Below are 54973 nucleotides of genomic sequence, written 5' to 3'. Positions count from 1 at the left end.
TCGTACTGGCGCTGGTAGTCCGAGCGGCCCAGCGTGAAGGTGTTCTTGGCCCAGATGATGAAGGTCGACCAGTGCCCGCCGGCGGCGCGGAAGGCCGCTTGCAGCGTGTCCAGTTCGCTGGAGGACATGGCGACGTAGATCGCGCCTCGGGTGTGCGCCATGATCAGCGCCAGCGCATCAAAGAGGAAATCGTAGAAGCCTTCGCCCAGCGCATCGTTGAGGATGGGGCGGTGTTTGCCGCGCAGCTTGTCCTTCGCGCTGTTGGCGTAGTTCACGTTGTAGGGCGGATCGGTGAAGACCATGTCCGCCCGCTCGCCGTCCGGAAACAGGCGCGCGTAGGCCTCGGCGGTGGTCGCGTCCCCGCAGACCAGGCGGTGCGGCCCGAGTCGCCAGACGTCGCCCGGCTTGGACACCGGCTCTTCCGGCATCTCCGGGATGGCGTCGTCCTCCGTCCGGCCCTCGATCTGTGGTTCCTCATCGGCCAGCAGTTCTGCCAGTGCATCGGCGTCGAATCCGGTGAGATCGAGATCGAAGCCATCGTCCTGCAGCGCCTCCAGTTCGATGCGCAGCAGGGCATCGTCCCAGGTCGCGAGTTCCGCGAGCCGGTTGTCGGCGAGCACCAGGGCGCGGCGCTGGGTCGGCGTGAGGTGATCGAGCACCACCACCGGCACTGTGGGCAGGCCCAGCTTGCGCGCGGCGGCAAGCCGCCCATGGCCCGCGACCAGCACACCGTCGGCGCCGGTGAGAATGGGATTGACGAAGCCGAACTCCGCGATGGAGGCCGCGATCTGGGCGATCTGCTCGTCCGAGTGCTGGCGGGCGTTGCGCACGTAGGGCAGCAGCTTGTCGATCGGCCAGTGCTCGATGCGATCGGCCAGCCAGCTCATGCAGTGACCTCCGCCGTCTCGCCCAGCCGCTCGGCCGCCACCTCGTCGAAGGTCCGACCGCTGCCCTCCAGCACCGGCGCCGTGCCCGGGTGGTGCTGCAGCCAGCGGCGCAGCGCGACGTCCACGTACTCGGGGGCGAGTTCGATGGCGCGTACCGGGCGGCCGGTGAGTTGGCCGGCCAGCAGCGTGGTGCCCGAGCCCGCGAACGGCTCGAAGACGATCTCGCCCGCGTCGGTGTAGGCCTCGATGAAGAACTTCGGCAGGCCCAGCGGGAATACGGCCGGATGGTCGATGCCTTCACCGATGCGGCCGCGCTGGCGCGTCACCTCGACGACCGAGTCTGGGATGCGGAACGCCTGCGTGGGCTGTCCGGCATGGTTCCAGGCGCCGACCTTGCCGTCCTTGCCGCGCATCGCGGTGGACGATCCGTCGGCGCGCAGGTGCGTCTCGTGCCCGGCCCACTTGCAGGGCACGATCTTGTTCGGCTTGCGCGAGCGTCGGTTGAAGTGGAAGACGAACTCGTGCCGGGGCGCCAGCCGCCCGGCCCAGTCGCCGGGCACGGTCACCGACTGGTCCCAGACGTACCAGCCAAAGCGCCGAAAGCCCTGCGTGCGCATCCATGCGATCCAGCCGTCCCAGTACGGCTGCCACTCGTTGTCGCGATGCACGAGCCCGAGGTTGACCAGGATTTGCGCGTCCTCGCGCAGTGCCGCGCGGGCAGCGCCGAACACGCCCTGCATCAACGCGTCCCAGTCCGCGATGCCGCCGGTGGTGTAGTCGCGCTGGTTGGCATACGGCGGGCTGGTGAAGAGCAGGTGCGCCCGCTCGCCCTCGAGGAGGCGCGCGACGGCGGCCGCGTCGCGGCTGTCGGCGCACAGCAGTCGGTGTTCACCGATCAGCCACAGATCGCGGGGGCGTGTGACCGCCACCGCGGGCGGTGTGACGTCGTCCTCGTCCGCGTCGCCTTCCGGCGCACGCTCGTCCTCATCGGCGGACGGTTCCGTCTCCTCGATGTGGTCGAGCAGGCCTTCGATCTCGGAGGCAGAGAAGCCGGTCAGGTCCAGATCGAAGCCGGCGTCGGCCAACTCCGCGAACTCCAGCGCCAACATGGCCTCATCCCAGCCGGCATCGAGCGCGAGCCGGTTGTCGGCGATCACGTAGGCGCGCTTCTGCGCAGGCGTCAGGTGCGCAAGCTCGATCACCGGCACCTCGGCGAGCCCCAGCTTGCGTGCGGCCAGCAGCCGGCCGTGACCGGCGATCACACCGTGCTCGCCATCGACCAGGATCGGGTTGGTCCAGCCGAACTCGGCGATGCTGGCGGCGATGCGCGCGATCTGCTCGTCGCTGTGCGTGCGCGGATTGCGGGCGTAGGGGATCAGCGTCTCGACCTTGCGGTACGTGACGGCGAGCGTGTCCAGAATCGGTGCCTCGGAAACGAAGAAGCCCGCCGACGGCGGACCGTGGGCGGGCTGGGGGTGTCGGGGAGAAGGTCTCGGGCTGGAGGGCTGCAAACCGCAAACCCTGCAAACCTCGGTTTGCACCCTGACGCTATCGAAGCGCCGCGCTCGCGCCCCCCGCATAGCTGGGTGCCCAGGAAGGACCCGTGGATGGCTGGACGGCTTGCTTGACCGTCGCCGCTGTCCAGTCCAGACCTTAGCCGAGATACTACCCTCGGACCGGCGGATTTGTTGCACCTGTGCGCACGCCCGGTTTCGCATCCAACCCCAAACCGCGAGCAGCCGAGTGCGGCGTTAATCGGCGTTGCGCATGGCTTTGGGAGTGGTGCTTCGTCCTGCCGCTGCGCTGGCACCTTGTTGCGTGGTGTTTAGGTGGTTCGCGACAGTCTGCAACGCCCGCTGCCACCGCCGCCACGCCGTGGTCCGGTCGCAGCCGAAGCGGGCGCAGATGTCGCGCCAGCGGTGGCGCTCGGCGCGCATCCATACCAGGTGGCGTTCCTCTTCCTCCAGCCACAAGACCCAGCGCATGGTCTCGAGCATGCGCTCGATGGCCTCGGGGCTGGGCGGGAAGCGCCGGATCGTGGGTTCGGCCCCCAGCGTCTCCCAGGGCATGCGGCGGATCGCGGGCCAGGTGTTGAAGTAGCCCTGCACGCGCACGGGCGGCAGGCGGTGGGCGGTGATGGCCGCCTCCCGGAAGCGTTCGGCCACCCGCTCGACGGTCCACTCAGCCATGGCGCGCCTCCCGTGCGCCGTAGAGCCGCTCGCCGATTCGGCGGATCAGCTCGCGTTCCATCCCATCGAGCCGGTCGTCCTCCAGGGAGACGACGAGCAGGCGTTGCTCGCGCCAGCCGCGGCGCTTGACGGCTTCCACGTCCATCGGCTCGGGCTGCAGGCGCCCCAGCGGGCAGCGGTAGCGAGGGGTCGGGATGTCCATCTCACGCCTCCTGCGCCGCGTCGTGCTGCTGGATGGCCCAGTGCAACAGCGCCAGGGCGTCGGCCTCGTCGTCGTCCGCCGGGGCGTGGCCCCGCGCACGCACGGCCGCCATCATCTCGTCCTTGCTCGCATTGCCCTTGCCGGTGGCGTGCTTCTTGATCGTGCCCACCGGCACGCCCTGGTAGGGGACGCCGTGGTGCTCGCACCAGGCCGTGAGCGTGGCCAGGAACCCGCCGTAGGCGTGCGCGGCATCGGTGGAGACGTGGCGGCGCACTTCCTCGAAGTACAAAAACTGAAGTTCAGAAACCGATGTCTGAATTTCAGAAATCCAACGGCCAAAGCGCAGGTAGCGCATGCCGCCGCCTTCGAAGCGCTGCGGCTTGAAGGATTGGCTGCCGCTGGTGATTCGCCCCGTGCGGTCGCGCAGCGCCCAGCCGGTGGTGGTGCCCAGGTCGAGGGCCAGAATCGTTGCTGTCATCGTTGCAGTCCTTCGTTCGTGTTCTCATGCCGGTGACCGAAGGTGACCGCCGTGGGGAATATCCCTTCCGCCCGCGCGCGCGTACGCGCGTAAAGCGATTCAATCCCTGGGCCAGTCACCTTCGGTCACCGTGGGTGGTCAGTCGTCGCGGTACGGGAGCCGTACGCCGGAGTCCTTGGGCTTGAGCGACAGGCCCGCCAGGGCCTTGACGCCGCCGTGGATGCGCGTGCGCTCGAAGCCGCGGTTGGCCAGTTGCTGCGCGAGCCAGCGGCTTGTGCCCACGTACTCGCCGCGCCGGCCGGCCCAGTCCTGCCAGCGCTGGAACACGTCGGCCACGGCCACGCGGGCCTGCGGGTGGCGCTGCGCCTCTTCGTCCAGGAAGTCGCCGACAGCGTCCTCCTCGTCGAAGTACTCGGCGGTGGCCGACACCACGCTGGCCGGGGGCCGGAGCCCCTCGCGCTGCCAGGCCAGACAGCCCTGCACCGCCCAGGCGAGGATCCCGTCGCGTTCGGCCAGGAGCTTGTCGGTGAGCCCGGCGTCGCGCCGCTCGGGCGGGATGGTCACGGTGAAGGGGATCAGGTGCAGCCGGCGCTTCATCGCCTCGTCCACGTTGCGGATCGCGGGCTTGTGGTTGCCGGCGATGACCAGCTTGAACTGGGGCGTGTACTCGAAGAAGTCCTGGCGCATGAAGCGCGCCGAGACCTTGTCGCCGCCGGTGATGGCCTTGACCTTGGACTCGTTCCAGCGCCGGCCCTGCTCGGTCTCGATGGAGGAGACGAAGCGCGCCCCGCGCAGGCCCGCGAGATCGGTCGGATGCCGGTCGCCGCGCGCCTCCATGAAGGTGTCCATCGGCGCGCTGGTGGCGTAGTCGCCGAGGATCGTGGCCAAGGTGTTCACGAACACCGACTTGCCGTTGGCGCCGGTGCCGTAGAGGAAGAACAGCGCATGCGCCGCCGTCGAGCCGGTGAGGCAATAGCCCACCATGCGCTGCAGGTAGGCCTGCAGGTCGGTATCGCCCCCGGTGACGTCGGCCAGGAACGCCCGCCAGCGGGGACAGTCGCCGCGGGGCGTGGCGGTGGCGAGCTTGGTCATGCGGTCGGCGCGGTCGTGGGGACGCAGCCGCCCGGTGCGCAGGTCGACCACGCCGCCCGGCGTGTTGAGCGCGAACAGATCCGCGTCCCACTCCTGCGAGGTGGAGGCGTGCCGCCGGTCGGTGCGCGCCAGCCGCTCCACGCCGCCGACCGTGCTGCTCGCGGCGAGCTTGGCCGCCAGCCGGTGGGAGTCGGCCTTGAGGGCGGCCTCGCGGCAGATCGCCCGGATGAGGTGGTGCACCAACAGCGTCTCGTCCGCCTGCCAGCGCCGGCCGTCCCACACCAGCCACTTGCCCCAGGCGGCGCAGTAGCGCCAGTCTTCGCTGTAGCGGCTGGTGAAGCTCAGCGCCAGCGCGTCGTCGGTGGCCCAGACGGAAGGCTCCTGCGTGGGCTGCCCAAGTGCTGGCTTGATGCTCATCCGCGGGCCCGAGGCGATGAAGGCGGCGACGTCGAAGCCTTGGGCGACGGCGTCGGCCGCGTCCCACCCTTCGGGCTTGTCGTCGGGCGGCAGCAGCACGTCGCAGGAGGCGGCGCCGGCGGCCAGCGCGGCCTGCGCCGCGGCCATCGCGTAGTCCCAGCCGGGTTTGTCGCGGTCGGGCCAGAGGAGGACGGCCTTGCCGGCGAGCGGCGACCAATCGGTCTTGTCCACGGGCGCATTCGCGCCGTGCATCGCGGTGGTGGCGCACACGCCGGCGTCGATCAAGGCCTGGGCGCACTTCTCGCCCTCGACCAGCACGACCTGGGCGGCGTTGTGGATCCCCGGCTGGTTGTACAGCGGCCGCGGCTCGGGCGGAGCCATCTTGCGGCGGCGCGCGTCCCAGGGCCGGAACTCCTTCTTGCGCCCGGGCGGGTCGTAGCGGTAGACGACGGCGATGAGCTGCCCTTGTGCGTCGAGGTAGTCCCACTTGGCGGTGGCCGGACCCAGGTCGTCGACCGGGGTCTCCTTGCGGCGCCTGCGCGCCGGGGCCGCGGGGGCTCGGCCGACGAGGTCCTCGGCCAGGTCGAGGACGCGGGCGAAGTCGCCCTGCACGTCCACGCCGTAGTGGCGGCCGATCAGGTGGAACACATCGCCGCCGGAGCCTTCGGCGCGGTCGGTCCACAGTCCCGCCTTGTCGCCGTCGAGCACGACTTCCAGGCTGTCCCCCGGGCTGCCGAGCACGTCGCCGATGACGAACTTGCCGCGGCGCTTCTTTCCAGCGGGGAACAGGGTGAACAGCACCGACTCCAGCCTCGCGAGCAGCGCGGCGCGCACGGCCTCGCGGCGTTCGGACGCCGGGATCTCGGGCGCGGGTGCGGTGTCATTGAAGTCCAGCATCCGACTCCTCCTCGTGCCCTGCGTCGGCCGTGAGCAGGGCTTGACGTTCCTCCATCCACGCCATCAGTTCGGAGAGCTTGAAACGCAGCAGCTTGCCCACCCGGTAGTGCGGCAGGCGCAGACGTCGGCGCTCCTTCGCGTGCGTGAGCCAGTAGTGCGGCAGATTGAGCGCCAGTGCCGCCTCGCGTGCGTCGATCAGGCGCTCCCCGAGCACCGGGTGCAGCGGTGTCTCGTTCATGCCGCGGCCCTCCAGCACCGGTCCTGCCACGGACACATCCGGCACTCGACATGGGTGGGATCGGAGAACGAGCGCGGCAGCAGTTCGCCCGCCTCGGTGGCCGTGATGACCTTCACGGCCCGGTCGGACATGCGCTGCGCCAACGCCGCATCGAACGGCACCAGCTCGGCGTGAATCTCCATCGTGTCGGCGTTCACCGCCGTGAACAGGGCCGGGTGCGCGTGCAGTTCGAGATAGGCCTGGTAGAGCGCGACCTGGGCGGCGTAGACGGGCTTGGCGACCGCGAGGCGATGTCTCTCCAACTCGCGCCACGATTTGGCGCCCAGGCACTTGTTCTCCCACAGCGCGGGATAGCCGGCCCCAAAGCCGAGGTCGGGCCCGGCGACGAGCACGCCATCGACGTGGCCCTGCAGGCGCCCGTCCAGCGCCGAGAAGCCGAATTGCTCCTCCGCGTCGTTACGCGTGCGCAGATCGAAGCCCGCCGCGCGCAGCCATCCGACCATGCAGTCCTCGATGAGGTGGCCGCGCTCGAAGACGCGCAGCATGCGGCCGTCGGTCTCGCGACCCGGATCGACCGGAGCGTCGGCGAACTCGTACTGCAGCGCGCGCTCGCACGCGGCCCCGAGGCGCGAGGCGCCCAGGTACGCGCGGCGAGGCTGCGCCGCGCGAGACTGCTGCAGCCCGGCGTCGATCAGCGCCGTGAGCTGACCCGACAGGCTCTTGGAGGCGTTGAAGTCCATCATCGCCGCGCCTCCTTGGGTGCTGCCGTGCGTGCCGTCTGCGCTTGAGCCTTCGGCTCCTCCCACGGCAGATCGTCCTCGAGGTCGGCGAAGGGGTCGGACACCGGGTCTTTCAAGCCCCGCACCGGCGGATACTTGGTCGCCTCGTGGTGCTCGACCATCGCCTCCGTGTAGCAGGTGACGATGGCGTCGATCACCTGGAGCGCCTCGGCCTCGGAATACTCGCCCAGCGGCTTGGCAAAGCCGATCTCGCCCGCGACCTCGCCGAAGGCCTTGAGGCACTTCTTCATCGCGGCCAGTTCGACGTCAGACGGGTCGATCATGGCCACCTCCGTCTTGGGCGTGCGTCCTTCCTGCACCCGCAGCCACTGACCGTAGAGCGCATGAAACACCTGCTGGCAACGCCGCGAGCAGAACACCCAGTCGATCGGATAGCGCCGGGCGTCGCCCACCGGATGCCGGAGGTCCGAGTGGCCGTAGCCGCGCGCCTGTCGTTTGCAGACCCAGCACTTGCCGCTCATTGCATTCGCTCTCGCCTTCGGCTTCGCGAAACTTCGCTTCGCTCGTTTTCATCGCCCCTCCTCTCACTGCGCCCAGGCGGGCTTGCCCGGCACGGCGGGGGGGTGCGGGTTGACGGGCGGCGTCGTGCGCGGCGGGGTTGCTGCGGCGGGCGCGCCGGTGGAACCACTGCCGGGGTTCTTCGGCGGCAGCCCCATCAGGCGGGCGTAGTCCGGGTGGTCGGGCTCGACGGCGTTTCGGATGACGTTCTTCAACTCGCCGCGGCCGTCCTTCTCGATGTCGATGCGGGCCGCAAACTCGATGCCGTCGAGCTCGTGGAAGCCCTGGATGCGCCGCGCGGCGGCGGCCTGCGGGCTCATGTCCTGCGGATGGACGTTGCGGGCGGAATTGAGCACGGCGCGCACGAAGCTGCGCCCCATCTGGCCCCAAGCCGGGCCCTTCGGGGAATGCAGGCCGATGTTGCTCCAGAGCTTGCGCTTCGCGTACTCGCCCTCCAGCACCACGAACTCGGCCGCCAGATAGACCGAGCCAGTTTCAAAGCTCTGCGTGGCGTAGCCGCCGGTCCAACCCTGGGCCGGGTCGTCAAAGCCCCCGGGCTTGAGCGTCATGCGCACGCGGGCGAGCGTGCCCTTGGGGATCAGGTCGAAGCTGGGCTGCTGCTGCGCGTCGTTGAAATCGCACCAATCGGTCATGGCTTACTCCTTGGATGTCGGGATTCGAGTGGCGGCGGCGCACTTGTCGATCAGCGCGCGCAGGTTCGGCGGCTCCAGCAACTCGAGCTGGCCGGAGCGGTCCTTGGCCGGGACGCCGTAGGGGTTCAGCGTGTGGCAGACGAAGGCGCGGTAGGACGATCCGTCCTCGGCCTTGATCTCGGCCAAGGTGACCACCTCGTCGACGATGCCGGGCAGTTCCGCGGCGGTCTTGGCGCCCTCGATCTGCGGCACGAAGACCTTGCGGTTGAAGTCGTCCAGGCGCTCGTCGAGGATGGCCACGAACACGACGTGCTTGCCGCGCGCGTGCTGCAGATGGGTCAGCGCCCCGATGAGTTCCGAGCCGAGCAGGCCGTAGGCGCCCCGGGTGTCGGGCTTGCCAGTGCGCTCGCTGTAGGCCTGCGGCTGGGTCTTGGCCCAGACGAGCGCCAGGCGCGCGAGTACCGTGATCGAGTCGACGAAGTAGGTGTCGTACTTGGCGAGTTGACCGGGATCGCCGTAGCGCTCGCACACATGCCGGTAATGCGCCTCGGAGTACGGCGCATCCGCCGGCAGCGCCGGGTTCGGGCCGGCCAGGAACACCACGAGATCGCGGAACTCCGGCCAGGTGGTCGGGCGCACGCAGTCGCCGCGCCAGTCCTTGACGGCCAAGTCGCCGGCCTCCAGATCGACGAACAGGGTCGATCCTTCCGGCAGCGTCTTGAGCTGGCTGGTCTTGCCGATGCCGCTCTTGCCCAGCAGCACGAGCTTCACGCCCTGCTTCTCGCGCAGCCGCTGGTCGGCGGTGATGATGGGAAGGGCCATCACGCCACCTCCTTCAGCCGCTCGGCCACCAGAGGGTTCCAGAGGATCTGGTAGCCGCTGTGCCCGTTGCGGGAGTACGGCATCGCCTCGGCCCAGGCCTCGCCGGCCTCGGTCAGTTCCCACTCGTCGCGTTCGTTGCGCAACTGCAGGCCGTGCGCGGCCAGGCACTGGTTGGTGGCCTTGGCCGACAGGCCCAGCAGCCTGCCGAGCTGGGTGGCGTTGAGCGAGCAGATCGCCTCGTTCGCCGCAGTGTCCCGGGCAGGAAGGGCGCGGCGCAGCGTCTCGACCGCCAAGCCCGTGTTCTCCTGGATGCAGGTGAGCGTGGCCGCCATCGCGATGCCGGGCTTGACCCCCGGCACCTTGGCCACGGCCTCGCCGATCAGCAGCAGAGCGGCGACGCGGTCCTGGGTGGGTGCCGGCAGGGTCGGGCGTGCACTTGGCACCGTGTAGCTGCCCGTCTTGCGGATCGCCGGCAGCACCTCGTGTGTCACCCAGCGCTTGAAGTGCTTGGCCTCGCGCTTGCGGCTACCCAGCACCAGGCTGTACAGCCCGGGCTCGTTGACGACGTTGACCTGGTCATTGCCGCGCGAGATGCCCTGAATCGAGATCAGGGCTTGCTCGTCAGGGTCCAGCCGCGCCAGGGCGCGGGTGGTGTTCGGCAGTTCAAGAACCGCGCACACATCCGCCGCGACGAACCACGGTTCGCCTTGGGCATCCGTGACGACCCGGACCGGACGGCCTTCGAAATCAAACGGGATCAGTTCGGTGCTCATGGATCACTCCTCCGAGACGAGGGCCAGCCGGAACGTGGGCTTGCCGGGCTTGACGGTGCGGGCGGCCTCGAACCCGGCGCGCAGTGCCGGCGGCCAGTTGGAGAAGCGCGATTCCGAGACGGAGTACTCGACGTCCAGGTAGTCCTCGACCTTCTCGCCGGCGGCGGCGATGCGCCGGGCGATGGCGGCCAGTTGCGCCTGGTCCCAGGACACGCGCTTCGGGACCTCGACCGTCACGCGAAGCAGCCCGTCCTTCAGGTGCACGACGCCGAAGTCCTTGCCGGCCTCGAGGCGGGCAGCACGGGCCTGCTCGCCGTAGGCGGATTCGAGTGCGGCGTCGAACTTCGCGCGGGCCTGCTTGAGCCAGGCGAGCGCTTCGTCGAGGTTGCGGCTGATCTGCGCCTTCTGGGCGGGCGGGAGTTGAGCCAGCTGGCCGACGGACATCGCGGCGATGTCGGCGGGGTAGAGGGTGAGGTCGCTCATGGCCGCCCCCTCACTGGTATGCCCGAGCGAAGGTCGAGTAGCGCGAGACGCGCCGCTCGAAGGCCTCGACGTCGCTGATCAGGTAGGTGACGCGTGCGCCCAGCTTGCAAAAGACCGGGCCCAGCTGCTCCTGCCGCCAGCGGCGCAGGGTGTGGACGGACAGTCGCCAGCGGGCGGCGAGTTCGAACTCGTTGAGCGCGACCGGCGTCGTGCCTTCGGGTGGTGCCGGATAGAAGTTCCGGGGGGATCGAACAGATGCAGGGTGTTTCTGCATGGCGGGGCTCCTTCTGTTTGGGAGCCCTCATTGAATTGCCCGGCGCTTTGGGCTTGGGCGAGTGCTTTTTAGGCGATCACGGGGCGCGGCCCGACCGGTGGCGAGCCAGGCATGCGCCTTAAGTCTTTGATTTGTATGGTCAGAACAATGTCTTTTCGGTTATTGCGATTTCGTTTGTTTCGTTTACAATGACCCCTATCGCATCCGATCCGACCAGGAGAGCCCCATGACGACCCCCACCATCCCCAATGCGCTGCCCTCGGCCGAGGACGTCGCGCTGGCTCGGGAATCCGGGCGCGTGCTCTCGACGGTGCTGCAAACGCGCGCCGAGACCCAGCAGATCGACTTCCACGACGACAAGGGCGCCGTGCGCTCAGTGACGCTGCCGACGACGGCGCTGCGGTTGCTGCTGGACGTGCTGACCGAGATCGGCCAAGGCAATGCCGTCACCGTCATCCCCATCCACGCCGAACTGACCACGCAGGAAGCGGCCGACCTGCTCAACGTCTCGCGGCCCTTCCTCGTGCAGTTGCTGGAAAAAGGCGAGATCCCGTTCCACAAGATCGGCACGCATCGTCGGGTGCGCTACCAGGACGTGATCGCCTACAAGCACCGGATCGATGCCGAGCGCCGCAAGGCCCTCGACGAACTGGCCGCGCAGGCCCAGGAACTCGGCATGGGGTACTGAGCGGATGAGCTCGCACTTCACCGTCGTCTACGACGCCTGCGTGCTCTATCCCGCGCCCCTGCGCGACCTGCTGATGCATCTGGCGCTGTCGGACCTGTACCGGGCGCGCTGGAGCGACAGGATTCACGACGAGTGGATGCGCCACGTGCTGGCCAGCCGTCCCGATCTGACTGCCGAGCAACTCGAGCGCACGCGGCGGCTGATGAACGCCCACGTCCGCGACTGCCTGGTCACCGGCTTCGAGTACCTGATTGCCTCGATCGAGTTGCCCGACCCCAGCGACCGCCATGTGGTGGCGGCCGCCATCCACGCCGGCGCCAGCCTCATCGTGACCTTCAACCTCAAGGACTTCCCGCCCGAGGCGCTCAAGCCCTACAACCTCGCGGCGCAGCATCCGGACGACTTCATCGTCGATCTGCTGGATCTGCACCCGGCCGGCGTGCTCGAAGCAGTCGCCCGCCACCGCCGCAGTCTGAAGAACCCGCCCAAGTCGGCGGACGACTACCTGGACACCCTGCTGGCGCAGGGGCTGACGCAATCGGTGGCGGTGATGCGCCCATGGGTCATGGCCATGTGAGGCACCGCGCTGTATCGGAGGGAGCATGGGCAAGAAGACCCTGACCAACGCACACTGTCTGCTGGAGCTGGTCGAGCGCGTGCCGGCCTCAGTCCTCAAGCTGTTCGCCGGCCTGCCCGAGTGCCTGGGACTGCAGCGCGGGTTTGATTGGACGCAGCCCGACGAGGGGCTGAGCGCTGCCCTCATCGAGCACATCAAGCACCTGCGCAAGGAGCAGCGCGATCCGGCCGAGCGCGAAGCCTTGCGGGTGCTGCGCCTGAGCACCGCACGCGGGGCCGCCATCCTCGCCACCGTCGCCGAGCAGCTCTACGACGAGGACCTGCTCGCACGGTTTCGTGCGCAAGAAGGCGGCGAGGTCGGTCGCGCGGTGTGGATGCGCACGCACAGCGAGGCCTCGATCAAGCTCTTCGACACTGCCGAGTCCATCGTCAACACCCAGGACCTGAAGGGGCTCAAACGCCTGCACGACGCGTTCGACGTGCCTGGCGAGGCGCCGCCCTTCCTGTGGAACGATGAGGTCAAGGACCGGCTGGAAGCGCAACTCACCGAGGCGATGCGGCTGGCCGAGCCCTGCGAGGTCATCCACGTGGCCATGGAGGAGCCGAACCGGCAAGGCCAGACCCAGGCGACACACTACCTCGTGGTGCGTTTCGCCGGCGATCAGGTGGCCGCGGTGGAGATGCGCAACCGCCAGCGCAAGAGCTTCTTCTACTTCCCGGCGCGCGACGCCACCCTCATCTACGCGCCTCATCGTGGGCTCGTCGAAGTCTTTGCCCCGACGCTGGGCACCCGTGCGCCGCTGGCCAACGTGCTGTCCCGGCACGGCTTCAAGGCCCCCTTGTCGAACCGTCCGCTGGACCGCTCGCGCTACGACCTGTCGCGCTTTGCGCGGCCACTGAAGGACACCAAGCCGCGCATCGACGGGGGCCGCATCGAGCGGCTGTATCTGACCGAAGCCAAGGCTTTGCTTGGGCATGCCACGGACGCCGTCACGCTGCACATCGACAGCGGCGCAGAACTGCACGAGGTGATCGACGAGCGCTGGGGCAACCACCCCTTCGCGCAGCCTGGTGCCTTGCTCGGTGTGACCCTGGTGGCCGAACTGGTGTTCGAGGGGGAGACGGCGGCCACCCCGCTGGCCATCGTGCTGGCCGAGCCCGGTCGCTGCAGCCTGGCTGGCGAGAAAGACCAACGCCTGCGCCGCGCCGGGATGCAACTGCTCGAGGCCCTGGGGGTGCGCAAACCGCTGCACCCGGGCTGCGGGCGGGACGATCCGAGCCTGATCGCGCAGGTGGCCCGGCTTCTGGAGAGCGCCAGCAGCCCGATGGACGGCTTCGCACTGCATAAGCTCGGCATCGACATCGAGCGGCTGCAGGACGAAGGCATCCTCATCGAAGGCGAGCGCATCGCCGAGCTGTCGGTCCCCGTCGACGAAGGCGAGCCGATGAAGGTGGTGCTCGAACGCTGCGCCGATGCCGACACCGTGCGCTACCGCGATCCTCTGACGGGCAACGACGTGGTCCTGCCGGCCCGTCTCGCCCGGCGCTGGAAGGTGCAGCTGGACTGGTTGCGCGAGGAATTGATCACGGCGCTGGGATCGGCCTTGAAAGGACCCCGCAGTCGGCACTTCGACGACGAGCCGGTGTTCCTTGGCGAGATCGACATCGACGGCCATGCCGTGGCGCTGTACTTCGCCTCCAGGATGTCCCACGAGCGCGCGTACGCGAAAGTCGACGCTGCGCTGAGGCTTCGTCCGCGCCCGGTGGCGGGCGTGGTGTTGACGACGACCTCGACGCCGCTGCCATTCGCCGGCACCAATGTCGTCATTCCCATCGAGGATGTGCTCGCCGATGCGGGCAACGGCAGCGCCATCGACCTGGACCGGCTGAAGGTGGCCTATCGCCACGGGCAACTGGCGGCCATGGGCGGGTCGACGGTGACGCTCAAGGTCGCCCCCGATGGTCACGCGGCGACGCTGTACCTTCCGGGCAAGGCGCCGTGGCGGGTCACGGGCAAAGCAAGGATCGCCGTCTTGCAGCGGCTGGTGGAGGCCTGGGCCGCAGGAACGCCCCACGTCAACACGAAGGCGCTGATGGCCGGCACGGGCTGCACGTCTCCGGCCAACCTCTTCACCGGCAAGCACTCGCCCTGGCGCGACTATCTCGAAAGGGTCCCAGGCACGCGGGCGTGGCAGCTGAAGCTGACCCCACTCGATCGAGTGATCGTCGATGACAGCGACACGCGCAGCGCTGCGATCGAAGCAGTCACCGAAGACGTCTGACCGCCGTTGAGGCGTCAGCGCGCCGCGCCGATTGATCGGCGTTGCGATCCGCTTCGGAAATCTGCGCACATCATCCCTGGCGGTTTCGATTCCCTGGAGCCGTCATGAGAAACCTCGAACTTGCATCTCCGGCAGAGATGAGCGCCAGCGCCCGTGCTGGCGAAATCACCACCATCCTTGCGGCCGCCATCGTCCGTACCCTCGGGTCTTCCGGGCTGGAACAGAGCGCGGTTCGCCTTGGCTTCTTGCCCGACCAGCGCGTTCATACAACCCCCTCTCAACAGGAGAAGTTGTGATGAACGAGAAACAAGCTTCCGTCGCGGCGCGGATCGCCGAGCTGAGTCACCTGCCGATGGCCGAACTCTGGGTGCTCTGGGATCGGTACTTCGAGCGGCGCCCGGAGTTTCCGAACCGCACCCATGTCGAATCCCGTATCGCCTACAAGCTGCAGGAAGAAGCCTTCGGCGGACTCGCACCCGAAACGCGCCAGCGCCTTGAGGCCATCGGCGCGAAGCACTCCAAGATCAAACTGCGCGCGCGCCCGCGCAAGTTCGACTTCGCACCGGGCACCGTGCTGCTACGCGAATGGGGCGAGCGCGAGCACCGGGTGACGGTTGACGCCGATGGTCACTTCGAATACGAAGGCCGCCGCTTCAAGAGCCTGACCGCCGTGGCGCGGCACATCACCGGCCAGCATTGGAGCGGCCCGCTGTTCTTCGGCCTGAAGGGAGGCGCCTGATGACGGACATCGCCTCCACCAAGGCGCGCAAGCGCTGTGCGGTCTACTGCCGGGTGTCGTCGGACGAGCGGCTCGACCAGGAGTTCAACTCCATCGATGCGCAAAAGGAAGCCGGGCACGCCTTCATCGCCAGCCAGCGCGCCGAGGGATGGATTGCGGTGGCCGACGACTACGACGACCCCGGCTACTCCGGCGGCAACACCGAGCGCCCGGCCTTGAAGCGCCTGATGGCCGATATCCAGCGCGGGCTGATCGACATCGTGGTGGTCTACAAGATCGACCGCCTGACGAGGAGCCTGGCCGACTTCTCCAAGATGGTCGAGGTGTTCGAGCGCCACGGCGTGTCCTTCGTCTCGGTCACGCAGCAGTTCAACACCACGACCTCGATGGGGCGGCTCACGCTCAACATCCTGCTGTCCTTCGCCCAGTTCGAGCGCGAGGTCACGGGCGAGCGCATCCGCGACAAGATCGCCGCGGCCAAGAAGAAGGGGCTGTGGATGGGCGGCGTGCCCACCATCGGCTACGACGTGGTCAATCGCCAGTTGGTGGTCAACCCCGCCGAGGCGGCGGTGGTGCGCCGCATCTTCGAGGAGATGTTGACCATTGGCTCACCCACGCAGATCGCAGCGCGCCTGACCGCCGAGGGCATCACGACCAAGGCGTGGACGACGCAGGACGGGCGGGTGCGGACCGGCACGCGCATCGACAAGAAGTACATCCACAAGGTGCTGCGCAACCGCATATACCTCGGGGAGTTGTCGAACCGGGGCCAGTGGTACCCCGGCGTGCACGAGCCGATCATCAAGCGCGAGCTGTGGGACCAGGTTCACGCGGTGCTGGCCCGCGACAGCCACGCGCGGTCGGTGGACACCAAGATCCGCTCGCGCAACGACGCGCTGCTGCGGGGGCTGCTGTACGCGCCGACGGGCGAACGCATGTACCCCACGTACTCGCGCAAGAACGGCCGCAAGTACCAGTACTACGTCTCCAAGTCCGAGAGCCGCTTCGGCGCGCCGGGCAAGAGCTACGAGCGCCTGCCCGCCCGCGAGATCGAGGCGGCGGTCGTGGCCCAGATCCGCACCGTGCTGACCAGCCCCGAATCCATCGCCGCCGTCGTGCGCCACATCCAACGCCAGGGCGCACCGATCGACGAGGCCACGGTCGTGATGGCGATGGGGCGCCTCAACGACGTGTGGGATCAGCTCTTCCCGGTTGAGCAGCACCGCATCGCCAACCTGATGATCGAGCGCATCGATCTCGTCCACACCGACGAGATGCAGGGCATCCGGGTGAAGTGGCGCGAACTGGGCTGGGACGCCTTGATCGGCGAGTTCGCGCCCAGGAGCATCGGCGCCGAGCTGCTGGAGGTCGAGGCATGAAGGACGGGACGCTCGAGACCTTCGTGCCGCTGACCCTGCGGCGGCGCGGCGTGCGCCGGCTGGTTCAGCACCAGGCCGAGGACCGGGACGCGCACGACAGCACGCTCATCGAAGGGATGGCACGGGCCTTCCACTGGCAACGGCTGCTAGACAGCGGCGCGATGCCCAGCGGCTCGGCCATCGCGCGTGCCGAAGGGCTGCACCACTCGGTGGTCAACGAGCTGCTGCGCCTGACGCTGCTCGCGCCCGACATCGTCGAGATGCTGATGGCCGGGCGGCAGCCACGCCGGATGAGCCTGATCTGGTTCCAGCGCCACCCGCTGCCGGTGGACTGGGCGGCCCAGCGCGAGATCGTGCGGCGCTTCGAGGAGAAAGCGTGAGCACGAAGCACCGGGGACGCATCGAGGGAGCGCCGGTCACCCAGAAACTGCCGACGCCGGCGGGCGGCGTGAAACTGGAAACCTTCGTGCCCTGGCGGCTGGTGCAGCGCTGCATCCGGCGCGCGGTGATCGCGCCGCCCGGCGCACCGAAAGGTGTGGAGGTTCACTCGACGTGGGCCGGCCCGGCGCGCACCGAGGCCAAGGACACGGCGTTGATGCGCGCGCTCGGGCTGGCGCACCACTGGCAACGGCTGCTCCATGAGGGGCGGGTGGCGTCGGCGGCCGAGATCGCCCAGGCCGAAGGGCTGGATGTATCCAAAGTGCATCGCCTGATGCGGCTGACGCTGCTCGCGCCCGAGGTGGTCGAGCGGCTGATCGGATCGCCCGACCTCGCCGTCGAGAAGGTGCTGGGCCGCCCCTGGCCTTACGGCTGGCGCGAGCAGGTGCGGTTGCTTGACTGAGGCGATCTTGAACCAGTCGGCGGGACGAATATCCCAATCGAGTTTGCCCAAGCAGCAGTGCGTACTTGTTGCCTGTTTAGCAAGGGCAGCGAGCATTGCGAGAAAGCCCAGTCATCGCTACACCGCAACCGCGTCGCCAGCCTCATCTGCAACCGAACTGCCGGCAACTGCACTCGGCATCGACCACACGCGACTCTCGACAACCGACGGTATGCGCTCCAGAGCCCCAAGCGGCTCGATGCCCATTGCATGTAGCCGTGCCTTGAGTTCGGCTAGCACCTCGTCCTTACGCAGCGACCACGTCGACGCAAAGCACCGCCAAAAGACCCAGCCAGCGCGCTCGAGTATGCGCTGGCGCTGCATGTCTGCCGGCCAGCGGTCCGGCCCGTGGAACTCGTCGCCGTCACATTCGATAGCAAGGCGCGTGTCGTTCGCTCCCTCCACCACCATGTCGATGCGGTAGGCACCAACCTTGACCTGAGGCGTGACGCGATAGCCGAGATCGACGAGCGACGAATACACGTCGCGCTCGAAACCAGACTCACACAGGTCGACGAGGCTCCTTTCCTCCTCGCCGCCCTCCAGCGGCATGGTGAAGTGTTCGACGAGCGTGCGCCGGACGTCCGTCATCGACAGCTCACCGAGCTTGACTGAGCGTACGAGGTACATACGGTCGCGGGCACGGCTGGCGGCGACGTTGAATCGCTGCTCGAAGATCTGTCCGGAGAGCGCGTGATGGCGGGTGGCGTCGGCCACCATGCTCAGGAACATGATGTCGCGCTCGCTGCCCTGGAACACGTAGGCGTCGCCGCAGGCGAACTTTCGGCGATCGAGTTCGGCCAGGTCCACCCGGCTGACCACCAAGTTGTGGATGAACTTGGCCTGCTCTGGCCCCAAGAGCGACACGACCCCGATCGTGCGATTGCGCAGCTTGGGGTTACGCAGGATGGCCTCGATCTCAGCTGCGATGAACTCGGCCTCCATCCGGTTGACGTCCCGGTTGTCCCGCACCCCATGCTCAATGAATACGTCCACGAGCGGTGGGTCGATGCGCTCAGAGGCCTTGGGCACGCGAAGGGGTCGAATCTGGTTCTTGTAGAAGGTCTTGTTGCTGTAGGCGATGATGGGCTGCACGCAACGGAAGTGCTCCGCGAGCATCACGCGCTCGGCCGCAAAGACGGTGGACGCGATGTCGTACAGCGACTTCTCAGGAGTCAGGTCCCGCCCGTAAGGTTGGTCAGAGAGGAAGCGCTCTCGGAGCGCTGCGATCTTGGCTGCCGAGATGAAGCCACCACTCGGTGATACTTGCTTGTCGTCGCCCACCACCAGGATCTTCTTGCCACGTAGCACCGCTGGTAATGCCCAGAGGTCGGACTGGCTGGCTTCGTCCACGATGACCAGGTCAAAGACACCGAGCTGGGCCGGCATGCTCTCGGAGACCTTGGCATGACTCATGATCCAGCAGGGAATGGCGCCTTGAGCGTCGAGCATCGCCTTTTGTGCGTCGCGTCGATAGCGGGTGGCGTTGGGCCCGGTGCCTTGGCCGATCCTCCGGATGGCCACACGGTAGCTCTCCAGGGCGGATAGCACCCTGGCTGATGCCTGGGCCTTTGTCTCAAGCCACGCCGACTTGGCCACCAACTGCTCGTACTGCTGAGCGAGCACTCTCTCGAGGTCGCGGCGGCGTTGTGCGAGCGTCAGGAGTTCATCGCGGGCTTCGATGGTTGCGAGGTGGTTCTTGATGCGCGCCCAGTTCCAGGCATCGCGCCATGAGACAGGCAACACCTCGTCGTCGCCGGTGGGCGGGAGTACTTGAGAACGCAGGCGGGCTGCCCACTTCATCGCCCCGGCGCGCTCGATGCGCGTACACAGGTCGTTGACGGTTGCCAGGCTCGACGACAGCGACTCGACGCGCTTGATCTCACCGATGATCTCCGCATACTGCGCCACGATGCGCTCGGTGGCGACTTCGGGATTGCCGAGCTGCGAGTCGATGAACGCGCGCAGCCGCTCGACCACCGGCCCCGAAGTGCCGGCGAGCTTCTCCTGGAGAATGGCGAGCTGCGCGGCGGCAGTCGCGAGCTCGGCGCGCGTGAGGTGGCGGCGTAGATGTTCGCGCACCATCTGCAGTTGAGACGAGCCGCCAAGGAGTTCGTTCTTCGGCGGCTCGCGAAACACCTTCTCGGCCATGCGAGGCAGATTGGCGTCGTGGGCGATCGCCAGTTCGTGCGCCAGTTTCGCCGCGAGCGCAATCCGCTCGGTCGAGCGCAGCGCCTCTACGTCAGCCTTGACCTCAGGCACCGAGAGTTCCTGCGCGAACTGATTCCATCGCACGGAGAACGACAGTACCCTCTCGTGCAATCGCACATAGCGATGCACATGTACCCAGTCCTCGACTGCTTGGGGCGGTAGTCCGGACACGCGGATGGCACCCACCTGTTCCTTCGCATCACCGTTGCCAAAGCTCATCAACCCGAAGGGCTTGCCCGTCTCGCGCGCCCGCTCGATGGCTTGGACGACCTTCGGGTTGCCCAATGCTTCAGCGGGCAACGCCACAGGCCGCTGCAGGAATGCCGCGCGAGCCTGCACCAGTTCGTCGACCTCGGCCAGCAGTGCCTTCAGCGCCTCCTGTTCGCTGGCGAAGTCCGGGCGTCGGCACTTGGTTCGCAGATCGAAGACCCAGGGGCTCTCCAATTCTTCCAGGTGGTGCACGATCTTGAGCACCTGGTCGACTGCCGCGAGCATGCGGCGGGCTTCATCGAGCACCTCGGGCGTCAAGGCACGCAGCGCCAGCAATTCGCCGTCGGCCTCAGCACCATCGATTTCGCGAATACCCACGAGAGCGTCGTGCAGCTTGGCCACCTCTTCGGTAGGCAAGAGCCCGAAGCTCGAGGGCAGCCGTGAAGAGACGTAGATGAGGTCGGTTCCCAGTCGGCGGCGGGCATCTCTGAGCGTCTGTGCCTCGGCGTCGCTCAGGGGCGGGGCGTGCTCCGGCAATAGCGTCAGATCGTCGTCGAACCAGTCGTGCTGTTGTTGGCCGCAGACGACCAGCTCGGCCATCTTCTGCGCGCGCATCTGCACGCCATCGACCTCGATGCCCGCCAACTGCTGAACGGCAATCTGGTCAACGCGCTTGTCGATACGGGCGATCTCGGCGTGTGCGGCGTCGATCAGCTGCTTGCAGCGCTCAATCTCGTCTTGTATGGCGCGTGTGTTGAGCTGCGACAGGTTGTGGATGATGGCCTCGATGGAGGCCTGGAACTGCCGCATCCCTTCCTTGTCGCCTGAAAGCAGCGCCACTGTCAGTGGCCGCACGTCCTCCGGGATCTTCTCCTGCAGCACGGACAACGCATGCTCGCCCTTGGATGTCACCAGCACCTTGCGCCCAGTGGCGAGGTAGTGACAGATGATGTTGGCGATCGTGTGCGTTTTGCCGGTGCCTGGCGGCCCTTGGACGCAGACGCCAGGAGCGCGCTCGAGCATCTCGACGATGGTCTCCTGCTCTTGGTTATAGGGCAGCGGGAAGTAGAGTTCGCGCGGCTCACCCTTGGCACTGCTGCCGCTGCATAGGCCTCGAAACGAGATGGCCTCGTACTTGACGACCTCATCAGAGGGCGGCGTCACGAGGCAAGCAGGGCCGGCAGGTATCGCATCGCCTGCTTGCAGGCGTGCTTTTAGACGACGGATGTCCTCGACCAGGAAGTTGGCCGAGCGCGGACGAACGAACAACACCCATCCGGCCGTGACGAGCAGTTGGTCGGACGGAGTGGGTAAGTCTTGATAGGCCGGGTCGTAGCGCCCCGCCTTGTCGAGGCTTCCGGCGACGAGCTTCAAGATGGGCTCGAAGCTGCCGATGTCGAACGGCGTGAGCGTGCGTTCCGATTCGCTCTCCAGGAGCACCTTGGCCTGCTTCTCGACTTCGGCCGCTCCCATGACTTGACAGGCGCCAAAGGCGTCGAACTCCAGGCGCGGGGCCACGGCCCTGGGGCGCACCGAAATCGTGTGCGTCTGGGGGTCGAGGTCAATCTCGACGACTTGTGTCAGCAGCGGGTACTGGTAGTCGACGCTGACGCCCTTGCCGTTTCCGTCCTCCGTGCGCGTGCCGGTGAACTTCCAGGCCGACACGCCCATGCCCCAAACCAGTTCCCATGGGTTGGAGGTCTCCTCGGCTTCGAGCCGACCCTTGAGCATGAAGAGATCGCCATAGAGTGCGATGGTGCGGCGCCGGGGTTTCTCCCCTTCGGCCCAGGCCTGCCAAAGCGGTATGTAGTCCGTCAAGGCTCTCGTGACGCGCTCGCGGCGATGCTTGTCGCGAGTGGCCGCGACCTCCTCACTCATCGTACGTCTGTCAGCTGCGAATCGATGTTGCAGCGCCTGCTCGTTGAGGGTCGGCACGGGCCCGCTCGGATCGTCGGAATAGGTGATATAGGGCCGCACCTCCTCGTCAGGAGCAGATGGCGAGGTGGACGCGAGGCGCGCAACCTGCAGCCAGATGTGGTCGCCTTCGACCTTGCGATCAAGGTCGACGCCGGGCAGCCCGGACAGGTCCTTTGGGAAACGCCTGAAGTCGGAGGCGCCCGTGAGAACGTAGGCCCTGGGGTCGATCTCCTTGCCCTGCTCGACGATGTAATCGAGCAGGCGTGTAAGCAAACCGTGTTGCGGGGTCGTCGGCATCAGTCTTCCCTGGGCTGTTCTTCTTTGACGGCAGCGGGCACGGCTATGTGGTGGCGCTTGACGTACTCGAGGATGGCGACCTCGAACACGTTGGCCAACGAGCGGCGCTCGGCCTCGGCGGCGGCCACCCATGCACGCCTGACTTCAGGCGTGAGTTTGATGGTCGCGACTTCGGTCTTGCGTCTGACTCGCGGCATCGCTTTGGTCCCATTCGGTGTTGCAAAAGTATTGCCCTGAAGACGTGCGTTCGTCAATGACGGGAAGAGTTGGGGAAGAAACTCTCGAGGCCGAGTTCGAGCAACACAGCATAAGCCATTTCCAAAGGATTGGTTTCGACACGCATCGCCATGATGGGCATACTCCTTTCTCGAAGTCATGGCGTCAGACCGAGCGCCGCGCACTTCCTGCCAGAGGCGCTAAACGGAATTTACAGAAAGGATGGTACACAACCTCGGTCGCCGTTGCAAGGCAGTCTCCGACCGCAACCCGGGGTCTCTAAGTCCTTGTCAGACAAGGAGGTGGCCTCTGGTTCCCACCACGGGCCGCAGAGAAAAACCGAGAACAGAGAGGCGCTGTCGGGGCGGAAACGGCGCTCGGACGGCGCGCGCGTCCGCAAGGCGCCGCCCGGAAACCGCGCCAATACTGGCGTTGCGGGCATGAAAAAAGGCCAACCGAGATCGGTTGGCCTTGGGGTATTGGTGGAGCCGGGGTCCGCCATTCCCATGTAATGTGCAATTTCTCGTCGTTTCAAATAGTATTGTAAATCAAGGCACCTAGGCTATAATCTGTCTCATCGTGTTTCGTCATGCGTCGTAAAATGATAAGGCAAGCGATAAGGCAGAATTTATGCCAAAGGTAATCAACCGGCTCGCCCCACGGGCGCTGGCGAGGTTGCCGGACGGCTACCACGCCGACGGCCGCAATCTCTATCTGCGGGTGCGCGGTGTCTCGCGTAGCTGGGTACTGCGCTACCGGTTCAACGGCAAGATCAACGAGCTCACCTTGGGGCCGCTCGATGTGCTGGCGCTGGCCGATGCGCGGGAAAAGCGCGACGAGCTCTTGCGCGTGCTCAAGCTCGAAAAGCGTGACCCGGCCGAGACGCTGCGCGTGAAACGTCATGTCGCGCTCACCTTCGCCGAATGCGCCGCCAGGCTCATCGAGGCCAAGCGCGCCGAATGGACGAACGCCAAGCACGTGCAGCAATGGGAAAACACCCTCGCGCAGTTCGCTTTCCCCATCATCGGCCACCTGCGCCCCGCCGAGGTCGAGACGCGCCACGTGCTCGCCATCCTCGAGCCGATATGGACGACGAAGACCGAGACGGCATCGCGCTTGCAGCAACGCATCGCGGCCGTGCTCGACTGGGCGGCGGCCCACGGACTGCGCGGCGGCGAGAACCCGGCGCGGTGGAAAGGCCATCTCGACAAGCTGCTACCGGCCCCGTCCAAGGTGGTCGAAGGCGAGAACATGCCCGCGCTCGACTACGCCGAGGCCGCCGACTTCTGGCGGGTGCTCGACGCCAAGACGAGCATGGCCGCCCGGGCGCTCGCGCTGCTCATCCTCACGGCCGTTCGCCCCCTCAACGTGCGCTTTGCCCAATGGCAAGAGTTTGACTTCGAGGCGCGCGTCTGGCGCATCCCCGGTGCCAGCGACTACGGGCAACGAATGAAGACCAAGCGCCCCCACGCCGTGCCCCTGTCGGCGGCCGCGCTCGCGCTGCTGAACACCCTGCCACGCTTTACCGATTGTCCTTGGGTGTTCCCATCGCGCGGCGGCAAGCCTTTGTCGGACATGGCGCTGACGAAACTATTGCGCGACCTGCACGCGGCCAAGCACGCGGCCGACGGCGTAGGTTGGATCGACCGGCGCCAGGGTGGGCGCGTCATCGTGGCCCACGGCTTTCGCGCCACCTTTCGCACCTGGGGCGAGAACGAGACCCACTATCCCCGCGCACTGCTCGAAGACGCGCTCGCGCATGACTACAAAGGCGAGGTCGAAGCCGTCTATGCCCGCGGCGACCTTGTCGAGAAGCGGCGGCCGCTGATGGAGCAATGGGCAAGGTTCGTCACTACAGGAGCAAACGACGATGGTCGATGACTTGAAACGGTGGCGCAACATCCCCGACGACTTCGTTTTGCCGGTGCCCGAGGTGGCGCGCATCTTGGACGTGTCGGAAGAGGCGATCTATGCGGGCGCGACGAACGGCTTTTATTTTTTGGTTGCGCCGTGCGATCGACCAGCTCTAGCCGTTGATTTTACTTTTTCTTTGGGTAAAGAGTATTCAAGTGAAGAAGAGATGAATGAAGATATTTTTTCTTGGGAAAAATGGCCACAATGGATAGAACTAAGCAGTTCAGATGTTGCTCAATGGATTTTTTCCAAAAAAATCAACATGCAAGAGAGGCGTAAAGAAGCTTTTTTTTATCGGCACAACGTTTTTCTCCACTTCTTGGACACAACACCCCTAAGACCCCCGTTTCTCGGCGTCTCTGGCGCTCTTCTCAAGCGATTCCTCAACGAAGGATTCCCCCCGCCTGCCGATTCCCCCAGAGTGCAGGAAATTGAACCGCCCCCGCGGGAAGATGTCCGCGAGACGATGCGCGCCATCGTCGCCGGACTGCTCGAAGAGGCGGGCGCGGCGTTTCTGATCGAGCGCCCTACCGAGGCCGAAGTGTCCAAGGCATCGGCCTTGCTCCAGGCCATCGGGCAGCACCGCGGGAAGACCATCGCCCCCAAGACGCTATCGCGCTACCTGAGGAATTGGCTACGCGCCGAGGATTGATCACGTTTGAAACCGGACATGTCCAAGCGGCGGCGGACATGTCCAGAAAACCCGGCTCTTGGTGAAATATCTTTGGTGTCGCATTCATTCCTTATGGAGCGGCACCATGCAACGTGTTTTATCCCAATCCGAAGTCTGCGAGCTCATCGGCCGCTCGCGTGTATGGGTTTATCGCCACGCGCGCAACGGCACTTTCCCCGCGCCCCGTATGGCCGGTTCCCGGCTCTTTTGGCTGGCCGAAGAAGTCGAAGAATGGCTGCGCACGGCCCCCGTTCCCACGTGGGCGGCCCGGAAGAGGGCGTGAGCGATGGAGGCCCAAAACGAAACGGCCGCCCCGGGTGGAGCTCCCGAGACGGCCGACAAGAACGAATGCACGCTCGCCCAGTATAGCACCCCTTTGACCCTCGTCGTCTTCGAGGCCGACCGTCCCATCACGAAGACGCTGCGGCTCGACGGTGATGGCGAGCTCGAAAAGAAAACACCCCCGCAAATGGCGCGTGGCAAGGCGCGACGCTACCGGCTCGAGAATGTCGGCGAGTTCGTCGAGATGCTCGAATTCCTGGAACCCCGGCACGCGCTCGCCTTTGGCGAACCTTGCGACCCGGCGCGCGACGAGTTCGCCGTCGTCACCAAGGACAAGTTGCCCGCTGTGACCACCCCCGGCGTCATCGCCCGCTCGCGCGAGTTCTTCCAATGGGCGAACGCCCCCGGCGTGCTGCTGCTCGACTTCGACGCGCCCAAGGACGGCGAGCCCTTGGGGATCGACGCGGCGCTCGGCGCCCTCTTCACGGCGGTGCCCGAGCTCGAGGCCGCCCCGATGGTGATTCGTCCAAGTTCGTCGAGCTGCATTTGGCATGGCGAACGCGAGCTTGCCGGGTTGCGCGGCTTTCACATCTACGTCATCGTCGCGGACGCGCGGCGCATCCCCGAGCTTGGCGAGACGATCAAAGGGCGCCTGTGGCTGGCGGGCTTCGGGCGCTATGAAGTGTCGAAGTCTGGCGCCCTGCTCGAGCGAACCTTGGTCGACGCCAGCGTGTGGCAACCCGAGCGACTCGTCTTCGCGGCGGGTGCGCACTGCATCGCCCCGCTCGAACAGCGGCGCGGCCCGCCGATCGTGCGCCACCCCGAGGCGCCCCCACTCGACGGCCTGCCCCCGCTCACCCAAAGCGAGCGGAAGCGGATCGGCGAGGTGCAGCACGTGGCCCGCCAAGCCGTCGCCCCGCTGGCGCGCGAGAAACGCGAAGCCTTCGCGCAAGAGCTCGCGGACGAGCTCTCGGACGGCACCGACTTAGAGCACGCGGCGCATCTCGCGCAGCAGGCAATCGAGAAAAAAATCCTGCACGGCGACTTTCCCCTCATCCTCGAGGACGGGCGCACCGTCACTGTCGGCGAGGTGCTCGACCATCGCGCCAGATACCACGGCGCCTTGTGCCATGACCCGCTCGAACCCGACTACGACGGCGGGCGGCTGGTCGGCAAGCTCTTTTTGGTCGGCATGCGACCGACGCTAAAATCGTTTGCTCATGGTGGCTCCACTTACAGGCTCATTCGCGCCCCGCGGCGTGTCGAGATCGTGGGCGGGCGCACGCGCGAGCTTGCCGACTGGCTGCTCGAGTATCTGCGCAAAGCCGACGACGTCTTTGATTTTGGCAGCGAGCTTGCCACCGTCAGCGAAGGCCGCGTGATCCCCTTCAAGCGCGAGCGGCTGGCGTACTATCTCGGCGGCGAGTTCCAGTTCTTCGGCAAAAAGAAACAGAGAGACGGAAGCATCGTCGATGAAGACCGCGACCCGCCCCCCAAGGTCATCGACACCCTGCTCGCGCTTGGCGCCGAGCGCAAGCTGAAACCGCTTGAGGCCGTCGTCTCGGCCCCGTTGGTGCGGCTGGACGGCCAGGTGCTCACGGCCCCCGGCTATGATCACGTCTCGCGCTTGTTCTACGACCCCGGCGCCGAGACGCCCCCGATCGTGCCCGAGGCGCCCACGGCCGAAGAGATCGACGCGGCGCTCGACGCGATCATGGCGCCCTTCGAGTATTTCCCCTTTGCCGGGGTGCTCGACCGTAGCGTGCTGCTGGCGGCGCTACTCTCGGCCGTCGAGCGCCCCGTCCTGCCGACCTGCCCCGGCTTTGGGTTCGACGCGCCCGTGCAAGGCAGCGGCAAGACGCTATTGGCAAGCGCCCTATGCGTGCTCGCCACGGGCGAACCCCCGACGATATGGCCCCACGTCAAGAGCGAACGCGGCGACGACGCCGAAGTGCGCAAGCGCTTGACGACGGCGCTGGTGTCGGGCGAGCGGGCGATCGTGTGGGATAACGTGGTCGGCACCTTCGACAGCGCGGCGCTTGCGGCCACGCTCACGGCCCCCATCTATCGCGACCGCATCCTTGGCGTGAGCGAAGCGACGAGCGTACCCAATCGCGCCCTATTCTGCGTGACGGGAAACAATCTCATCCTTTCCGGCGACCTGCCCCGGCGCTTCCTCGTCTGCCGGATCGACCCGCAAAGCGAACGCCCCTTCGCGCGGCGCTTCGCCTTCGACCCGGTGGAGCGGGTGCGGCGGCAACGCCAGCGGCTCGCGGCGGCCGCCTGCGTGATCATTCGCGGCTGGCTGAGCTCGAGCGACTACCGCGACGGCATCCGCGCCCCCGGCAGCACGGCATCGTTCGAGCGCTGGGACGAGCTGGTGCGCCAACCCGTCGCGTGGCTCGCCCGGCGCGACCCGCAACACTGGCGCGACCCGATGGACGCCATCACGGGTGCGACGGCCTCCGACCCCGAGCTCGACAGTCTCGGCGACCTGCTCGAGGCGCTGGCCGCGGCCTTTGGCGCCAAGCCCTTCATGACGCGCGACGTGTTCCAGCGGCTCGAAGGCTACGGGCGCGACCCCGAGCTTGCCGAGGCCTTCGCCGCGTTCCTGGGCGGCGAGCCGCGAAGCGCGAAACAAATCGGCCGCCTGCTGCTCTACCGTCGCGACCGTATCGCCCGCGGCTTGATGCTGCGGCGCCTCGGCGACGACCTTCACGAAAAGGTCGCGAGGTGGATCATTCAGCGGGAGGGGTGACCCTCCACTTTTGCGGGTTTGCGCGGGTTTGCGGGGATTGGTGCACTCCAAAAACTTTTCCTGCAAACCCACCGTGCAGGGTTTGCGCGGATTTGCGGGGATGTTTTCCCTCCTTCGCGCGAGGCGAACAAGACCATTTCTATAGGACGTACACAAAAAGGTTTTGGACTGCCGAGAACCCCGCAAATCCGCCAAACCCGCAAAGTTCTCCAAGAGGAAGGTATGACCACGCTTGACGAGCTCTTCATCCGATCCCGGCGGCGCACCGGCGCGGACGACGCCCCGAAGTGCACCGGCACCGACGGCACCGACGGCGCACGAGCCCACAGCGACGGCAGCACCGACGGCACCGACGCCCCCTTCGTCGGCGCACATGCCACCGACGCCCCGCAACGCACCGGCGGCCCGACGACGGCGCCCACGCCCCGGCATGCACGCCCCGCGGCCACCATCGCCGAGGCACGGCCCGCGGCCACCGACGCCACCCCATCCGCCCCGACGCCCCGGCCTGCCGACGACGCCCCCGCCACCACGTGGCGCATCCGCTACATCGACGGCACCGAGCGCGTCATCGCCTTTTTCCCCGCCAAGACGCGCGAAGAGGTGCTGCACGCCGAGACTGGCGCGGTGGAGGCGGTGGCGCACGCGCCAGGGAAAACGCCACCGGAACGGCCGTTGCTCGAGGACGAGCGCACCCGCATTCGGCGCTGGCTTGAGCTGATCGGCGAGACCGACCCGGCGACCATCGCCAAGGCGGTGGCGGCGGGGGCCGAGGATTCGACGGCGCGGCATTACTACCTGGAGCGATTCCGCGATTGGGAAGAGCGCGCGGCGGTGGCCGAATTCGACGGCGGCTTGCCACGCCCCGAGGCCGAGCGGCTGGCGGTGGCGCAATCGTTCGAGGCCACCGAGGAATCACGCGCGGCACTGCGCGCGGCGCGCCAGGCGTTTGGCGATCCCCTGCCAAGGCCTTGATCACTCCCCCCGTGAAGTGCGCTTACGGCGGCGGTAAGCACGCTTCACGGCCACGCCAAGCGGCGGCAAAAGGTACTCCGACGGGTTCCATGGTTAGGGTGATGCAATCCGCGTTGGTCGGCAGTTTTCGCATCCTGAAACTTGAATATGCCGACGCATCGCGCCGGAATGAGAGACGGCGGGCGGCGATGCGATGCGCTCTTTTTGACGGCTTTAGCGTGACGCTTTCGCCGGTTCAAGCGTGGCGCTTGCGCCGTGCGGCCAGGCTTTGAGGCGGCGTCACCACGCGAACCCTGGAAGAGCACCACCACCCCACGCCAGAAAGAAAAACGGCTTGCGTAGCGGGCTTCTGAGCCATTTTCTCTGGCTGGGATAGGCCATCCTATGGGCGATCCAAGAAAACGGCCTACAGCGGCGCTATGGCGGCGCACGGCCAAGCGCACCTTTTAACCATGGTTGCGACCCAGTTTAACCATGGTTGAAGAGGCAAGGCGCGCGCACCCACGCCAGGAACGGCGGCGGCTGTGGCGACCGGCGGCGGCGGCGGCCGGAAGGCGGTTCATGCCGACCACATCAAAAAAACGGGACGCGCTGCAAGACGATAAGGCAGGAAAAACGATAAGGCAAGTGATAAGGCAGAAATTTTTTGCTTGCCGTTTTTTCCTTTGAAATCAAGCACTTATGCGAATGTGTTGGTGGAGCCGGGGGGAGTCGAACCCCCGTCCGGAAGCCCTCTACAGCCAGGTCTACATACTTAGCCTACCGTTTGAATTTAGCGCCGGTGTGGGTGGGTAGGCTCACCGCACCGACGCGAGCCGCCTTGGTTTTAGGCCCCGAGCCAAGCGGCCCGACCCGGGGACGAGCCTCTGTGAATGACGCTGCGAGATGGCTTACGCCATCATCCGGCCCAGAGGCCAGCCGGTGCAGCGCTCGCCGCCCTCAGGCGGCGAGAGCGAAACGCTCGTCGTTGGCGTTTGTTTGCTTTCCAGTGGATTTACGAGGGGACTGGTCCTCGGTATGCGCTGTGCTGCTTTGCGACCCCCGTCGAAGCCAGGTACGGCCCCATTGGGTTTGCAAGGTATTAGTGCATCGCAGGGCGGAAAAGTTCCGCCGGTGGGTGCACTTTTTTCACGTCGCCTTGCGGGCGGCGAGCAGGTAGTTTACCGCGGTTTCGTCGATCAGGCGATAGGTTTTCGTGAGCGGGTTGTAGCCCAGCCCCTTGAGGGCGACCGGTTCGAGCCCGTGCGATCGCGCCCAGCGGGCGAGTTCGGCGGGGCGGATGAATTTTCCGAAGTCGTGGGTGCCGCGCGGCAGCAGCCTCAGCAGATATTCCGCCCCCAGGATGGCGTGCAGGTAGGCTTTGGGCGTGCGGTTGATCGTGGCGAAGAAGGCCCAGCCGCCGGGGGCGAGCGTCGCGGCGCAGGCGGCGACGATGGATTCGGGGTCGGGGACGTGCTCGAGCAGCTCCATGCAGGTGACGACCTCGTAGGCACCGGGATGTGCTTCGGCGTGGTCCTCTGCGCTCTCTAGGCGGTAGTCCACCGATAGGCCGGATTCCAGGAGATGGAGCTTGGCGACGTCGAGGGCGGCAGCGGAGAGATCGATGCCGGTGACCTTGGCGCCGCGCTGCGCCATTCCTTCGGAGAGGATGCCGCCGCCGCAGCCGACGTCGAGCACGCGTTTGCCGGCAAGGGTGACGTGCGACTCGATCCAGGAGAGCCGCAGCGGATTGATCTCGTGCAGCGGGCGGAATTCGCTCGTCGGATCCCACCAGTGGTGGGCGTGCTCGTCGAATTTGGCGAGTTCCAGCGGGTCGACGTTCGTCATAGCAGTTTCTCCAAAGAAAAACCCCGCCATGGCGGGGTTTTTCGCAGACATCGGATGACCAGAATTACTTGTCGGTGCCGATGACCTGGATTTCGACGCGACGGTCGGGTTGCAGGCAGTCGATGAGTTTCTTGTTGCGGCGGTTTTCCGGGCCCATGTTTTTGCACTTGTCGCCAGTGACGGGCATTTTCTCGCCCTTGCCTTCCGTGTAGACGCGGTTGGCCGGCACGCCTTTGCTGATCAGGTATTTCTTGACGGCGTCGGCGCGGCGCTCGGAGAGTTTCTGGTTGTAGGCATCGCTGCCGATACGGTCGGTATGGCCGACGGCGAGGATGACTTCGACGTTGTATTTGCCGAGTTGCGAGACGATTTCGTCGAGCTTGGCCTTGCCTTCGGGGCGCAGGGTGGCCTTGTCGAAGTCGAAGAGGGTGTCGGCCGCGAGCTTGACTTTCTGCTCGGCAGGTTTCGGCGCGGGACGCGCGACCGGAGCGGCCGGCTTGGGCGGTTCGCATTTTTCTTTGGCGATCAGGTCGGGATCGCAGCTGCAGGCGAGCGGTTTGCCGCTGGCGTCCTTGGCCTGTTCGGCGGCTGCGGGCGACCAGCTGGCGCCTGCCTGCACGCACAGGCCGGAACCCGAGGTGACGACGACGTTGCGGGAGTCGGTGACGTAGGGAACGACGCCTTTCGGATCGACGACGACGTCGGCGGACATCGCGCTCATGGAGAAACCGAGCGTTCCGAGCACGGCGAGCAGCTTGAGGCGGGTGTTTTTAGTCATGGCAGCATCCTTTCTTGTGAAAACGGTTGGGACAAGGTCTGGGATTGCATCCTTGAGTTCATTATACAAGCACTTTTTCAGCGGGTTTGCAACTGAATCCGCTGTCGCCAGTTTTGCGCCAAAGCGGTCAAATGGCTGTTGCTTTCTTGCAACAGAAGTTGGCCGTTGGCCACGCGCCGCCGGCCAGCGACCCAGACGTCGCTGACGTGCTCGCGTCCGGCGACGAAGACGAGATGTGAGCAGGGGTCGTAGCAGGGCTGGGTTTCGACGGCGTCGAGGGCAACGGCGATGAGGTCGGCGGCCTTGCCCGGGCGGATCGAGCCGAGGCGATGTTCCAGGCCGAGGGCGCGGGCAGCGCCGATCGTGGCGAGTTCCAGTGCCTGTATCGCGGGTAGTACTTCGGCGCGTCCTTGGCTGACCTTGGCGAGCAAGGCCGCGTGGCGAATCTCCTGAAAGAGGTCGAGCCGGTTGTTGCTCGCCGCCCCGTCGGTGCCCAGGCCGACGGCGATGCCGGCATCGAGCCACTGGGGTACGGCGGCGATGCCGCTGGCAAGTTTCATGTTGGAGGTGGGGCAGTGCACGAGGGCTACGCCGCGCTCGGCCAGCAGCGCGATTTCGCTCTCGGTGAGGTGCACCGCGTGCACGCCGACGAGCCCCGGTCCCAGCAGGCCGAGGCGGTCGAGCCGCTCCAGGGGGGTCTCGCCGTGGCGTGCGTGTGATTCTTCCCGCTCCTGCGCCGTTTCGAGCAGGTGGATCTGCACCGGCAGGTCGAGCTGGGCGGCGAGGGTGGCGATGCGCTCAAGCGCCGCATCGCCCACCGAATAGGGTGCGTGCGGCGCGAGCAGGAAGGAGACGAGCGGTTCCTCGCGCCAGGCGTCGCGCACGGCGAGCCCTTTGGCGAGCGCCTCGTCGGCGTCGGCCGCGTACGGCGTAGGAAAATCGATGACGGTGATGCCGAGCACCGAGCGCATGCCCATGGTGGTGAAGGCGCGCGCGGCGGCCTCGGGATAGAAGTACATGTCGACGGCGGTGGTGATGCCGCCGCGCAGCATCTCGGCGGCGGCGATCAGCGTGCCGTCGTAGACGAATTCCTCGCTCATCAGGGCCGCCTCGCGCGGCCAGATCGCCTCTTCGAGCCAGCGGCGCAAAGGGAGATCGTCGCCGATGCCACGCAGCAGGGTCATGGCCGCGTGCGTGTGCGCGTTGATGAGGCCGGGCAGCAGCACGTGCTCGGGCAGCTCGACGCGCTCGCGGGGGCGCCAGCGCCGTTCCAGCGCGTCGGTCGGCCCTACGTCGAGGATTTTGTCGCTGCGGATCGCGACGGCGTGACCAGTGAGCAGTGCCCCGGCCGGTTCCATCGGCAGCAACCAGCGGGGGAGGAGGAGGGCATCGGCGGACTGAAGCGCGGTCGGCTCGGGCATCGGCGGGCTCCGGAAGGGGGTTGAACGGCGTGATAAAATAGCGAATTCTACGGATTTGTACGGCGGTTTTTGCTCAATGGATTCTTTTGCCCGCGAAACCTTGCCCGTGCCCCTCGAAGAGGAGATGCGGCGCTCTTATCTCGACTACGCCATGAGCGTCATCGTCGGCCGGGCTCTGCCCGACGTGCGCGACGGCTTGAAGCCCGTGCATCGGCGCGTGCTCTACGCCATGCACGAGTTGGGCAACGACTGGAACAAGCCCTACAAGAAGTCGGCGCGCATCGTCGGCGACGTGATCGGTAAATACCACCCGCACGGCGACACGGCCGTCTACGACACCATCGTGCGCATGGCGCAGGATTTTTCCCTGCGCTATCCCCTCATCGACGGTCAGGGCAACTTCGGCTCGGTCGACGGCGACAGCCCCGCGGCCATGCGCTACACGGAAATCCGCATGTCGCGCATCGGGCACGAGATGCTGGTCGACATCGACAAGGAAACCGTCGATTTCGGTCCGAACTACGACGGCAGCGAGCGCGAGCCGCTGGTGCTGCCTTCCCGCATTCCCAATCTGCTCATCAACGGTTCGAGCGGCATCGCGGTGGGCATGGCCACCAACATCCCGCCGCACAACCTCGGCGAGGTGGTGCGGGCGTGCCTGGCGTTGCTGGAAAACCCCGAGCTCTCCGACGACGATCTGATGCAGTACGTACCGGCGCCGGATTTCCCTACTGCTGGGCTCATCGTCGGGCTCGAAGGGGTGCGCGAGGGCTACCGTACGGGGCGGGGCCGCGTGGTGATGCGGGCGCGCACCCATTTCGAGGAGATCGGCCGCGGCGACCGGCAGGCGATCATCGTCGACGAGCTGCCGTATCAGGTCAACAAGAAGACGCTGCTCGAGCGCATCGCCGAGCTCGTCAATGAGAAGCGCATCGAGGGCATCAGCGAGATCCGCGACGAGTCGGACAAGTCCGGCATGCGCGTGGTCATCGAATTGAAGCGCGGCGAGCATCCCGAGGTGATCCTCAATCAGCTCTTCAAGCACACGCAGATGCAGGATACCTTCGGCATGAACCTGGTGGCGCTCGTCGATGGTCGGCCGCAGACGCTCACGCTCAAGGCCCTCGTCGGGCACTTCCTTGCGCACCGGCGCGAGGTGGTGACGCGGCGCACCGTCTTCGAGCTGCGCAAGGCGCGCGAGCGCGGGCACATCCTGGAAGGTCTGGCGGTGGCGCTCTCCAACGTCGACGAAATCGTCGCGCTCATCAAGGCTTCGCCCACGCCGGCTGCGGCGAAAGAGGCGTTGCTCGCGCGCCGCTGGCATTCGCCGGTGGTGGCGGAGCTGGTGGCGCGCGCAGGCGAGGATGCCGGGCGTTTCCGTCCCGAGGGGCTGGGGGCCGAGTTTGGCTGGTCGGAGGAAGGTTATCGCCTGTCGGAAGTGCAGGCACAGGCGATCCTGGATCTGCGCCTGCAGCGCCTCACGGGGCTCGAGCAGGACAAGATCGTGCAGGAGTACCGCGAGGTGATCGAGCGCATCGCCGATCTGCTCGACATCCTTGCCAGGCCCGAGCGCGTCTCGGCCATCATCGCCGAGGAGCTGCGCCAGATCGCCGCCCAGTACGCCGATCCGCGCCGCAGCGAGCTGGTGCTCGAAGCCGACGAGATCCGCCTCGAAGACCTGGTGGCGCCACAGGACATGGTGGTCACGCTGTCGCACGCCGGCTACGTCAAGCGCCAGCCGCTCGACGACTACCGGGCGCAGCGCCGCGGCGGGCGCGGCAAGCAGGCGGCCGCGGTCAAGGAGGAAGATTTCCTCGAGCAGGTGTTCGTGGCCAATACCCACGACTGGGTGCTGTGCTTCTCCAGCCGCGGGCGCGTCTACTGGCTGCGCGTCTTCGAGCTGCCCGAGGGGGCTCGCGGTGCGCGCGGCAAGCCCATCGTCAACCTCGTGCCCATGGGGCCGGACGAGCGCATCCAGGCCGTACTGCCGGTGCGTGAGTTCGACGATGCGCACTACGTCTTCTTCGCCACCGCCTCCGGCGTGGTGAAGAAGACGGCGCTGTCGGCATTCGCCAATCCGCGCAAGGCCGGGATCGTGGCGCTGTCGCTCGACGACGGCGACCGCCTCATCGGCGTAGACCTCACCGACGGGACCTGCGACGTGATGCTCTTCTCCGACGCGGGCAAGGCGGTGCGCTTCGCCGAAGACGACGTGCGGCCGATGGGGCGCGAGGCGCGCGGTGTGCGCGGCATGGCGCTCGAAGACGGTCAGCAGGTGGTGTCGATGCTGGTGGTGCGCGACGAGTCCGGCTCGGTGCTCACGGCCACGGAGGCGGGCTACGGCAAGCGCACGCCGGTGGCCGAATTCACCCGCCACGGGCGTGGCACCAAGGGGATGATCGCCATCCAGACCAGCCGCCGCAACGGCCGTCTCGTGGCCGCTTGCCTGGTGCAGCCGGGCGATGAGATCATCCTCATTTCGCAGAACGGGGTGCTGATCCGCACTTCGGTCGACGACATCCGCGAGATGGGCCGTTCCACCCAAGGGGTGACGCTGATGGCGCTGGACGACGGCGACCGCTTGGTGACGGTGGTGAAAGTGGCGCGTACGCCGGTGGTCGGGGACGAGGACGAAGGGGAAGACGATGCGGGTGTATAACTTCAGTGCCGGGCCGGCGATGCTGCCGGAGCCGGTCCTGCGCACGGTGCAGGAGGAGCTGCTCGACTGGCACGGGATCGGCTCGAGCATCATCGAGGTGAGCCATCGCGGCAAGCACTTTTCAGAAGTGATCGCGCGGGCGGAGGCCGATCTCCGCAAGCTGCTCTCCATTCCCGAGGACTACGCCGTGCTCTTCCTGCAGGGAGGGGCGACGCTGCAGTTCTCCGCCATCCCCATGAACCTGCTCGGCGGCGGCTCGGCCGATTACGTCGTCACCGGCGCCTGGTCGCAGAAGGCGTTTGCGGAGGCGCAGCGCATCGCGCCCGTGCTCGGCGGCAGGGTCCGTCTGGCCGGCTCCACCGAGGAAAGCGGCTTTACCCGCGCGCCGCGCCCCGAGGAGCTTTCGCTCGATCCCAATGCGCGCTACGTGCATGTGTGCACCAACGAGACGATCCACGGCGTGGAGTGGCTGGAGCTCGAGGCGCTGCAAGCCTCTGGCGTGCCCCTCGTTGCCGACATGTCCTCGCACCTGCTGTCGCGCCCGATCGACGTGCGCCGCTTCGGCCTCATCTATGCCGGGGCGCAGAAAAACATCGGCCCGGCGGGACTGACGCTCGTGATCGTGCGCCGCGATCTCATGGCCTCGCCCTGGGAGGGCACCCCGCCGGTGCTGCGCTACGACCGCATGGCCGAGAACGGCTCGATGCTCAATACGCCGCCCACGTTTGCCATCTACGTCGCCGGGCTGGTTTTTCAGTGGCTCGAATCGCTCGGCGGGCTCGCGGCGATGGCGCAGTGCAACGAAGCCAAGGCGCGTCTGCTCTACGAGTGCATCGATGCCACGCCCTTTTACCGCAACGCCGTCGAGCCGCGCTGGCGCAGCTGGATGAACGTGCCCTTTCGTCTCGCCGACGAGTCTTTGAACGAAACGTTCCTGCAGCAAGCCGAGGCCGCCGGGCTCAAATACCTCAAGGGGCACAAGATGGTGGGCGGCATGCGGGCTTCCATCTACAACGCCATGCCGCTCGAGGGGGTGGAGGCGCTCGCCGCCTTCCTGCGCGATTTTGCCGTGCGGCATGCCTGAGCAAGGGGGGAGGGAATGGACGAGTCGGAACTCTTGGCGCTGCGCCGCCGTATCGATGCCATCGACGAGGAGATCCTCAAGCTGCTCTCCGAGCGCGGGCGCTGTGCGCGGCGCGTGGGCGAGCTCAAGCAGGGGGCGATCTATCGCCCCGAGCGCGAGGCGCAGGTGTTGCGCCGCATCGCCGCGCTCAACCCCGGGCCGCTGCCCGAGAGCGCCGTGCGCACCATCTTTCGCGAGATCATGTCGGCCTGCCTCGCGCTCGAGCAGCCGCTCAAGGTAGCCTATCTCGGCCCGGCCGGGACCTTCTCCGAGGCGGCCGCGCGCAAGCATTTCGGCAGCGCGCCGCAGTTCGTGTCGCTTGCTTCCATTGACGAGGTCTTTCGTGAGGTCGAGGCGGGCAACATCGACTACGGCGTGGTGCCCATCGAGAATTCGGTCGAGGGCATGGTAGGGGTCACACACGATTTGCTCCTGCTGCATCCGCTGCAGATCTGCGGCGAGGTGATGCTGCGCATCCACCAGCACCTCATGTCGCTCGCCCCGAGCCTTGCGGCGGTCAAGCGCGTCTATTCCCACGCCCAGTCGCTCGCGCAGTGCCACGAGTGGCTCTCGCGCCATCTGCCCGACGTGCCCTACGTGCCGGTGGCGAGCAACGCCGAGGCGGCGCGCCTTGCCGCGCAGGATCCGGACGCGGCGGCCATCGCCGGCGAGGCGGCGGCCGAGCGCTATGGGCTCACGGTGCTTGCGGCCAACATCGAGGACGATCCGAACAACACCACGCGTTTCCTCGTCATCGCCAAACACGACGCCGCCGGCCCTTCGGGGCGGGACAAGACTTCGCTCGTGTGCTCCGCGCCGAACAAGCCCGGCGCCATGCACCGTCTGCTCGAACCCTTGGCGCACTATGGCGTTAGTATGACCAAGCTGCAATCGCGTCCGGCCAAGAGCGGGCTGTGGGAGTATGTCTTCTACATCGACGTCGAGGGACATCGGCTCGACGAACCGGTGCGCCAGGCGCTTGCGGCGCTCGAGGAACGCGCCACCTTCCTCAAGCTGCTCGGTTCCTATCCGGCCGCGGCGTGGTGACTTTGGGCAACAGCGCGACGAGGAGAAGCTATGCGCGTCATCGATCACGTTCCGGCGGCGATTCGCTCGCTCGCCCCCTATCAGCCCGGCAAGCCCATCGAGGAGCTCGCGCGCGAACGCGGCCTGAACCCGGCCGACATCGTCAAGCTCGCCTCGAACGAGAATCCGCTCGGCATGAGTCCCAAGGCGCGGGCCACGCTGGAATCGACTGCGGCCGAAGGGGCCCGTTATCCCGACGGCAATGGCTTCGTGCTCAAGGAGGCGATTTCCCGTAAATTCGGCGTCGCGCCCGAGCGCCTGGTGCTTGGCAACGGCTCGAACGACGTGCTGGAACTGGCCGCGCGCATCGTGCTGCAGCCAGGTACCGAGGCCGTGTATTCTCGATACGCTTTTGCGGTCTATCCGCTGGTGACGCAGGCGCTGGGGGCAAGGCCGGTCCAAGTGCCCGCCAGGGACTACGGGCATGACCTCGAGGCGATGCTCGCAGCGATCACCCCGCGTACGCGCGTCGTCTTTCTTGCCAATCCGAACAATCCTACCGGCACTTTCGTGTCCGGCGAGGCGCTGGCAGCGTTCCTCGAACGGGTACCCGAGGACGTGCTGGTGGTGCTCGACGAGGCCTACGGAGAATACCTCGATCCTGCCGAGCGCTACGACGCGCTCTCCTGGGTCGATCGCTTCTCCAACCTGCTCGTGTGCCGGACGTTTTCCAAGATCTATGGGCTTGCCTCGCTGCGTGTGGGCTACGGCGTGGCGCGTCCCGAGCTCGTCGATGTGATGAACCGCATCCGGCAGCCCTTCAATGTCAATTCCTTCGCGCTTACGGCAGCGGCAGCGGCGCTCGAAGACGAGGCGTTCGTCGCGCGCAGCGCCGAGCTCAACCGCCGGGGTCTGCAGCAACTCTATGAAGGATTCGCGCGGCTGGGCTTGCGCTGGGTGCCTTCGCGCGGCAACTTCGTGATGGTGCACGTGGGCGATGCGGCGGCGGTCAACGAGGCGCTGCTCGATCGCGGCGTGATCGTGCGGCCGATCGCCGGCTACGGTCTGCCCGAGTGGCTGCGCGTCACCGTGGGTCTGCCCGAAGAGAACGCCCGCTTTCTCGAAGCGCTCGCCGACATTCTTCCCACCTGAGGGGGTCCCATGAAGACGAAACCGGTGGGACGCCTGGTCGTGTGCGGTGTCGGGCTCATCGGCGGCTCGTTCGCGCTCGCCCTCAAGGCGGCCGGCCTGGTGCGCGAGGTGGTGGGCGTGGGGCGTTCGCAGGCGTCCCTCGAGCGGGCGCTCGCCTTGGGGGTGATCGATCGGGCCGCCGCGGACTGGGCCCAGGCGCTCGCCGGGGCGGAAGTCGTGCTGCTCGCCATGCCGGTGGGGCAGACGGAGGCGGTGGTCAAGGCCATGGCGCCGCATCTGGCGCCGGGCACCCTGGTCACCGATGCAGGCAGCACCAAGCGCAACGTGATCGAGGCGTTTTACCTGCACCTGGGAGGACATCTGGCGCACGCCGTGCCGGGGCATCCCATCGCCGGGGCGGAGAAGAGCGGCTGCGAGGCGGCCGATGCGACGCTCTTTCGCGGCCGCAAGGTGGTGCTCACACCGCTGCCCGAGAACGAGCCCGGTAGCGTGCTGCGCGTGGCGCAGCTCTGGCAAGCCTGCGGCGCGATCATCCGCGAGATGTCGCCGCAGGAGCACGACCGCGTCTTCGCCGCGGTGAGCCATCTGCCGCACGTGCTCGCCTACGCCCTGGTGCACGACCTCGCCGAGCGTGCCAACGCCGAGCAGCTCTTCGAGTACGCCGCGGGCGGCTTTCGCGACTTCACCCGCATCGCCGCGAGCCATCCCGAAATGTGGCGCGACATCTGCCTCGTCAATCGCCAGGCGATCCTCGCCGAGCTCGATCAGTATCTCTCGGAGCTCGCCTTCATCCGCGCCCTGCTGCTGTCGGCCAACGGCCCGGGACTGGAGGAGGTCTTCGCCAAGGCGCGCGCGGCGCGCATGGCCTGGGGCGAGCGCTACGTCAACGACGCCAACGGCGGAGGTTCCGACGAATGAGCGCCTTCCTCGATTTGCCACCTGCGCGGTGCGCCCAGGGCAGCGCGCGGCTGCCGGGCAGCAAGAGCATCTCCAATCGCGTGCTGCTGCTCGCGGCGCTCGCCGAGGGTGACACCCACATCCATGACCTGCTGCACTCCGACGACGTCGCGCGCATGCTCGAGGCGCTCGAGGCGTTGGGCGTGCGCTGGGAGCGCACCGGCGCGCACGACTACGTGGTCCATGGCACGGCTGGCGCTCCCTTCCCGGTGCGTGAGGCCGAGCTCTTCCTAGGCAATGCGGGTACGGCCTTCCGGCCGCTCACCGCCGTGCTCGCCTTGATGGACGGGGAATACCGCCTGCGCGGGGTGCCGCGCATGCACGAGCGGCCCATCGGCGATCTGGTCGAGGCTTTGCGTCAGCTTGGGGCGCGCATCGACTATCTGGAGAACGAGGGCTATCCGCCGCTCGCGATCCATCCGCCCGCGCCCGTCTCCGTCGAGACCGTCCGCATCCGGGGCGACGTCTCCAGCCAGTTTCTCTCGGCGCTCCTCATGGCGCTGCCCTTGCTCGGCCGGCCGATCACCGTCGAAGTCGTAGGGGAGCTCATCTCCCGTCCCTACGTGGCCCTCACCCTCGCGCTGATGGCGCGATTCGGCGTGGAACTCGTCGAGCGCGACGGGCGCTTCCACTACGATGGCCAGGCGCGCTACCGCTCGCCAGGGGAAGTCTACGTCGAGGGGGATGCCTCTTCGGCTTCCTATTTCCTCGCCGCCGGGGTTCTGGGCGGTGGACCGGTGCGCGTCGAGGGCGTGGGGCGGACGAGCCTGCAAGGCGACGTGCGTTTCGCCGAGGCCCTGGAGGCGCTCGGCGCCCGGGTCGCGATGGGAGAGAACTGGATCGAGGCGTCTGCCCCTGAAAACGGTCGACTGCGCGCCTTCGACCTCGATCTCAACCACATTCCGGATGCGGCGATGACGCTGGCGGTCGTGGCGCTCTTCTGCGAGGGGCCGTCTCGCCTGCGCCACATCGGCAGCTGGCGGGTGAAAGAGACCGACCGCATCGCCGCCATGGCCACCGAGCTGCGCAAGCTCGGCGCCACGGTCGAGGAGGGGCCGGATTTTCTCGTCATCACCCCGCCCGAGCGGCTGCAGCCGGCGGCGATCGCCACCTACGACGACCATCGCATGGCGATGTGCTTTTCGCTGGCGGCTTTCGGCGACATCTACGTGCGCATCCTCGAGCCCGAATGCGTCAACAAGACGTTTCCCGAGTATTGGCAGGTGTACCGCTCGGTGGTACGGCCGGTGCCGGTGGTGGCGATCGACGGGCCGACGGCAAGCGGCAAGGGCACGGTGGCGGCGCGCCTGGCCGAGCGGCTTGGCTGGCACTATCTCGACAGCGGTGCGCTCTACCGGCTGGTCGCGCTCGCGGCGCTGCGCCGCGGCCTGGCGACCGAGGATGCCGCGATGCTCGCGCGGCTTGCGCGCGACCTGGACGTGCGTTTCTCCGGCGATCGCATCCTTCTTGCCGGCGAGGACGTGACCGAGGCCATCCGGACGGAAGAAGTCTCCGCCGCGGCCTCACGCATCGCCGTACACGGCACCGTGCGCGAGGCGCTCCTTGCGCGCCAGCGGGCTTTCCGCCGCCGTCCGGGGCTCGTGGCCGAGGGGCGCGACATGGGCTCGGTCGTCTTCCCCGATGCCGAGCTCAAGGTCTTTCTCACCGCCTCCGTCGAAGTGCGCGCCGAGCGGCGCTTCAAGCAGTTGATCGACAAAGGAATGTCTGCTAGCATTGAAAGATTGCGTGAAGAGCTCGAGGCGCGCGACCGGCGGGACCGGGAACGCGCCATCGCCCCTCTGCAGCAATGCCCCGACGCCTTGCGGCTCGACACGTCCCACATCGGCGTGGAAGAGGCCGTGGAGGCCATTTTCGATTGGGTCCGGACGCGCGGGCTTGCGTGATCCGGGAATTTTCATTCACTCTTTTTGTCTTGCGTTTTTCCTGATGGAGAAACGTCTTTGGAAACCGAAACGATGAACTCAACCGCCGTAGCCACTCAACCCACCGAAACCCAAGAAAGCTTCGCCGATCTCTTCGAGCAAAGCCTCGTGCTGCAGGAGATGACGCCGGGGCAGGTGATCACCGCCGAGGTCGTCGGTATCGACGACAACTTCGTCATCGTCAATGCCGGCCTGAAGTCCGAGAGCTACATCCCCAAAGACGAATTCATGAACGACCGCGGCGAGCTCGAAGTCAAGGTCGGTGACTTCGTGCACGTGGCGATCGAGGCCCTCGAAGACGGCTACGGCGAAACGCGCCTGTCGCGCGAGAAGGCCAAGCGCCTGGAAGCCTGGAACGAGCTCGAGCAGGCTTTCGAAGAAGGCCGCATCGTCAAGGGGGTGGTCACCGGCCGCGTCAAGGGCGGCCTCACCGTCATGGTCAATGGATTGCGCGCCTTCCTGCCCGGTTCCCTCGTCGACATCCGCCCGATGAAGGACACTACTCCGATCGAGGGTAAAGAGCTCGAGTTCAAGGTCATCAAGATCGACCGCAAACGTAACAACATCGTCGTGTCGCGCCGCGCCGTGCTCGAAGAGACCATGGGCGAGGATCGCGAAAAGCTGCTCGAGTCCCTGCAAGAGGGCTCCATCGTCAAGGGTGTGGTCAAGAACATCACCGATTACGGTGCCTTCGTCGACCTGGGCGGCATCGACGGGTTGCTGCACATCACCGATCTCGCCTGGCGCCGCGTGCGCCATCCGTCCGAAGTCGTCAACGTCGGCGACGAGGTCGAGGCCAAGGTGCTCAAGTTCGACCGCGAGAAGATGCGCGTCTCCCTGGGCTTGAAACAGCTCGGCGAGGATCCCTGGGTCGGCATCTCCCGCCGCTATCCGGCCGGCACGCGCCTGTTCGGCAAGGTCACGAACCTCACCGACTACGGCGCTTTCGTGGAAATCGAGCCGGGCATCGAAGGGCTGGTGCACGTCTCCGAGATGGACTGGACCAACAAGAACATCCACCCGAGCAAGGTGGTGCAGGTCGGCGACGAAGTCGAGGTGATGATCCTGGAAATCGACGAGGACCGCCGTCGCATTTCGCTCGGCATGAAACAGTGCAAGCCCAACCCGTGGGAAGAGTTCGCCCAGAATCACAAGAAAGGCGACAAGGTCCGCGGCCAGATCAAGTCGATCACCGATTTTGGCGTCTTCATCGGCCTGGAAGGGGGCATCGATGGCCTGGTGCACCTCTCCGACCTCTCCTGGACCGAGCCGGGTGAGACGGCCGTGCGCCGCTACAAGAAAGGCGACGAAGTCGAGGCCGTGGTGCTCGCCGTCGACGTCGAGCGCGAGCGCATCTCGCTGGGCATCAAGCAGCTCGAGGGCGACCCCTTCACCAACTACATCGCCACGCACGAGAAGGGCTCCGTGGTCACCGGTACCGTCAAGTCGGTCGAACCCAAGGGTGCCGTGATCCAGCTCGAGGACGAGGTCGAGGGCTATCTGCGCGCCTCCGAGGCGGCGGCGCATCGCGTCGACGATCTCACCCAGCTCCTGCACGAAGGGCAGCAGGTGGAAGTGGCCATCGTCAACGTCGATCGCAAGAATCGCAGCATCAATCTGTCGATCCGCGCCAAGGAGCAGGCCGAGCAGGCCGAGGCGCTCAATCGGCTGGCGGGTGAAGGTGCCTCCGCCAGTGGCACGACTAGCCTCGGTGCGTTGCTCAAAGCCAAACTCAACGAACAGAAACAGTCCTGATCGACCAGCGGCCATGACCCGTTCCGAATTGATTGAACGGCTGGCCGCGCGTTTCCCGCAGCTACCGTCCAAAGATGTGGAGCTTGCCGTGAAACTGATCCTGCAGGCGATGGGCGAGACGCTCGTCGCCAATGGCCGCATCGAAATCCGCGGCTTCGGCAGTTTCACGCTCACGTATCGCCCGCCGCGCATGGGGCGCAACCCGAAAACGGGTCTGCCCGTGCCGGTGCCGGCGAAATACGTGCCGCATTTCAAGGCGGGCAAGGAACTGCGCGAACGCGTGGACCGGCACAAGGCCCCGGAGCCGGCGGCCGTGTGTTGACGGCACCTCGACTAACCTGCTGCGCAACGGTCTTTCGAGGCGCCTTTGACCGCCTGGCGCTCGTCCCGAGAGAGGCGGCCCGCGAGGGCCGCTTCTTTTTTTTCGTCCGGCTTGGGATAATCGCACGGTGCGGACAGGGGTTCCGCCAACCAGGGGAAACGAGATGCGAATGTTCGTTTGGGTGCTCCGGTTCGTCGTCTTCGGCGTGCTCGTCGCCTTCGCGGCGCAAAATCATGCGCCGGTGACCGTGGAATGGTTCGGCCGGCAATGGCAGGCGCCGCTCGCCGTGGTGCTGCTCGTCACGGCCCTGGTGGGAATCCTGCTCGGCCTGAGCTTCACGTTGGGTACCCTCGTGCGCCAGAAATGGACGCTGTCCCGCCTTCGTCGCCGTCTGGAGACGGCGGAGCGCACGAACGAGAACCCTGGTCGCACGCTGCCTACCGCATGAACGAACTCCAACTCTGGTGGCTGCTGCTGCTGCCCGTCTTCTTCGGCGTGGGCTGGGTGGCCGCGCGCATCGACATGCGCCAGGTGGTGCGCGCTTCGAGCCGCCTGCCGCGTATCTACCTCACGGGGCTCAATCACCTGCTGCACGACGAACTCGATCAGGCGATCGAGGCGTTTCTTTCTGCCGCGCGTGAGAACCCCGCCACGCTGGAACTGCAGCTGGCGCTGGCGGTGCTCTTTCGCCGGCGCGGTGAATTCGATCGCGCGATCCGTATCCACCAGGAACTGCTCGCGCGCGAGGATTTGAGCGAGGAGCGTCGCAGCGAGATCCTTGCCGAACTGGCGCTCGATTATCACAAGGCCGGATTCTTCGACCGTGCCGAAGCGCTCTACGCCGCCTTGCAGCAGACCGAGCGCAAACATTGGGCGCTCGCCCAGCTGCTGGAGATCTATCAGGTCGAGAAGGACTGGCGCAAGTGCATCGACGTGGCTACGCGCCTGGCGCGGGACGATAGCCCCGTCTGGCGCGTCCGGCTCATCCATTACCACTGCGAGCTCGCGGCGCTCGCGCTGACTGCCGAACGCTGGGACGAGGCCGGGCACCACCTCGAGCAGGCGCGCGCGATCGAGCGGCACGCCGTGCGTCCGATTCTGCTCGAAGGAGAGCGGCATTTCCTGCAGGGACGGTTCGAGGCGGCGTTCGAAGAGTGGCTCACGCTCGAGCGTATCGCCGTGGAGCATCTGCCGCTGGCGATCGACCGGCTCATGGCGGTGGCCGAACGCTGCGGCTGGCAGGCGAAGCTCTTGAAGCGCATGCGGCAGTGGCTGCACCGCTACCCGCAGCTCGACCTGGTCGAGCGCTATGTCGAGTTCGAGGCGCGCCACGGCGAGCCGGCCACGGCCATGCGCCTGTTGCAAGGGCTGCTGCGTCAGCAGCCCAGCCTCATCGTGCTCGACGAATACCTGCTGCTGGTGGCGCGCCACGTCGATCCGGCCTGGCTCGCCGACGTCGAGCGCGTGCGGGAGGTGGTGCACGGCTACGTGCAGCGGCTGGCGCGCTATCGCTGCACGCAATGCGGCTTCAAGGCGCGACGCCACCTGTGGCGCTGTCCTGCCTGCGGTCAATGGGAGACGTTCGGCCCGGCGCGCGTCATCGAGATCGACGCGATCGCCGGTCATTGAGAGGAAAAGAGCAATGTTCGAGACGATAGAATCCTGGGTGGGCAAGACGCCGCTCGTGCGTCTGCAGCGTCTGGGGGCGGGGGAGAACAACGTGCTGCTCGCCAAGCTCGAGGGCAACAATCCCGCCGGTTCGGTGAAGGATCGCCCGGCGCTGGCCATGATCCGCGGTGCCGAGGCCCGCGGCCAGATCAAGCCGGGCGACACGCTCATCGAGGCCACCAGCGGCAACACCGGCATCGCGCTCGCCATGGTGGCGGCGATCCGGGGCTATCGCCTGATCCTGGTGATGCCGGAAAACCAGAGCGTCGAACGGCGCCAGATCATGAAGGCTTATGGCGCCGAACTCGTGCTCACGCCCAAGGGCGGCGGCATGGAGCTCGCCCGCGACGTCGCCGAGCAGATGCAGCGCGAAGGCAAGGGCGTCATCCTCGATCAGTTCTCCAATCCCGACAACCCCCGGGCGCACTACGAAACCACCGGTCCCGAGCTGTGGGAGCAGACGGCGGGGCGCATCACCCACTTCGTCTCCAGCATGGGCACGACCGGCACCCTCATGGGCGTGGCGCGCTACCTCAAGGAAAAGAATCCTGCCGTCGTCACCGTCGGCTGCCAGCCGGAGGAAGGATCGCAAATCCCGGGCATCCGCAAGTGGCCTGCGGAATATCTGCCGAAGATCTATCGCCCGGAGCTCGTCGACCGGATCGAACCGATCACCCAGGCCGAGGCCGAGGAAATGGCGCGGCGGCTGGCGCGTGAGGAGGGGATCTTCGCCGGCATCTCTTCCGGCGGGGCGCTGGCAGCGGCCCTGCGCGTGGCTTCCGGGGTGCGCGATGCGGTCATCGTCTTCGTCGTGTGCGATCGCGGCGACCGCTATCTCTCCACCGGCGTCTTTCCCGCCTGACGATGAGTGCGCCGACGCTCGTTTTCGACCTGGAGACGATCCCCGACGTGGCAGCGTTGCGGCTGCTCCACGAGCTGCCCGACGCGCTGTCCGACGAGGAAGTGGTGGAATACGCCGCCCAGCGCCAGCGCGCCCGCAGCGGCAGCGACTTTCTGCCGCATCACCTGCAGCGCATCGTGACACTGGCCGGCGTCTGGGACAATGGGCACGACGTGAAAGTGTTTTCACTGGCCGCGCCCGAACTGGACGAGGCCGAGATCCTGCGTCAGTTCTTCGCCGCCATCGACAAGAAACGCCCCCAGCTCGTGACCTGGAACGGCGGCGGCTTCGACTTGCCGGTGCTGCACTACCGCAGCCTGTTGCACGGCGTGCAGGCAAGCGCCTATTGGGAAGTGGGAGAGCGGGAGTCGGAATACCGCTACAACAACTACCTCGGGCGTTTCCACTGGCGCCATCTCGACTTGATGGACGTGCTCGCCGGCTACCAGACGCGCGCCGCCGCACCGCTCGACCAGATCGCCCGGCTGCTCGGTTTTCCCGGCAAACTCGGCATGGACGGCGGGCAGGTGTGGGGCGCCTGGTGCCGGGGCGAAGCCGCGGCGATCCGGGCGTACTGCGAGACCGATGCCGTCAATACCCATCTCGTCTTCCTGCGCTTCCAGTGGCTGCGCGGCAAGCTCGACGAGAGGGAACTGAAGTCCGCTCTCGATCGCCTGCGCGAACATCTCGAAAAACTCCCCGGTGCGCACTGGCGCGAATTTTTGGCGCAGTGGCCCTTGACAGCCGCCGATCCGAAGATATAATCCCCACCTCTAACAGGCGCGTAGCTCAGTTGGTTAGAGCACCACCTTGACATGGTGGGGGTCGTTGGTTCGAGTCCAATCGCGCCTACCAGATTCTAGGAGCTTCTCATGATCCGAACTACCCTGCGCTCTTCCTGACCGCCTCACCGGGGAAGAAGCTCCTGTACCAAGAATGCGGCCCGGTGGCCGCATTTTTTTTTGCCTGCGAGACACGAACATGATTCGAATCACCCTGCCCGATGGATCCATCAAGGAATTCCCCGCGCCCGTGACGGTGCGCGAAGTGGCCGAGTCGCTCGGTCCGGGGCTTGCTAAGGCCGCGCTCGCCGGCAAGGTCGACGGGCGTCTCGTCGATCTGTCGCACCGCATCGAGCACGATGCTCGCGTCGAGATCGTCACCGATCGCAGCCCCGAAGGTCTGGAGATCCTGCGCCACTCCACCGCGCATCTGCTCGCGCACGCCGTCAAGGAGCTCTTTCCCGAGGCCCAGGTGACCATCGGCCCGGTGATCGAAAACGGCTTCTACTACGACTTCGCCTACGACCGTCCTTTCACCCCCGAGGATTTGGAGAAGATCGAAGCCCGCATGCGCGAGCTCGCCTCCCAAGCCATCCCCGTGGTGCGTGAGGAGTGGCCGCGCGACCAGGCGATCGAATTCTTCAAATCCCTCGGGGAGCACTACAAGGCCGAGATCATCGCCTCCATTCCCGAAGGGGAGACCATTTCCCTCTACCGGCAAGGTGGCTTCATCGACCTGTGCCGCGGTCCGCACGTCCCCTCCACCGACAAGCTCAAAGCCTTCAAGCTCACCAAAGTGGCCGGAGCCTATTGGCGGGGCGATGCGCGCAACGAGCAGCTGCAGCGCATCTACGGCACCGCCTGGCCCGACGAGAAGTCGCTCAAGGCCTATCTGACCCTGCTCGAAGAGGCCGAGAAACGCGATCATCGGCGGCTCGGTCAGCAACTCGACCTCTTCCACTTCGAGGACTGCGCGCCCGGCGCCGTCTTCTGGCATCCCAAGGGCTGGCGCATCTTCCAGGCCCTCATCCAGTACATGCGCGCCCGCCAGGAAGCGGCCGGCTACGTCGAGGTCAACACCCCCGACGTCATGGACCGCTCGCTGTGGGAGCTCTCCGGCCACTGGCAGAACTATCGCGACCACATGTTTACCACCCAGACCGAGGACGGTCGCGTCTTTGCCTTGAAGCCCATGAACTGCCCCGGGGCGGTGACCATGTTCAAGCACGGGCTGCACAGCTACCGCGATCTGCCGCTGCGCATGGCCGAATTCGGCAAGGTGCACCGCTACGAGCCTTCCGGCGCCCTGCACGGGCTGCTGCGCGTGCGCCACTTCACGCAAGACGATGCGCACATCTTCTGCACCCCCGAGCAGATGGAAGAAGAGTGCCGCACCGTCGTGCGTCTCATCATGGACATCTACAAGGATTTCGGCTTCGAGCAGGTGCGCGTCAAGCTCTCCACCCGCCCCGAACACCGCATCGGCAGCGACGAGATCTGGGATCGGCTCGAAGGGGCGCTCGCACGGGCGCTCGAATCCATGGGCATGAGCTACGAGCTCTTCCCTGGCGAGGGCGCCTTCTATGGGCCCAAGCTCGAATTCGTGCTGCGCGACGCCATCGGCCGCGACTGGCAGTGCGGCACCCTGCAAGTCGACATGAATCTGCCCGAGCGCTTCGACCTCGAATACGTGGCCGAGGACAACACGCGCCAACGGCCGGTGATGCTGCACCGGGCGCTCTTCGGCTCGCTCGAGCGCTTCACCGGGATCCTCATCGAACACTACGCCGGGGCGCTGCCCGCCTGGCTCGCGCCGGTGCAGGCCGTGGTGCTCAGCATCGCCGAGCGTCATGCCGAGTATGCACAGCAGGTGGCCGATGCGCTGCGACGCCAAGGTTTTCGCGTCGAGACCGATTTGCGCAACGAAAAGATAAACTATAAAATCCGCGAGCACAGTGTGCACAAAATCCCTTACCTGCTCGTCGTCGGCGACCAGGAGCGGGAATCGGGAGGGGTGGCGGTGCGCGCCCGCGGCAACCTCAACTTGGGTTCCATGCCGCTCGACGGTTTCATCGCGCGTCTGCGCGAGGAGATCGAGCGCAAGTCGCCCGCCCCTGCGTCCAGTCAGACATAGGAGAGCAAGACCATCGCACAGGAAAAGAAAGTACGCGTCAACGACGAAATCGACGCGCCGCAAGTTCGCTTGATCGGAGAGGACGGAGAGCAGCTGGGCGTCGTGCCGCTCGCCAAGGCGCTGGCGGTGGCCGAGGAGGCGGGGCTCGATCTCGTCGAGATCGCGCCCATGGCCAATCCGCCCGTGTGCAAGGTGATGGACTACGGCAAGTACCGTTACCAGGAGCAGAAAAAAGCGCAGGAAGCCCGGCTCAAGCAAAAGCAGATCCAGGTCAAGGAAATCAAGCTGCGTCCGGGGACCGACGAGAACGACTACCAGATCAAGCTGCGCAACCTGCGCCGTTTCCTCGAAGAGGGGGACAAGGCCAAAGTCACGTTGCGCTTCCGCGGGCGGGAGCTGTCACACCAGGAGCTGGGCATGCGCCAGCTCGAGCGTATCCGCGAGGATCTGGCCGACATCGGCGTGGTCGAGCAGATGCCCCGGCTCGAAGGGCGGCAGATGGTGATGGTGATCGCGCCCAAGAAAAGCAAATAGATGATGGTCTTGCGCTTCGATTCGCGGTAAAATAAAAGCTTTCTCGCCGTCGAGGCGAGAAAGGGCGCCGCGGCGGTTCGGTCGCGGTGCACCACAAGTGAAGCCGGGCCCATAAACGCCTCCGCCGGAGGCTGCCTGGCGTCATGTCATAGGAGAGCCTTCATGCCCAAGATGAAAACCAAGAGCGGGGCCGCCAAGCGTTTCAAAGTGCGCTCGAGCGGCAGCATCAAGCGTTCCCAGGCGTTCAAGCGCCACATCCTGACGAAGAAAAGCCCCAAGCGCAAGCGCCAGCTGCGCGGCATGGTCGAGGTCCATCCGAGCGACCTGTCCCTCGTCAAGAAGATGATGCCTTACGCCTGATAGGAGAACGACATGCCTCGCGTCAAACGCGGTGTCACCGCCCGTGCCCGCCACAAGAAAGTCCTAGCCCTTGCCAAAGGCTATCGCGGCCGCCGCAAGAACGTCTACCGCATCGCCAAAGAAGCGGTGATGAAGGCCGGCCAGTATGCCTACCGCGACCGGCGGCAGCGCAAGCGCCAATTCCGTGCCCTGTGGATCGCCCGCATCAACGCCGCCGCGCGCGAGTGCGGCCTCACCTACAGCGCGTTCATGAACGGACTCAAGAAAGCCAGCGTCGAGGTCGACCGTAAGGTGCTCGCCGACCTGGCCGTGTTCGACAAGCCGGCATTTGCTGCTCTCGTCGAACGGGCGCGCGCCCAGCTCTCCGCCTGAACCCACGAAGACGGCGGCGAAAGGGCAGCTCGAAGAACCGTCGCGAGCGGCTGCAGGGCAAGGCGCCCGGAGCGCAGGATGCGAGACCTATCGCCCAGATAGGCGAGCATCCGAGCACCGCGCAACACCGCCATGCAGCCGCGCAGCAGGTTATACGAGGTGTCCAAAAGGAGGCGCTTGCCTCCTTTTTTACTTTGGCAGCAGGAGCAAGCGATGATCGATCCGGATGGCTTGGTGGAATCGGCGCGGCAGGCATTTGCCGCCGCGGCCGATCCGGCCGAGTTGGAGCGCGTCAAGGCGCGTTTCCTCGGCAAGGCGGGCGTCGTCACCGAGGCGCTCAAAAGTCTGGCAAATCTTCCGCTGGAAGAGCGCAAGCGCGCTGGCGCGGCGATCAACCGGGCCAAGGCACAAATCGAGACGCTGCTGGAGGAGACGCGTGAGGCGCTCGCCCGGCGTCGGCTCGAAGCGCAGCTCGCCGCCCAGGCGCTCGACGTGACCCTGCCGGGGCGCAATGGGAGTATCGGCGGTCTGCATCCGGTCACACGGACGCTGGAGCGCGTCGAGGCGCTCTTTCGCTCGATGGGCTTTGCTTCCGTCGATGGCCCCGAGATCGAGACCGACTGGCACAACTTCACCGCGCTCAACACGCCGGCGGACCACCCGGCGCGCTCCATGCACGATACCTTCTATCTGCAAGGGCGCGACGACGTCGTGCTGCGCACGCATACCAGCCCCGTGCAGATCCGCGCCATGCTCGCGCATACCGCGCGGCATCGCGACGCGGCGTCGATGCCCGATCTGCGCGTCATCGTCCCCGGGCGCGTCTATCGCGTCGATTCCGACGCCACCCATTCCCCCATGTTCCATCAGCTCGAGGGACTGTGGGTCGGCAAGGACGTGGCGTTCGCCCACCTCAAAGGCGTCATCGCCTCCTTCCTGCGCGCCTTCTTCGAGACCGAGGCGCTCGCCGTGCGCTTTCGCCCTTCCTTCTTTCCCTTCACCGAGCCCAGCGCCGAGATCGACGTGCGCTTCACGAGCGGCGCACTCGAGGGCCGTTGGCTCGAGATCGCCGGCTGCGGCATGGTGCATCCCCAGGTGCTGCGCAACGGTGGCTTCGATCCCGAGTCGGTGCGCGGATTCGCCTTCGGCATGGGGCTCGACCGCCTCACCATGCTGCGCTATGGCATCAACGACCTGCGGCTCTTCTTCGAGAGCGACCTGCGCTTCCTCGCGCAATTCCGCTAAAGAGGCCCATCATGAAGTTTCCCGAACGCTGGTTGCGCGAATTCTGTGATCCCCCTCTCTCGGCGGAAGAACTCGGCGAGCGGCTCACCATGGCCGGGCTCGAACTCGAATCCCTCGAGCCGGCCGCGCCGCCCTTCAGCGGCGTGGTCACCGCCCGCATCCTCGGCGCCGAACCGCATCCCAATGCCGACAAGCTGCGCGTGTGCCAAGTCGACGTAGGGGGCGAAACGCCATTACAGATCGTCTGTGGCGCACCCAACGCCCGGGCCGGCATCGTCGTGCCCTGCGCCCTCGTCGGGGCCCAATTGCCGGGCGGGCTGGTAATCAAGCGTGCCAAGCTGCGCGGCGTCGAATCGCAAGGGATGCTGTGCTCGGCGCGCGAACTCGGTCTGAGCGAGGATCACTCGGGGCTGCTCGAACTCGACCCGGACCTGACACCCGGCCAGGACATCCGCCAGGTACTCGAACTCGACGAAGCCGTCTTCGACGTCTCGCTCACGCCCAACCGTGCCGACTGCCTCAGCATCCTGGGTATCGCGCGCGAGGTTTCGGCGCTCACCGAAGCGCCGCTGCGCCTGCCGCGCATCGATCCGGTCACGGCGACGCTGGACGCCGTCCGGCCTATCCAGCTGGCGGTCCCCGAAGCGTGCCCGCGCTACCTCGGTCGAATGATCCGTGGGGTCGATGCCAAGCGCCCCACGCCCGAATGGATGCGTCGCCGGCTCGAGCGCAGCGGCGTGCGTGCCATCCATCTGCTCGTCGACATCACCAACTACGTGATGCTCGAACTCGGCCAGCCGCTGCACGCCTTCGACGAGGCCAGGCTGCGGGGCGGCATCACCGTGCGCTGGGCTCGGCCGGGCGAGACCCTGCCGCTTTTGAACGAGCAGCGCGTCACACTCGCGCCCGACGTGCTCGTCATCGCCGACGAGGGAGGCCCCGTCGCGATGGCCGGCATCATGGGCGGCGAGGGCAGTGGGATCACGCTCGACACCACCGACGTCTTTCTCGAGAGCGCCTTCTTCGCTCCTGCCGCCGTGGCCGGACGCGCGCGTCGCTACGGGTTCGTTTCGGAAGCCTCGCATCGCTTCGAGCGCGGCGTCGATCCCGAACTGCCGCGCCGCGCCCTCGAGCGCGCCACTGCCCTCGTGCTCGAACTCGCTGGCGGCGCTGCCGGCCCCATCAACGAAACCGTCGCCCCCGAGCACCTGCCGCGCCGTGATCCCATCTGGTTGCGGTCCGAGAAAGTCCCTGACGTACTTGGCATCCCTTTATCATTCGATCGCATTCTCGCCCTGTTGCGGCGCGACTTCATCGACGTGCAGCAAAACGGAGGAGTGGTCATCGCCCAGGCCCCGAGCTGGCGTTTCGATCTCGCCATCGAAGAAGACCTGATCGAGGAAGTCGCCCGACTGCATGGCTACGACGAGATCCCGGCGCTCACCCCGCTCGCACCCATGGCGCCCCTGCCCGTGCCCGAGGGCGAGCGTACGAACGCGGACGTGCGCGCCCGCCTCGTGCTGCGCGACTACCATGAAGTCATCACCTATGCCTTCATCGACGAGGCGCTCGAGCGCGAACTCCTAGCCAACGCCGCACCGATCCTGCTCACTAACCCGATCGCCCGGAACATGAACGCCATGCGCAGTTCCCTCTGGCCGGGGCTGCTGCAGGCGCTGCAGACGAACCGCAAGCGCCAGCAGGCACGCGTGCGCCTCTTCGAGCTCGGCCGCTGTTTCCTGCGCGACGAATCCGCCGATGCCGCCGTGCCCGGTTTCGCCCAACCGCTGCGGCTCGCCGCGCTCGCTGCCGGCCCCGTCGTGTCCGAACAGTGGGGCGTCCCTTCCCGTCCGGTAGACTTCTACGATCTCAAAGGCGACCTGGAAGCGCTTCTCGCGCCGCTCGTCCCCCGCTTCGAGCCTGCCGCTCACCCCGCGTTGCATCCAGGACGCAGCGCGCGCGTGCTTCTCGAGGGGCGAGCCGTCGGCTGGATTGGCGAATTGCATCCCGAATGGGTGCAGCGGCTCGAACTCGGCACTGCGCCCCAGCTCTTCGAGCTCGAGCTCGACGCAATCCGCCGTCGCCCCGCGCCGCACTACGTTCCCGTGTCGCGCCAGCCCGTCGTGCAGCGAGACCTCGCCTTCGTGGTCGACGCGAACGTGCCGGCGCAGACCCTGCTCGATGCGTTGCGCAGCGAAGCCCCTGCTTGGGTGCGTCAGATCACGCTCTTCGACGTCTATCAGGGGCAAGGTGTCGAGCCAGGCAAGCGCAGCCTTGCCTTCCGCCTCACCCTGCAGCATGACGAGCACACACTCACCGACGAAGAGATCGACGCGCTGCTGCAGCGCCTGTGTGCCCAGATCGAGACGCAATTCGGTGCCCGCCTGAGGCAACAATGACGATGAGGAACATCCCATGACTGCCCAGCTCACCAAGGCCGAGCTCGCCGACATCCTGTTCGAGCGCGTCGGCCTCGCCAAACGCGAAAGCAAGGAGCTCGTCGACGCCTTTTTCGCCGAGATCGAAGACGCGCTCGAACGCGGCGAAACGGTTAAACTTTCCGGATTCGGCAATTTCGAGCTGCGCGACAAGCCGCAGCGCCCGGGGCGCAACCCCAAGACCGGCGAAGAAGTTCCCATCCCGCCACGGCGGGTGGTCACCTTCCACGCCAGCCAGAAGCTCAAACACGCCGTGGAGCGACTGACGCATGGAGAAGAAACCCGCTGAGGGCGGCGCCTTGCCGCCCATCCCACCCAAGCGCTACTTCACGATCGGCGAAGTAGCGCAGCTGTGCGACGTCAAACCCCACGTGCTGCGCTACTGGGAGCAGGAATTCACCCAGCTGCGACCCGCCAAGAGGGCCAATCGCCGCTACTATCAGCACCACGAAGTGCTCCTCGTGCGCCGCATCCGGCATCTGCTCTACGACGAAGGCTATACCATCGCCGGGGCGCGTCAGCGACTCGGCGAAGAGCACCTCGTCGAGGCCGCAGCCAGGGCGGCCCTCGAACAATTGCGCACCCGCGTACAGCAGGTTCGCGGAGAGCTCGAATCGCTCCTCGGGCAGTTGCGTAGCTGAAGAAAACCGCAAGGGGGCTTGCGTCGCGTCGCATGACTCCCTATAATTCGCCTCCCTGCCGCGGAAGCGGCGCCCTCCGTAAGGTAGAGGATGTTGGGAGGGGTTGACAGCGGTAGGGGAGTAAGGAATAATGCTGGTTCTGCCGCGCTGCTGAGGTGGTGTGGTGGGAAGGGAAGGTTCTTTAAGAATTTGGGGACAGCCGAGCGGTGTGGGTGCTGGCGAGGGGTAGAGCGCT

General features: G+C 66.5%; 52 protein-coding genes, 1 tRNA gene and 1 other RNA gene (1 of these 54 cut by a window edge). 34 read left to right on the top strand and 20 right to left on the bottom strand.

Going from position 1 to position 54973, the window contains the following annotated elements:
* From EPD82_RS10375 to EPD82_RS10310, 14 genes are all read right to left on the bottom strand, one after another.
* A protein-coding gene (locus tag EPD82_RS10375) for a site-specific DNA-methyltransferase (protein WP_141056604.1) crosses the window boundary here: on the bottom strand, positions 1-887 show its 5' portion. 379 nt of this gene lie to the left of the window's left edge; only the first 887 of its 1266 coding nucleotides appear in the window; its start codon is at positions 885-887; its stop codon lies beyond the left edge, outside the window.
* Positions 884-2305 (bottom strand): site-specific DNA-methyltransferase, encoded by a 1422-nt coding sequence (locus EPD82_RS10370; RefSeq protein ID WP_141056605.1) that lies wholly within the window; start codon positions 2303-2305, stop codon positions 884-886. Before EPD82_RS10370 ends, EPD82_RS10375 begins: the two co-directional genes overlap by 4 nt.
* Positions 2306-2638: 333 nt before the next feature.
* Entirely contained in the window at positions 2639-3076 is a 438-nt protein-coding gene (locus EPD82_RS10365) for a DUF6362 family protein (protein ID WP_206202275.1), read from the bottom strand.
* Complete coding sequence (locus EPD82_RS10360; RefSeq protein WP_054284883.1) at positions 3069-3278, bottom strand: hypothetical protein; 210 nt, start codon at positions 3276-3278, stop codon at positions 3069-3071. The genes EPD82_RS10365 and EPD82_RS10360 overlap by 8 nt, the downstream gene beginning before the upstream one ends.
* Before the next feature lies 1 nt (position 3279).
* Positions 3280-3756 carry a crossover junction endodeoxyribonuclease RuvC gene (locus EPD82_RS10355; RefSeq protein WP_055424139.1) on the bottom strand — a complete coding sequence of 159 codons (477 nt, stop codon included), beginning with the start codon at positions 3754-3756 and terminating at the stop codon, positions 3280-3282.
* Between the two features lie 138 nt (positions 3757-3894).
* On the bottom strand, positions 3895-6162 hold the full coding sequence (locus EPD82_RS10350) for a phage/plasmid primase, P4 family (RefSeq protein WP_141056603.1): 2268 nt from the start codon (positions 6160-6162) through the stop codon (positions 3895-3897).
* Positions 6146-6400: a helix-turn-helix domain-containing protein gene (locus EPD82_RS10345; RefSeq protein WP_054284959.1), complete on the bottom strand. Its 255-nt coding sequence runs from the start codon at positions 6398-6400 to the stop codon at positions 6146-6148. The genes EPD82_RS10350 and EPD82_RS10345 overlap by 17 nt, the downstream gene beginning before the upstream one ends.
* On the bottom strand, positions 6397-7143 hold the full coding sequence (locus EPD82_RS10340) for a PD-(D/E)XK nuclease family protein (protein ID WP_141056602.1): 747 nt from the start codon (positions 7141-7143) through the stop codon (positions 6397-6399). Before EPD82_RS10340 ends, EPD82_RS10345 begins: the two co-directional genes overlap by 4 nt.
* A complete protein-coding gene (locus EPD82_RS10335) occupies positions 7140-7661 on the bottom strand; it encodes a DUF6511 domain-containing protein (RefSeq protein WP_141056601.1) in 522 nt (173 codons plus the stop codon). Before EPD82_RS10335 ends, EPD82_RS10340 begins: the two co-directional genes overlap by 4 nt.
* Positions 7662-7724: 63 nt before the next feature.
* Positions 7725-8351 carry a hypothetical protein gene (locus EPD82_RS10330; protein WP_141056600.1) on the bottom strand — a complete coding sequence of 209 codons (627 nt, stop codon included), beginning with the start codon at positions 8349-8351 and terminating at the stop codon, positions 7725-7727.
* A gap of 3 nt (positions 8352-8354) precedes the next feature.
* Entirely contained in the window at positions 8355-9173 is an 819-nt protein-coding gene (locus EPD82_RS10325) for an ATP-binding protein (RefSeq protein ID WP_206202274.1), read from the bottom strand.
* Positions 9173-9946 carry a BRO-N domain-containing protein gene (locus EPD82_RS10320; RefSeq protein ID WP_141056598.1) on the bottom strand — a complete coding sequence of 258 codons (774 nt, stop codon included), beginning with the start codon at positions 9944-9946 and terminating at the stop codon, positions 9173-9175. Before EPD82_RS10320 ends, EPD82_RS10325 begins: the two co-directional genes overlap by 1 nt.
* A gap of 3 nt (positions 9947-9949) precedes the next feature.
* On the bottom strand, positions 9950-10429 hold the full coding sequence (locus tag EPD82_RS10315; RefSeq protein ID WP_141056597.1) for a hypothetical protein: 480 nt from the start codon (positions 10427-10429) through the stop codon (positions 9950-9952).
* A gap of 10 nt (positions 10430-10439) precedes the next feature.
* Complete coding sequence (locus tag EPD82_RS10310) at positions 10440-10703, bottom strand: MerR family transcriptional regulator (RefSeq protein ID WP_055424131.1); 264 nt, start codon at positions 10701-10703, stop codon at positions 10440-10442.
* Positions 10704-10929: 226 nt separating this feature from the next.
* Between EPD82_RS10310 and EPD82_RS10305 the strand changes: the two genes are divergently transcribed.
* From EPD82_RS10305 to EPD82_RS10270, 8 genes are all read left to right on the top strand, one after another.
* Positions 10930-11391 carry a helix-turn-helix domain-containing protein gene (locus EPD82_RS10305; protein WP_004869856.1) on the top strand — a complete coding sequence of 154 codons (462 nt, stop codon included), beginning with the start codon at positions 10930-10932 and terminating at the stop codon, positions 11389-11391.
* A gap of 4 nt (positions 11392-11395) precedes the next feature.
* Positions 11396-11968 (top strand): PIN domain-containing protein, encoded by a 573-nt coding sequence (locus EPD82_RS10300; RefSeq protein WP_141056596.1) that lies wholly within the window; start codon positions 11396-11398, stop codon positions 11966-11968.
* A gap of 25 nt (positions 11969-11993) precedes the next feature.
* Positions 11994-14249: a hypothetical protein gene (locus EPD82_RS10295; RefSeq protein ID WP_141056595.1), complete on the top strand. Its 2256-nt coding sequence runs from the start codon at positions 11994-11996 to the stop codon at positions 14247-14249.
* Between the two features lie 104 nt (positions 14250-14353).
* Complete coding sequence (locus tag EPD82_RS10290; protein WP_024890398.1) at positions 14354-14545, top strand: hypothetical protein; 192 nt, start codon at positions 14354-14356, stop codon at positions 14543-14545.
* The gene (locus tag EPD82_RS10285) at positions 14545-14988 is read left to right on the top strand and encodes a DUF2924 domain-containing protein (protein WP_019562251.1); all 444 of its coding nucleotides are present in this window, start codon (positions 14545-14547) and stop codon (positions 14986-14988) included. Before EPD82_RS10290 ends, EPD82_RS10285 begins: the two co-directional genes overlap by 1 nt.
* Entirely contained in the window at positions 14988-16367 is a 1380-nt protein-coding gene (locus EPD82_RS10280) for a recombinase family protein (RefSeq protein WP_141056594.1), read from the top strand. Before EPD82_RS10285 ends, EPD82_RS10280 begins: the two co-directional genes overlap by 1 nt.
* Positions 16364-16747 (top strand): hypothetical protein, encoded by a 384-nt coding sequence (locus EPD82_RS10275; RefSeq protein WP_004869841.1) that lies wholly within the window; start codon positions 16364-16366, stop codon positions 16745-16747. The genes EPD82_RS10280 and EPD82_RS10275 overlap by 4 nt, the downstream gene beginning before the upstream one ends.
* Positions 16744-17208 (top strand): hypothetical protein, encoded by a 465-nt coding sequence (locus EPD82_RS10270; protein ID WP_055424126.1) that lies wholly within the window; start codon positions 16744-16746, stop codon positions 17206-17208. The genes EPD82_RS10275 and EPD82_RS10270 overlap by 4 nt, the downstream gene beginning before the upstream one ends.
* 117 nt (positions 17209-17325) lie before the next feature.
* Here the strand turns inward: EPD82_RS10270 and EPD82_RS10265 are convergent, their stop codons facing one another.
* Both EPD82_RS10265 and EPD82_RS10260 read right to left on the bottom strand, forming a co-directional pair.
* Positions 17326-21882: an AAA domain-containing protein gene (locus EPD82_RS10265; protein ID WP_141056593.1), complete on the bottom strand. Its 4557-nt coding sequence runs from the start codon at positions 21880-21882 to the stop codon at positions 17326-17328.
* Complete coding sequence (locus EPD82_RS10260; RefSeq protein WP_037411672.1) at positions 21882-22079, bottom strand: hypothetical protein; 198 nt, start codon at positions 22077-22079, stop codon at positions 21882-21884. Before EPD82_RS10260 ends, EPD82_RS10265 begins: the two co-directional genes overlap by 1 nt.
* A 649-nt stretch (positions 22080-22728) precedes the next feature.
* Between EPD82_RS10260 and EPD82_RS10255 the strand changes: the two genes are divergently transcribed.
* The 5 genes from EPD82_RS10255 to EPD82_RS10235 all read left to right on the top strand — a co-directional run bounded on the left by EPD82_RS10255 (position 22729) and on the right by EPD82_RS10235 (position 28700).
* Positions 22729-23979 (top strand): tyrosine-type recombinase/integrase, encoded by a 1251-nt coding sequence (locus EPD82_RS10255; protein ID WP_141056592.1) that lies wholly within the window; start codon positions 22729-22731, stop codon positions 23977-23979.
* The gene (locus EPD82_RS10250; protein WP_141056591.1) at positions 23969-24664 is read left to right on the top strand and encodes a hypothetical protein; all 696 of its coding nucleotides are present in this window, start codon (positions 23969-23971) and stop codon (positions 24662-24664) included. Before EPD82_RS10255 ends, EPD82_RS10250 begins: the two co-directional genes overlap by 11 nt.
* Before the next feature lie 106 nt (positions 24665-24770).
* Positions 24771-24968 (top strand): helix-turn-helix transcriptional regulator, encoded by a 198-nt coding sequence (locus EPD82_RS10245; RefSeq protein ID WP_141056590.1) that lies wholly within the window; start codon positions 24771-24773, stop codon positions 24966-24968.
* Positions 24969-24971: 3 nt separating this feature from the next.
* On the top strand, positions 24972-27725 hold the full coding sequence (locus tag EPD82_RS10240) for a hypothetical protein (RefSeq protein WP_141056589.1): 2754 nt from the start codon (positions 24972-24974) through the stop codon (positions 27723-27725).
* Positions 27726-27947: 222 nt separating this feature from the next.
* The gene (locus tag EPD82_RS10235) at positions 27948-28700 is read left to right on the top strand and encodes a hypothetical protein (RefSeq protein WP_141056588.1); all 753 of its coding nucleotides are present in this window, start codon (positions 27948-27950) and stop codon (positions 28698-28700) included.
* Positions 28701-29393: 693 nt separating this feature from the next.
* Here the strand turns inward: EPD82_RS10235 and ssrA are convergent.
* From ssrA to EPD82_RS10215, 4 genes are all read right to left on the bottom strand, one after another.
* Positions 29394-29764, bottom strand: a transfer-messenger RNA (tmRNA) gene (gene ssrA, locus EPD82_RS10230).
* Between the two features lie 64 nt (positions 29765-29828).
* Positions 29829-30527 carry a bifunctional 2-polyprenyl-6-hydroxyphenol methylase/3-demethylubiquinol 3-O-methyltransferase UbiG gene (ubiG, locus tag EPD82_RS10225; RefSeq protein ID WP_055424124.1) on the bottom strand — a complete coding sequence of 233 codons (699 nt, stop codon included), beginning with the start codon at positions 30525-30527 and terminating at the stop codon, positions 29829-29831.
* Between the two features lie 64 nt (positions 30528-30591).
* A complete protein-coding gene (locus tag EPD82_RS10220; protein WP_055424123.1) occupies positions 30592-31305 on the bottom strand; it encodes an OmpA family protein in 714 nt (237 codons plus the stop codon).
* 77 nt (positions 31306-31382) lie between these two features.
* Positions 31383-32726, bottom strand: coding sequence for a TRZ/ATZ family hydrolase (locus EPD82_RS10215; protein WP_141056587.1), 1344 nt, complete (start codon positions 32724-32726; stop codon positions 31383-31385).
* 76 nt (positions 32727-32802) lie between these two features.
* Here EPD82_RS10215 and gyrA point away from each other — a divergent pair, with 76 nt between their 5' ends.
* The 21 genes from gyrA to EPD82_RS10110 all read left to right on the top strand — a co-directional run bounded on the left by gyrA (position 32803) and on the right by EPD82_RS10110 (position 54738).
* Positions 32803-35385 carry a DNA gyrase subunit A gene (gene gyrA, locus EPD82_RS10210; RefSeq protein WP_055424121.1) on the top strand — a complete coding sequence of 861 codons (2583 nt, stop codon included), beginning with the start codon at positions 32803-32805 and terminating at the stop codon, positions 35383-35385.
* Complete coding sequence (gene serC, locus EPD82_RS10205) at positions 35372-36469, top strand: 3-phosphoserine/phosphohydroxythreonine transaminase (protein WP_141056586.1); 1098 nt, start codon at positions 35372-35374, stop codon at positions 36467-36469. The genes gyrA and serC overlap by 14 nt, the downstream gene beginning before the upstream one ends.
* Before the next feature lie 15 nt (positions 36470-36484).
* A complete protein-coding gene (gene pheA / locus EPD82_RS10200) occupies positions 36485-37555 on the top strand; it encodes a prephenate dehydratase (protein WP_055424119.1) in 1071 nt (356 codons plus the stop codon).
* 30 nt (positions 37556-37585) lie between these two features.
* Positions 37586-38686, top strand: coding sequence for a histidinol-phosphate transaminase (hisC, locus tag EPD82_RS10195; RefSeq protein WP_141056585.1), 1101 nt, complete (start codon positions 37586-37588; stop codon positions 38684-38686).
* 9 nt (positions 38687-38695) lie between these two features.
* Entirely contained in the window at positions 38696-39604 is a 909-nt protein-coding gene (locus EPD82_RS10190) for a prephenate dehydrogenase (protein ID WP_055424117.1), read from the top strand.
* On the top strand, positions 39601-41547 hold the full coding sequence (locus EPD82_RS10185) for a bifunctional 3-phosphoshikimate 1-carboxyvinyltransferase/cytidylate kinase (protein WP_141056584.1): 1947 nt from the start codon (positions 39601-39603) through the stop codon (positions 41545-41547). The genes EPD82_RS10190 and EPD82_RS10185 overlap by 4 nt, the downstream gene beginning before the upstream one ends.
* A gap of 72 nt (positions 41548-41619) precedes the next feature.
* Positions 41620-43341 (top strand): 30S ribosomal protein S1, encoded by a 1722-nt coding sequence (gene rpsA / locus EPD82_RS10180; protein ID WP_141056583.1) that lies wholly within the window; start codon positions 41620-41622, stop codon positions 43339-43341.
* Positions 43342-43354: 13 nt separating this feature from the next.
* A complete protein-coding gene (locus tag EPD82_RS10175) occupies positions 43355-43663 on the top strand; it encodes an integration host factor subunit beta (RefSeq protein WP_055424115.1) in 309 nt (102 codons plus the stop codon).
* A 169-nt stretch (positions 43664-43832) separates the two neighbouring features.
* Complete coding sequence (locus EPD82_RS10170) at positions 43833-44111, top strand: LapA family protein (RefSeq protein WP_170210825.1); 279 nt, start codon at positions 43833-43835, stop codon at positions 44109-44111.
* A complete protein-coding gene (locus EPD82_RS10165) occupies positions 44108-45292 on the top strand; it encodes a lipopolysaccharide assembly protein LapB (RefSeq protein ID WP_141056581.1) in 1185 nt (394 codons plus the stop codon). The genes EPD82_RS10170 and EPD82_RS10165 overlap by 4 nt, the downstream gene beginning before the upstream one ends.
* A 13-nt stretch (positions 45293-45305) precedes the next feature.
* Entirely contained in the window at positions 45306-46193 is an 888-nt protein-coding gene (gene cysM / locus EPD82_RS10160) for a cysteine synthase CysM (protein ID WP_141056580.1), read from the top strand.
* Positions 46194-46195: 2 nt separating this feature from the next.
* Positions 46196-46996, top strand: a complete 801-nt coding sequence (locus tag EPD82_RS10155; protein WP_055424111.1) for a 3'-5' exonuclease — start codon at positions 46196-46198, stop codon at positions 46994-46996.
* A 14-nt stretch (positions 46997-47010) separates the two neighbouring features.
* Positions 47011-47087 (top strand) — tRNA-Val (locus EPD82_RS10150).
* Positions 47088-47213: 126 nt separating this feature from the next.
* Entirely contained in the window at positions 47214-49148 is a 1935-nt protein-coding gene (gene thrS / locus EPD82_RS10145) for a threonine--tRNA ligase (protein WP_055424110.1), read from the top strand.
* A 12-nt stretch (positions 49149-49160) separates the two neighbouring features.
* A complete protein-coding gene (gene infC / locus EPD82_RS10140) occupies positions 49161-49682 on the top strand; it encodes a translation initiation factor IF-3 (RefSeq protein ID WP_072247979.1) in 522 nt (173 codons plus the stop codon).
* Between the two features lie 162 nt (positions 49683-49844).
* Positions 49845-50042 carry a 50S ribosomal protein L35 gene (gene rpmI, locus EPD82_RS10135; protein WP_028873846.1) on the top strand — a complete coding sequence of 66 codons (198 nt, stop codon included), beginning with the start codon at positions 49845-49847 and terminating at the stop codon, positions 50040-50042.
* A 12-nt stretch (positions 50043-50054) separates the two neighbouring features.
* Positions 50055-50414, top strand: coding sequence for a 50S ribosomal protein L20 (gene rplT / locus EPD82_RS10130; protein WP_055424109.1), 360 nt, complete (start codon positions 50055-50057; stop codon positions 50412-50414).
* 213 nt (positions 50415-50627) lie between these two features.
* Positions 50628-51659 (top strand): phenylalanine--tRNA ligase subunit alpha, encoded by a 1032-nt coding sequence (pheS, locus tag EPD82_RS10125; protein WP_141056579.1) that lies wholly within the window; start codon positions 50628-50630, stop codon positions 51657-51659.
* A gap of 11 nt (positions 51660-51670) precedes the next feature.
* The gene (gene pheT, locus EPD82_RS10120) at positions 51671-54058 is read left to right on the top strand and encodes a phenylalanine--tRNA ligase subunit beta (protein WP_141056578.1); all 2388 of its coding nucleotides are present in this window, start codon (positions 51671-51673) and stop codon (positions 54056-54058) included.
* Between the two features lie 16 nt (positions 54059-54074).
* On the top strand, positions 54075-54386 hold the full coding sequence (locus tag EPD82_RS10115; protein ID WP_055424106.1) for an integration host factor subunit alpha: 312 nt from the start codon (positions 54075-54077) through the stop codon (positions 54384-54386).
* Positions 54367-54738, top strand: a complete 372-nt coding sequence (locus EPD82_RS10110; protein ID WP_055424105.1) for a MerR family transcriptional regulator — start codon at positions 54367-54369, stop codon at positions 54736-54738. The genes EPD82_RS10115 and EPD82_RS10110 overlap by 20 nt, the downstream gene beginning before the upstream one ends.
* Positions 54739-54973: the final 235 nt, after the last annotated feature.

Source organism: Tepidiphilus succinatimandens (assembly GCF_006503695.1).
GTDB classification, from domain to species: Bacteria; Pseudomonadota; Gammaproteobacteria; order Burkholderiales; family Rhodocyclaceae; genus Tepidiphilus; species Tepidiphilus succinatimandens.
This window is presented reverse-complemented; position numbering and strand designations above follow the sequence as displayed.

Excerpts from the sequence above, each read along its gene's own strand:
- EPD82_RS10365 (WP_206202275.1), bottom strand. The coding sequence starts at position 3,076 with ATGGCTGAGTGGACCGTCGAGCGGGTGGCCGAACGCTTCCGGGAGGCG.
- EPD82_RS10360 (WP_054284883.1), bottom strand. The coding sequence starts at position 3,278 with ATGGACATCCCGACCCCTCGCTACCGCTGCCCGCTGGGGCGCCTGCAG.
- EPD82_RS10355 (WP_055424139.1), bottom strand. The coding sequence starts at position 3,756 with ATGACAGCAACGATTCTGGCCCTCGACCTGGGCACCACCACCGGCTGG.
- EPD82_RS10350 (WP_141056603.1), bottom strand. The coding sequence starts at position 6,162 with ATGCTGGACTTCAATGACACCGCACCCGCGCCCGAGATCCCGGCGTCC.
- EPD82_RS10345 (WP_054284959.1), bottom strand. The coding sequence starts at position 6,400 with ATGAACGAGACACCGCTGCACCCGGTGCTCGGGGAGCGCCTGATCGAC.
- EPD82_RS10340 (WP_141056602.1), bottom strand. The coding sequence starts at position 7,143 with ATGATGGACTTCAACGCCTCCAAGAGCCTGTCGGGTCAGCTCACGGCG.
- EPD82_RS10335 (WP_141056601.1), bottom strand. The coding sequence starts at position 7,661 with ATGAGCGGCAAGTGCTGGGTCTGCAAACGACAGGCGCGCGGCTACGGC.
- EPD82_RS10330 (WP_141056600.1), bottom strand. The coding sequence starts at position 8,351 with ATGACCGATTGGTGCGATTTCAACGACGCGCAGCAGCAGCCCAGCTTC.
- EPD82_RS10325 (WP_206202274.1), bottom strand. The coding sequence starts at position 9,173 with ATGGCCCTTCCCATCATCACCGCCGACCAGCGGCTGCGCGAGAAGCAG.
- EPD82_RS10320 (WP_141056598.1), bottom strand. The coding sequence starts at position 9,946 with ATGAGCACCGAACTGATCCCGTTTGATTTCGAAGGCCGTCCGGTCCGG.
- EPD82_RS10315 (WP_141056597.1), bottom strand. The coding sequence starts at position 10,429 with ATGAGCGACCTCACCCTCTACCCCGCCGACATCGCCGCGATGTCCGTC.
- EPD82_RS10310 (WP_055424131.1), bottom strand. The coding sequence starts at position 10,703 with ATGCAGAAACACCCTGCATCTGTTCGATCCCCCCGGAACTTCTATCCG.
- EPD82_RS10305 (WP_004869856.1), top strand. The coding sequence starts at position 10,930 with ATGACGACCCCCACCATCCCCAATGCGCTGCCCTCGGCCGAGGACGTC.
- EPD82_RS10300 (WP_141056596.1), top strand. The coding sequence starts at position 11,396 with ATGAGCTCGCACTTCACCGTCGTCTACGACGCCTGCGTGCTCTATCCC.
- EPD82_RS10295 (WP_141056595.1), top strand. The coding sequence starts at position 11,994 with ATGGGCAAGAAGACCCTGACCAACGCACACTGTCTGCTGGAGCTGGTC.
- EPD82_RS10290 (WP_024890398.1), top strand. The coding sequence starts at position 14,354 with ATGAGAAACCTCGAACTTGCATCTCCGGCAGAGATGAGCGCCAGCGCC.
- EPD82_RS10285 (WP_019562251.1), top strand. The coding sequence starts at position 14,545 with ATGAACGAGAAACAAGCTTCCGTCGCGGCGCGGATCGCCGAGCTGAGT.
- EPD82_RS10280 (WP_141056594.1), top strand. The coding sequence starts at position 14,988 with ATGACGGACATCGCCTCCACCAAGGCGCGCAAGCGCTGTGCGGTCTAC.
- EPD82_RS10275 (WP_004869841.1), top strand. The coding sequence starts at position 16,364 with ATGAAGGACGGGACGCTCGAGACCTTCGTGCCGCTGACCCTGCGGCGG.
- EPD82_RS10265 (WP_141056593.1), bottom strand. The coding sequence starts at position 21,882 with ATGCCGACGACCCCGCAACACGGTTTGCTTACACGCCTGCTCGATTAC.
- EPD82_RS10260 (WP_037411672.1), bottom strand. The coding sequence starts at position 22,079 with ATGCCGCGAGTCAGACGCAAGACCGAAGTCGCGACCATCAAACTCACG.
- EPD82_RS10255 (WP_141056592.1), top strand. The coding sequence starts at position 22,729 with ATGCCAAAGGTAATCAACCGGCTCGCCCCACGGGCGCTGGCGAGGTTG.
- EPD82_RS10250 (WP_141056591.1), top strand. The coding sequence starts at position 23,969 with ATGGTCGATGACTTGAAACGGTGGCGCAACATCCCCGACGACTTCGTT.
- EPD82_RS10245 (WP_141056590.1), top strand. The coding sequence starts at position 24,771 with ATGCAACGTGTTTTATCCCAATCCGAAGTCTGCGAGCTCATCGGCCGC.
- EPD82_RS10240 (WP_141056589.1), top strand. The coding sequence starts at position 24,972 with ATGGAGGCCCAAAACGAAACGGCCGCCCCGGGTGGAGCTCCCGAGACG.
- EPD82_RS10235 (WP_141056588.1), top strand. The coding sequence starts at position 27,948 with ATGACCACGCTTGACGAGCTCTTCATCCGATCCCGGCGGCGCACCGGC.
- ubiG (WP_055424124.1), bottom strand. The coding sequence starts at position 30,527 with ATGACGAACGTCGACCCGCTGGAACTCGCCAAATTCGACGAGCACGCC.
- EPD82_RS10220 (WP_055424123.1), bottom strand. The coding sequence starts at position 31,305 with ATGACTAAAAACACCCGCCTCAAGCTGCTCGCCGTGCTCGGAACGCTC.
- EPD82_RS10215 (WP_141056587.1), bottom strand. The coding sequence starts at position 32,726 with ATGCCCGAGCCGACCGCGCTTCAGTCCGCCGATGCCCTCCTCCTCCCC.
- gyrA (WP_055424121.1), top strand. The coding sequence starts at position 32,803 with ATGGATTCTTTTGCCCGCGAAACCTTGCCCGTGCCCCTCGAAGAGGAG.
- serC (WP_141056586.1), top strand. The coding sequence starts at position 35,372 with ATGCGGGTGTATAACTTCAGTGCCGGGCCGGCGATGCTGCCGGAGCCG.
- pheA (WP_055424119.1), top strand. The coding sequence starts at position 36,485 with ATGGACGAGTCGGAACTCTTGGCGCTGCGCCGCCGTATCGATGCCATC.
- hisC (WP_141056585.1), top strand. The coding sequence starts at position 37,586 with ATGCGCGTCATCGATCACGTTCCGGCGGCGATTCGCTCGCTCGCCCCC.
- EPD82_RS10190 (WP_055424117.1), top strand. The coding sequence starts at position 38,696 with ATGAAGACGAAACCGGTGGGACGCCTGGTCGTGTGCGGTGTCGGGCTC.
- EPD82_RS10185 (WP_141056584.1), top strand. The coding sequence starts at position 39,601 with ATGAGCGCCTTCCTCGATTTGCCACCTGCGCGGTGCGCCCAGGGCAGC.
- rpsA (WP_141056583.1), top strand. The coding sequence starts at position 41,620 with ATGAACTCAACCGCCGTAGCCACTCAACCCACCGAAACCCAAGAAAGC.
- EPD82_RS10175 (WP_055424115.1), top strand. The coding sequence starts at position 43,355 with ATGACCCGTTCCGAATTGATTGAACGGCTGGCCGCGCGTTTCCCGCAG.
- EPD82_RS10170 (WP_170210825.1), top strand. The coding sequence starts at position 43,833 with ATGTTCGTTTGGGTGCTCCGGTTCGTCGTCTTCGGCGTGCTCGTCGCC.
- EPD82_RS10165 (WP_141056581.1), top strand. The coding sequence starts at position 44,108 with ATGAACGAACTCCAACTCTGGTGGCTGCTGCTGCTGCCCGTCTTCTTC.
- cysM (WP_141056580.1), top strand. The coding sequence starts at position 45,306 with ATGTTCGAGACGATAGAATCCTGGGTGGGCAAGACGCCGCTCGTGCGT.
- EPD82_RS10155 (WP_055424111.1), top strand. The coding sequence starts at position 46,196 with ATGAGTGCGCCGACGCTCGTTTTCGACCTGGAGACGATCCCCGACGTG.
- thrS (WP_055424110.1), top strand. The coding sequence starts at position 47,214 with ATGATTCGAATCACCCTGCCCGATGGATCCATCAAGGAATTCCCCGCG.
- rpmI (WP_028873846.1), top strand. The coding sequence starts at position 49,845 with ATGCCCAAGATGAAAACCAAGAGCGGGGCCGCCAAGCGTTTCAAAGTG.
- rplT (WP_055424109.1), top strand. The coding sequence starts at position 50,055 with ATGCCTCGCGTCAAACGCGGTGTCACCGCCCGTGCCCGCCACAAGAAA.
- pheS (WP_141056579.1), top strand. The coding sequence starts at position 50,628 with ATGATCGATCCGGATGGCTTGGTGGAATCGGCGCGGCAGGCATTTGCC.
- pheT (WP_141056578.1), top strand. The coding sequence starts at position 51,671 with ATGAAGTTTCCCGAACGCTGGTTGCGCGAATTCTGTGATCCCCCTCTC.
- EPD82_RS10115 (WP_055424106.1), top strand. The coding sequence starts at position 54,075 with ATGACTGCCCAGCTCACCAAGGCCGAGCTCGCCGACATCCTGTTCGAG.
- EPD82_RS10110 (WP_055424105.1), top strand. The coding sequence starts at position 54,367 with ATGGAGAAGAAACCCGCTGAGGGCGGCGCCTTGCCGCCCATCCCACCC.